Consider the following 57,269-nt stretch of genomic DNA (forward strand, 5'->3'; position numbering starts at 1 on the left):
TTGTTTGGTGCTGTCAGCTTTAAAAAACGTTATTTACCGACAGCCCCGTTTTTTTGCATTCTGTCCTGTGAATGAATCGAACGCACATCCACTGGGACAGGATTTAGAAAAATACATTTCCCCCAACGTTGATCCCGGACATTCCGGTACTTGCGCTTCGGAACTGGTAACATCCGCTTACAGATGCAAGCCGTGCTCCGCCGAGTGCTTCCTGAGCGACCTGATAGCATAAGGATACAGGTCCTCTTTGCAAGACGCGGCTTAAGCTTCCGTCCCAGGTTGGAGCAAACTGACCGCTCTGGTAGACGACACCGCTGATTGTATTCGGATACAGCGGACTCGCTACACGGTTCATGATGACTGTAGCAACGGCAAGAATACCGTCATAATTGTAACCGCCAGCTTCACACTGCAGAATTGCAGCAAAGAGAACCAGATCTGTGGTCTCGGCAGGAGTATCCGGAACTGTAATCGTTGTATTGCCGCCGGAACTACCGGAATCCGTGTTCCCGGAGCTGCTTGAAGTATTATTGGCAGCAGTCTGTGCAGCTTTTGCCTGTCGTTGTTGTTCTGCAGCTTCTTCTTCCTGTTTTTTCTTAAGTGCGGCAGCAGCGGCTGCCTGTGCTTCTTTTGCTTTTGCCAGTGCTTCGGATGAAGCCTGAAGTTCACCGGAAGTAGAGGAAATCTTATCATTCAGTTCCTGTTCCTGTTGGTCGAGATTTGTTTTCATCTCTGCCAGAGAAGCCTGCTCTGCTTTCAGATCAGAGTCCTTTTTAGCGACAAGCTCGTGAACCTTCTGTAATTCATCCAGCATATTTCTGTCGTATTCTGTAATGTTCTTGACAAATTCTGCTTTGTTTAAGAAATCTCCCATGCTTTCAGAAGAAAAGATGATCTGCAAGAGTGACGTATTTCCTGTTTCGTACATATATTTGATTCTTTTCTTCATAGCATCATACTGTAACTGCTCGTCCAGTTTTGCGGCGGCAAGATCCAGTTCTGCTTTCTGTACGGAAGCATCCGTATCCTCAATTTTTGATGCAAGATCTGTGATCTCAGCGCTGAGACTTGTGAGGTCCTGATTCAGAGAGTCGAGCTGGTTCTGAAGACCGTTTGTCTGCTTTTCGAGAGAGTCTACAGTGTCATCGGCGTAAGCTTTTGTAAACGGGGAACAGACCAGGGCAGCGGTAAGGAGTGCGATGGTTGTCCTTGAAAATGCTTTTAACCTTTTCTTCATAATTCTTCCTTTCTTCAAAATTGAGCCTTTATCAGTATACTACAAAATGCCTGAATCCGCAAATTTTGTTATACATACACGGGGAATCGTGTTATACTAAGATTTGAAATGTATTTTTAGCTTTACCATAAATGAGGGAATTATTCATGAAAAAGATAAAAATGATAGGGCTTGATCTGGATGGTACTTTACTGAATGATAAGAAAGAACTGACCAGTCATACAAGAGAAATACTTACACGTGCGATCGACCAGGGGGTAACAGTACTGGTTGCAACAGGGCGTCCGGTGACAGGGATCCCGGAAGTACTCCGGAATTTCCCGGGGATGAGGTACGCACTGACATCGAACGGCGGAAGGATCCTGGATTTACAGGAAGACAAAGTACTTTATGCCAATATGCTCTCTTATGAGATGGGAGCAGCGATCCTTAAGATTTTTGGAGATTATGATACGTTCAAGGAGATCTATTTTGATGGAAGAGGTTTCGTACAGGCAGATGAACTTTTGAAAGTCGGAGAGTATCTGCGGAATCCTGCGATGGCAGATTATATCCGAACCACCCGCAAAGGCATTAAGAGTCTCTGGGAGAAGATGGAAGAGATGAATGGGCATGAGATGGATAAGATCCATGCACTTTTTAAGAGCCAGGACGAACGGCTGGAAGCAAAGCAGCGGATCATGGAGCTTGGGAATTTAAGCATCAGTGATTCGATGAGAACGAATCTGGAGATCAATGCACTGGGAGTTAACAAAGGAATGGGACTGATTCAGCTTGGCAGGCTTCTTGGAATTGAACGAGAAGAGATCATGGCATGCGGGGATGGCAACAACGACCTGATGATGTTAAAAGAAGTCGGATTTGGTGTTGCGATGGCAAACGGAGCAGATGAAGTAAAAGAGGTGGCAGATTATATCACATTGTCCAATGAGGAGGATGGCGTGGCGGCTGCCATTGAAAAATTTGTATTGAATCCCGAGAGGGGATAGAAAGAGGTCAAAATGTTAGATGTTTTAATTGCTGTCATTCTGGGTATCGTGGAAGGTATCACAGAATGGCTTCCAATCAGTAGTACAGGGCATATGATTCTGGTAGAGCAGTTCTTACATATGAGTACAAGTCATGAATTCAACAGTATGTTCCGTGTTGTGATCCAGCTCGGTGCAATTATGGCGGTCGTTGTTCTGTATTTCAATAAGCTGAATCCGTTTTCAAAGAGAAAATCAGCGAAGCAGAAGAGAAATACAATCAACCTGTGGTGCAAAATCGTTGTGGCTTGTCTGCCGGCAGCTGTGATCGGGCTGTTATTTGATGATATCCTTGACAAGTATCTTTACAATTATGTAGTTGTTGCACTGATGCTGATCATTTATGGTATCTTCTTCATTCTGATCGAGAAAAAGAATGAACACACCAGACCGCAGGTTACAAAGCTGACAGAGCTTACCTATCAGATGGCACTGATCATCGGAGGTTTCCAGGTCCTGGCACTGATCCCGGGTACTTCACGTTCAGGAGCAACCATCCTTGGAGCACTGCTCATCGGAACTTCCCGCTATGTGGCAACAGAATTTACCTTCTACCTTGCGATCCCGGTTATGTTCGGAGCAAGTATCTTAAAGGTTATCAAATTCGGATTCCATTATACCGCGATCGAAGTGGTCATTTTGCTTGTGGGATGCCTGGTAGCGTTTTTCGTATCCGTATTTGCGATCAAGTTTTTGATGGGATATATCAAGAAGCATGACTTTAAGGCATTCGGCTATTACCGTATTGTACTTGGAGTTCTGGTACTTCTTTATTTCCTGATTTTCGGCTAAAAGAGAATAATCACGAAAAAAGGTGGGAATTTATGCAGAAAAATGTATAAAAACCCACTTTGTTTTTTCTTTATAACATGATAGAATAGGGGAAATGGATAAAATTTGGAGGTTGGTATTATGAAAATGAAAAAAGTAATCAGTGTTGTACTTGCATGTGCATGTGTGTTCAGTTTTGCAGCATGTGGATCAAAGAGTGATTCATCAAAGAGTGACTCTGCAAAATCAGACAAGAAAGAAAAGCTTGTTATGGCTACAAACGCAGAATTCCCACCATTTGAATACTATGACGGAGATGAAGTTGTCGGAATCGATGCAGAATTCGCAGCAGCAATCGCTGACAAGCTTGGAATGGATCTGAAGATCGAAGATATGGCATTTGACTCTATTATCCCGGCTGTTCAGAGCGGAAAAGCAGATATCGGAGCAGCAGGTATGACTGTAACAGAAGACCGTGCTACACAGGTTGATTTTTCTGACAGCTATTATACAGGAGTTCAGGTTATCATTGTAACAGATGACAGTGATATTACAGAACCGGATGATCTGAAAGGAAAGAAGATTGGTGTTCAGCAGGGAACAACAGGGGATATTTATTCTACAGATGATTTCGGTGATGATAATGTAGAGCGTTTCAACAAAGGTATGGAAGCTGTACAGGCTCTGCAGCAGGGCAAGATCGATGCAGTGATCATTGATAACCAGCCGGCTAAGACATTCGTAGAAGAAAATGAAGGTCTGAAGATCCTGGAGACTTCTTATGTAGAAGAAGACTATGCACTGGCAATCAAAAAAGGTAATGATGATCTGGTTAAGAAAGTCAATGATGCGATCAAAGAGTTAAAAGAAGATGGAACATTTGATAAAATCGTTGCAAAATATATTACAGACTAATCGGGTACAGACTGGTGGTGTCTTATGAGTGATTTTAAAGCAAGATTTATAATGAATTTTATAAAAGATGACAGATGGCACTACATTGCAGACGGACTTAAGGTTACATTAATTGTAACCTTTTGTGCTGTCCTGATCGGTGTAGTTCTCGGATTCCTTCTGGCAATTGTCCGTTCCACATACGATAAGACCGGCAAGCTGAAGCTCCTGAATTTGATCTGCCAGATTTACATCACGGTCATCCGTGGTACACCGGTTGTTGTACAGCTGCTTATCATTTACTTTGTAATTTTTGCAAGTGTGGATGTCAGTAAGACGATCGTAGCGATTCTGGCATTTGGTATGAACTCCAGTGCTTATGTTGCTGAGATTTTCCGTTCCGGTATTATGGCAGTTGATAACGGACAGTTTGAGGCAGGACGAAGCCTTGGATTTAATTATCGTCAGACAATGATCTATATTATCATGCCGCAGGCGTTTAAAAATGTCCTTCCGGCACTTGGAAACGAATTTATCGTTCTCTTAAAAGAGACTTCTGTTGCCGGATATATTGCCCTTCAGGATCTGACAAAGGGCGGAGATATCATCCGAAGCAGAACCTACGATGCGCTTATGCCGCTGATGGCAGTTGCGATCATTTACCTGGTTATGGTTATGATCTTCAGTAAACTGGTAAGTATGCTGGAAAGGAGGTTAAGGAACAGTGACCACTAATGGAGATGTATTGATCCGTGTAGAAAATCTGCAGAAAGCATTTGGCGATTTTCATGCACTGAATGGAATTACAGAAGAGATCCACAAAGGAGAAGTTGTGGTAATCATTGGACCGTCAGGATCCGGAAAATCTACATTCCTCCGTTCCCTGAACCTTCTGGAGGTGCCGACCGGAGGTCATATTTATTTTGAAAGTGTGGACATTACAGATGCAAAGGTAGATATCGACAAACACCGTCAGAAAATGGGAATGGTGTTCCAGCACTTTAATCTTTTCCCACATAAGACGATTCTTGAAAATATCACACTGGCTCCGATCAAGCTCCTGAAAAAGGATAAAGCAGAGGCAGAAAAAGAAGCAAGAGTACTTCTTAAGAGGGTTGGACTGGAAGAGAAGGCAGATTCTTATCCGTCACAGCTTTCCGGTGGACAGAAGCAGCGGATCGCGATCGTGCGTTCCCTTGCCATGAACCCGGATGTAATGCTCTTTGATGAGCCGACATCCGCACTGGACCCGGAGATGGTTGGAGAGGTTCTGGAGCTGATGAAACAGCTTGCCCAGGAAGGCATGACCATGGTTGTTGTTACACATGAAATGGGATTTGCAAGAGAGGTTGCTGACCGTGTCATGTTTGTGGATGAAGGAAGAGTAAAAGAGCAGGGAACTCCGGAAGAGTTCTTTGCAAATCCTAAGGATGAGCGATTAAAGGAATTCCTGTCAAAGGTTCTGTAAAAATAAAGAAATATAAAAGAAAAAAGTTCTGTTTTCTTAAGAGACAGAACTTTTTTCTTTAAGAATTGCGAAAGACTATTGCTATTTTTTTATTTATGTATAGTATAGATTGTATGAAGAAAATAAAAACTATAATTCCACTTATTATTACATTTTGTATGAATGCTGTGGTATATTGGGGAGTGCCGCTATTACGGACGGGAATCAAGACTCATAATCTTTCTGGTCCGGCGGATGAAGTGATTCCTTTTATGCCACAGTTTATTATTATTTATTTTGGGTGTTATCTTTTCTGGGTAGTGAACTATTTCATGGCATCGATGCGGGAGGAGAAGGTGAAATACCAGTTTTTTACTGCGGATTTTTATGCGCGGCTGGTATGTATGCTGTGCTTTATTTTTTATCCGACCACGAATACGAGGCCGGTTCTGACAGGGACGGATATCTGGACGCAGGCAGTACGGTTTCTGTATACAGTTGATAAGCCAATCAACCTGTTTCCGTCCATTCACTGCATGGCAAGCTGGTTCAGCTGTATTGCGGTCAGGAAGAACCGGAAGATTTCCAACTGGTATAAAGCTTTTTCTGTCTTGATGACGGTACTGGTCGTGATATCGACACTGGCGCTTAGGCAGCATGTATGGCAGGATGCAGCAGCAGGAATTCTTCTTGCAGAAGTAACCTGGCAGATCAGCAGACGGACAAATGGATGGCAGATTTATCGGCGTCTGACAGAAAAAATAGCAAATAAACTTGGAAACCGGATAGGAATGAGGAGAGATGGAAAATAAAAAGAAGACGATCTTCAATGTCATATTTTTGCTGGTGGTATTTGCCGGTACAATGTATGGCGTATTTCATGGGGAAGATATTGGTGAGATTGTGAAGATCCTGGGACAGGTCAATGTATTATGGCTGATTCCGGGAGTGATCTGTGTTGTGGCTTTTATCTGGGGAGAATCGATCATTATCTATTATATGATGCGGACACTGAAAATCCGGCTGAAAAAATGGACATGTTTTCTGTTTTCATCGGTTGGATTCTTCTTCAGCTGTATCACACCTTCGGCATCTGGAGGACAGCCGGCACAGATTTATTATATGAAAAAAGAAAAGATACCAATACCGGTTTCGACGCTGGTGCTGATGATCGTTACGATCACTTATAAACTGGTACTGGTGGTTGTCGGATTGTGGCTGGTACTGTTCGGACAGGGATTTATCCATAAATATCTCTGGAGTATCCGGCATATCTTTTATCTGGGGACAGCTCTGAACGTTTTCTGCGTGACAGCGATGCTGGTGCTGGTGTTCCATCCGCGGCTTGCAAGAGAAATTCTGGTAAAAGGAATGGCACTGCTTGAAAAGCTGCACTTTCTACACCATAAGGAGGCGCGTATTGAAAAGCTGAATGCATCCATGGATCAGTACCGGGATACAGCAGTTTTTCTGAAGGAACACAAGCAGGTGATCGTGAATGTATTTGCGATCACCATGTTCCAGCGGTTTGCGCTGTTTACGGCTACATGGTTTGTATATAAGGCATTTGGGCTTGGAGGTGTAAAAGCAGTCGCAGTCATTACACTGCAGGCGGTCATTGCAGTATCGGTAGATATGCTTCCTCTGCCGGGAGGTATGGGAATCAGTGAAAAATTATTTGCCATGATTTTTATTCCGGTATTCGGAAAACGGCTTCTTTTGCCGGGAATGATCCTGAGCCGTGGGATTGGATATTATACAGAGCTGGGGCTGAGCGCCTTGCTTACGATCGTAGCAAATTTTACAATTGGAAGAAAGAGGGAGATAGAATGTTAGGGGTTTATGATTATACGGTAGTACTTACATATGTCAGTTTGATGGTATCAATTGGAGGAATGATGTTTGCAGTAAACGGGCATCTGCATCTGGGCGTGATGTGTCTTGCAATCTCCGGTCTTTGTGATATGTTTGATGGAAAGATTGCAAGAACAAAAAAGAACCGGACAGAAGTGGAAAAGCGTTTCGGAATCCAGATTGATTCGTTAAGCGATATTGTTTGCTTCGGAGTTGCGCCGGCTGTTCTTTGTTACTGTTTCGGAATGCGCGGTGTGATCGGTGTGGCAATCCTGATGTTTTATGTACTTGCAGGTCTGATCCGTCTTGCGTGGTTCAATGTGATGGAAGAACAGCGTCAGGAAGAAACAGCAGAGAAAAGAGAATGTTATCAGGGGCTCCCGATTACATCCATGGCAATCGCACTTCCGCTTGTGGTTGTATTAAAACCATTTTTAGGTTGTGAATTTATGCTTGCGATTCATGTGGTCATGCTGGTGGTCGGCATTTTATTTATTACAAATTTTAAGTTCAGGAAGCCAAAGAATCTAACAATGGGAGCAATTGTAGTAATCGTAGCAATGGCAGTAATTGGCATCCTGGTCAGACATTATATGCGTTATATGAGTATGATTTAGCAGGCAGACGGTCAGCGGCAGAGGAGGAATGAAATGTATTACATGGACAGAGAAGGTCATCGGATAAAAAAGACAACCAGTCAGGATAAGTTTTTAAAATTTGTGTATACCCATACAGCAACCAGAGTACTGATGCGCCCGCTTCTTTTACCGGCAGTATCCAGACTGGGAGGGAAGCTGTTGAATACAAAAGTGTCCGCTGTTTTTGCCGGACTATTTGCCAGAACCCACGGGATCGATCTGAATAAATATGAAAAACAGAAATTTGATTCCTATAATGACTTCTTTACCAGGAAAATAAAAGCTGAGGAACGCCCGGTTAACAGAGAAGATAACGTACTGATCAGTCCATGTGATGGGAAAGTGAGTGTCTATCCAATTCACGAAAACGGACAATTCTTCATTAAACATACTCCATATACAACCCACAGACTCATTCGCGATGCAAAGCTTGCCAGACATTATATGGGAGGCTGGGCGGTAGTAATCCGTCTTACAGTAGATGATTACCATAGATACTGTTATGTGGCAGATGGAGAAAAGACCTATCAGAGAAGGATTCCGGGAATTTTTCACACTGTAAATCCGATTGCAAATGATATCTGCCCGATCTACAAAATGAACAGCAGAGAATACTGTCTTGTAAAAAATGAAAAACTCGGCACCGTCCTGATGATGGAAGTCGGTGCACTGATGGTCGGAAAGATCCAAAATTATAAAAAAGAACGCTGCCAGGTAAAACGCGGCGAAGAAAAAGGAAGATTTGAATTCGGAGGTTCAACGGTTGTGCTGCTCCTGGAGCCAGATAAAGTCTTGCCAGACAGTGATCTGATCCGGAACACGTTGCAGGGAGCAGAAACCATTGTGAAGATGGGAGAACGCATAGGGGGAGTTATATAGGCTTGCTGGTTCAAAAGGGACGCGCAGCTGAATGTTTCCATCTTGCCGGACAGGCTTGAGGCATTAAGGGACTCTAAAATTTTGAAAAGATGCTAAAAACAGGGGAAGAAATCCACAAACTCGCTGTCGCTCAGACAATGTGGATTTCTTCCCCTAACGCATCTTCTCAAAACCTAAGATTCCCTAAAAGTCTCAAATGCCGTCAAGACGGAAACATTCAGCTGCGCTGTTCGTTTCAGAAAATTATTTAGCTGCAGCGTCCCCATTTTCACTCTACAATAACCCCTGCATCACCGGCAAAGGTGATTCCACAACGTAATCTGCCGCCTTTTTGGCGAGAGGGTGGCCGGTTGCCATGACATACGCTGTGCCCGCAGCTTTCAGCATCTCGATATCATTCTGCTGGTCTCCGAAGCAGATGCATTCTTCTTTTTTGATCCCGAATTTTTCCATTAGAACTTTCAGTGCCGTTCCTTTATTTGCATTTGGCGCAATAAAATCAATCCAGTGATCCGCAGAAGTTACAACGCGGATTTCATCCCCGATTCTTTTGTGGAAGAAGGGTTCCAGATTCTTTGTGCCACCAAAATCACAGATGGCTGCTTTGATGATCGGTTCTTTGATCGCATACAGATCCGGCACGTAGGTAACGATGTTATGCATATCATTTTCCATATAATCAATGAAACGTTCATCGGTTGAGTCGCTGTAATAAGTATCTTTTACAGAAAGGATACAGTGTCCGGTGTGATAGATCTTCCGGTATTCCATTAGGGCATCCAGAATATGCCGGATGGTTTTGGATGGAGTCAGACCGGTGGCGAGTACCTCTTCTTTATAGACGCACATGGAACCATTTTCAGCGATATATGGAATGTCGAAGCCGAGAGGAGCGAAAAGCCTGCGGATATTGGCATACTGGCGTCCGCTTGCGGCAGTGAAGATGATTCCTTTTTCATGAAGTGCTTTAATCGTATCATATATTTCTTTCGGCACAGTCTGCTGATAGTTGTGAAGCAGAGTGCCGTCCAGATCACTTGCAACTAATTTGATCATAAATTTCCTCCTGAGTCAAAATAACGATACACCGGAAACTATGGCGTAAAACTACATTGACAGTATAGCAAAAATGAGAAGGGCAGGCAATGCAGAGTTGAAAAGAGAAAAAACAAATGCTAAAATTTGAGAAAGCGGATAAGCAGAAGGTGACGAAATGCAGCAAAGCGGAAAAGGTGTAAAACGGACACTGGGACAGAAGACAGAGGATCGACTGATGAAATATATTCTGGATAAACCGGTAAAAATAGGAGAGAGGATACCTACTGAAGGTGAACTGACAGAATTATTTGAAGTTGGACGAAGTACGGTAAGAGAGGCGGTTAAAGGGCTGGTCACAAGAGGCGTGCTGGAAGTGCGCAGAGGAGACGGAACTTATGTCATCAGTACCATTTATATGGAAAATGATGTTCTCGGGTTTGGAAACGTGGAGGACCGTTATCGGTTGGCACTGGATCTGTTTGATGTACGTCTGATGATCGAACCGGAGATTGTAACCTGGGCGTGCAGAAAAGCAACGGATATGATGAGATGGATAGGATTGATGAATAACATTCGAGCCTGTGCCGATGAGATTGTATTGAATGATATTGTGTATTCCTAACTGATACCAACCGAAGAAGAACTGCTGTCAAACCGATGGCAGTTTTTCTTTTTCGGCAAGTATTCAAGAAGTCATTAAGTCGTGAGTATAATCGAAGTGGTAGAAAAGTTATCTCTTATATCGGTTGTAACTTTTTTATGAACTCTATTGACAAGAAAACTTGGTATGTGTATAATTAAAATACGCAAAGAAAACTTGGCATGGAGGTGTTTTTATGAAAAAGGACGAAATCTTAAATGCAAGCAGAAAAGAACATCGCAATAAGGACTTGGCTGAAATGGAAGTGGTATATCAAGCCGGAAGTCACGCAAGTAGAGTTGGTGCTTTAGTGTGTTGTTTGCTTTCGCTGTTATCTTCTGTGCTTGCTCATACTATGATTTACAGTCCGTGGGTTATATACTTCAGCATTATTGCAACGCAATGGTTAGTTCGTTTTATCAAAATGAAGCGAAAGAGCGATTTAGTCTTGACTGTTCTGTTTTTTGTGCTTTCCATTTTGGCATTTGTTGGATTTGTTAGCCATCTTTTAGAGGTGAGAATATGAAAGAACAATTACAACTGAAAAATCACTTAAAGGAAGTTCGCACAGAAGCAAATCTTTCTCAAGCTCAGCTTGCAGAAATGGTAGGGGTATCAAGAAATACCATTAGTTCTATTGAAACAGGACAGTTTAATCCAACTGCAAAATTGGCTCTGATTCTTTGTATTGCATTGGACAAAAAATTTGAGGAACTATTCTATTTTTAGGAGGTCATTATGGAAAATATTATAATGTTGATTTTGGGAGTGTTCATATCTGTTTTGGGAATTGTAAATATCAAAGGCAATATCAGCACAATTCACTCTTATAACAGGCGAAAAGTAAAGGAAGAAGATATACCAAAGTATGGAAAAACAGTCGGCACAGGAACGCTGATTATAGGAATATCTCTTGTATTAGGTTTTATTGTTTCGTTTTGGAGTGAAATAATTATAGATTATATCATTCTTCCAGCAGTTATTGTCGGATTAGGCTTTATATTGTATGGACAGTTCAAATACAATAAAGGAATTTTTTGAGAATCAGGGAGGTATAAAGATGGAATTGAACACAATATCAGGTCTGGCGATAGCGGGAGTTATCTGCTCCGTTGTCCTCTCGATGGGGGTACCGATTGCTTTGTTCATTGCAGGAAGGGTGAAGCTTAAGGCAAGGATTTCCTCGTTCTTTATCGGAGCAGGAACCTATCTGCTGTTTGCCATGCTGTTGGAGCAGCAGCTGCATGTTCTTGTCATTCAGTTCTGCGGACTGAACGCACAGAGCAGGCCATGGCTTTACTATGTGTACGCGGCTTTGGCTGCAGCGGTTTTTGAAGAGACCGGAAGACTGATTGCCATGAAGTTCTGGATGAAGAAATGGCTGGATTTTCCAAATGCACTGATGTATGGAATCGGGCATGGCGGTGTGGAGGCCATTCTGATCGGAGGACTCTCCGGAATCAGCAATCTTGTGTCCATGCTGATGATCAACAGCGGAGCCATGCAGAATACGCTGGCGGCACTTCCTGCTGAGTCTGCAAACCAGACCGTGTCACAGCTGTCGGCCCTATGGACAACACCGGCACCACTCTTTTTTGTAAGCGGAATCGAAAGAATCAGTGCCATCATTCTGCATATCGGGTTGTCACTGCTGATCTACCGGGCGGTAAAGGCAGGCAAATGCAGGACAGCGGCTTTTACAGCGGTTCTTGCATATGGGATTCATTTTATCGTGGACTTCTTTGCCGTGGCAGGTCCGGCGCTTCTTCCCATCTATGTGATTGAAATTGGTGTCTTTATGATGGCAGCCGGAACTCTTGTTATGGCGCTGAAGATGGGAAGGATGGAAGAACTGTGAATTCCAGTTTTCTGCTATCATAAAACAGAATATATCTGACAGAACGCACCGTAGAAATACGGTGTTTTTTGTTACCCAAAACCCATAATTCAATACATAACCACAGGTTAGTACAAATAACTTATGTGCTTTTTTGAAAGGCTTAGAAAGGGATATTTACCCCTATTTTCGCCCCGAGAAATGACACAAATAAGGATTAATGTATCTTTTCTGTGGCTTTTATATTTTCGGCAGGAAAACCTACTAATAAAAAGTCAAGTACTTTTTGAAGAAATTTAAGAGTTGAAAAATAGGCACAAGAAATAGGCTACCCAAAACGGCTAGCTTAACGGAGGTGATAATCGTTTGATATTTAAGACTCTTCGATTTGAGATTGCTCTAAGTTGTGTAAGCACTCCTTAACCTTGCCATAGTAGATTCGTAAGAATTTATTGGTACCAGCGGTCATGTAAACAAGGTATGGTTTTCTTTCAGCGCGTTTTCTATCAAGGAACTGATAGACAGGTTCGTTTACAGGCTTGGAGAAAACTTAGAGGAACTCAAGGAAAACGGATTCTATGAGAAATGCTGCTGTTAAGGCAGGAGCAAAATTCATCGTAAGTCCTGGATTCGATACTGAAATCGTAAATTACTGTCTGGAAAAAGAAATTCCGATCTTCCCGGGATGTGTGACACCATCCGAAGTGGCACAGGCAGTAAAAAGAGGACTGAAAGTAGTTAAATTCTTCCCGGCAGAACCTGCAGGTGGAGTGGCTATGATCAAAGCAATGGCAGCACCATACAATCAGCTTCGTTTTATGCCGACAGGTGGAATCGGAACACAGAATCTGAAAGATTATCTGGGATTTGACAAGATCATCTGCTGCGGCGGAAGCTGGATGGTAAAAGCAGATCTGATCAAAAACGGCGAATTCGAGAAAATCTGTAATCTGACAAAAGAAGCGAAAGAACTGGCAAAGAGCATTCGCCCTTAATGAACTGAGCCCTTTTATCAAGGGGAACACATGACCTCTGAGGAGGTACTAATCTATCCTTTATAATATACAAAAAAGAACAGAAAAGATTTTGGTATCTGAGAATCTTTTCTGTTCTTTTTACTTGGCTTAAAGTGCATTGATGTGGATCTGATTAAAACCTCTGGGAGATTTATTGTTTGGTTCAAAATAAGTTTCTGTATCTTTTTCATCACGGAAAATATCAGCAACAGAACCGTCACAAGCAACCAAACGATAACGGTTCCTGTATAGAGTAGGTTTAAGCTTCTGGTTAAAAATCTGCAAAAGTTCCCATAATGCACCATCTTTTAATTTTGTACGTTGGTGAAAAAAGCAGCTTTTGATGGTGTTTCATCGGAGCGTCCGAAAAAATGGTAAAGTTCTTCCCTTAAACAGTCATCTTCCATGGTCAGCAAAAGAAGAAGAAAATCATGGAAGCTAATGTATGAATTTTTTGCAGAATCAATCAGGTTTCTTCAGAAAAACTCACGATCACAGTTGGATATCCGCTCTGTTTTAGTCTTCGTTCCATCATGGCAGCATCATTCAATACATCGAACTGACCGACCAGAACCCGGTCATACTGGCTGCTGTCATCAATCCGGGCAGGGAAATCCATTTCGGTCAGTTCGTTAAGAAGCCGTCTGGCATACGCCGGATTTCGGAATGCACCGACCTGCACACTGTAGGTTACAGATGGAGAAGAATTAGGAAATTCGGAGTCTGTATTTTCATCAGACGGATTCATGTGAGCAGAGTCTGACGTACAAGGAGAATCAGGGACTGAGCCTGAATTTGTCAGGGTACCAACATCTGATTTTGCAGAAACGTCAGCAGGAGAAACGGAAGCAGAAGTATCTGCGTCAGAAGAAGTCCTTCCGGATTCCGATGCGGTCGAACTGTTTCTTGCGCCTTCTGGTTTCCAGAGCCCTTTTTCTTCCAGCGTATCCAGGATTCCATCTGCAATTGCCTGCGCAATATCATAGAAGTTCTTATCGAAAAGAGTGTTGTCAGAATCAGAATTGATAAAACCGACTTCGACCAGAATCGCCGGCATTTTTGTACGGCGAAGGACAACCAGATTTGGGCGCGCCTTTACTCCGAGATCCTTGAACCCAACTGTCTCCAACTGTGCATTGATATTTTCCGCCATCTCATATTTGATACCGGAAAGGTTATAGATCAGGCTTTCCACACCCATGTACTGATTGGCAAGAGGACTAGAATTCCGATGGATCGATATGAAGAAATCCACACCGGCTTCGTTTGCCTCTGTTGCTTTCTGGAAAGGTGTCTCATAAATATCTGTTGTCCGTGTGTATTCCACATCAATTCCGCTGTTTTGTAAAATTTCTCCGATCGCAAGCACCAGCTTCAGTACATCATCCTTTTCCTGGCGACCATTATACACAGCTCCCGGATCACGTCCTCCGTGTGCTGATTGTAGTTTACGCAAATTGTGATATGTATTCCCCAATATATATGGGGAGTTAGAAATGTATTGAGATTAGATAGCCTTTTTCTCCAAGTCCTCACAGTAAACGCTTGAAAATAAATGTTCCAGTTCATTTCCGAAGTTGTATGAGATTTTAAGTTTGTGGTTTTCATAAACTGTTATCTGGTCTATCATTTCCACAATAATATCTCTGTCTAATTCTTCAATGTCTTTCAGTTCCAACAACCGCCTTAACCACGGTGTTTCAAAAACATCTTCTGTTACACTTTCCTTTTTCTTTTCTTCCAGCGTTTCAATCTGTTTGGAGTAAAGCGTTTCTTTTTGTTGATAGTCCTCTCGATAAGAAAGAAATTCTTCTTTAGAAATCAGTTCGTCTTTGTAATCTTCATAAATTGACTTTTTCAACTTCTTCACTCTTTCAAGCTCTGCTTTTAACTTTGTCAGTTCTATGTCTGTTGATTTTCTGATTTTTATTGCTGTGAAAGATTGTGATTTTACAAGTTCCTGCAAGTTCTCTACATTGCGGATAATCTGCTTTAAATCTCCCAGCACAATATCATTCAATACTTGAAACGGGAGCGTGTGCGGAGTGCAATAATCTTTTCCACTTCTTTTGTAAGTTCCACAATAAAATGAATAGGACTTACTTCCGTCAGCACGTCGCCAGAAATTTTTCATCATTGCCCGACCACAATCGCCACACTTGATAAAACCTGCAAAGATATTTTTATTTGTTTCTAAATCAATATCCCTATGTTTTTTCGTCAGCAGTTTTTGTACCTTATCCCACAGTTGACGGTCTATAATCGGTTCATGTGTATTTTCAACCCTTATCCAGTTTGCTTTCTCAACTGGACGCTGTTTGCTTCTCATACGTTGATGTTTCTTTCCTTGTACCATATTTCCAATATAAAGCTCATTTTGTAACATCACTTTAATCGTGGAATACGTCCAATAAGAAGTTTTCTCTAAACGATTGCAATTTTTGTAATTTTCGCCGTTGAGCTTTTTATATTCCGACGGACAAAGGATACCCTCTGCATTTAGTATTTTGGCAATGCTTTGTTTTCCTATTCCTTGTGCATACATAGTAAATACTCTTTTTACAACTTCGGACGCATATTCATCAATCACAAGTTTATTTTTATTTGCAGGAGATTTCTTATAACCATAACTTGTAAAAGCTCCGATAAATTCTCCTGCTTTCTGCTTTGATTTTACAGTCGCTTGAATTTTATTAGAAATATCTCTGGCATACTGCTCGTTGAATATATTTTTAATAGGAAGTAACATATCGTATGCCTGCTTCATACTATCAATATTATCTGTTACAGAAATAAAACGAACATTAAGCTCTGGAAATATTCTTTCCAAATATCGCCCCGTATCAATGTAATCTCGTCCGAAACGGGAAAGGTCTTTTACAACAACACAACTTACCTTGTTATCTTCAATGTCAGCAATCATTCTATGAAAGTCTGGTCTATTGAAATTCGTTCCCGTAAAACCGTCATCAATATAAACATCATATAAGATAAAGTCATCATGCTTGTTCACATATTCTGTTAAAAGTTTTCTCTGATTTCCTACACTATCGCTTTCTTCCTTATCTCCGTCCTCTCGTGATAATCTGATATAAATAGCCACGTTAAATAAGTTTGAACCTTTTTGATAAATCATTTTTCCACCTATTCAACTGCCGTACCTATGATAATATTATACCATAAAGTACGGCTTCTTTCCATTGTTTTCAAGGGTTTTACCCTCTTGATAGTCCTTTTTTTACATGAGATTTCACGATACGGACAAGCAATTCCTCTACGGAAAATTTACCTAAAAATTCCCGTTCTACGATATATTGTGCAGGTTCTTTTTTAGCCAAGTTATCAGCCCCCTTAGTCAGCTATCTATTCTCAACATACGCACATAGGCTTATCCAATATGCGTGTTTTTCACAATGTTACAGAAGCAGACAGACGGCTTTGGAAAGCTCCGTTAGTATCTCAACTATTCCCATTCTTGTGGGCAGAACCGCACCATGCGGACGTATCATTATTCTGTGAGGATAGGTCGTGGCAAAACGACTTTTCCAACAGTCGCTCTCGGATCACTGCGTGGGTCGCTCGCTTTCTTTTGAAAAGGTCGTGGCGTACAGTCCCCGTGGCTCGCTATCTCACAAACGTATCTGTCTGCTTTATTCAGTTGTCAAAGAGCTGTGGCGAAAGCGTGTTGCTTTCATGTAAAAGCAGGTGCAGAGCAGGAAAGAGGGGATTGAACAAATCATACTCTGCGGTTACTGCTTGTTATTCTTCTTCGATTTCTAAGGCGATATCAAACCCTAAAATCATTTTGATAAGTGCTTCTCTGATAAGTCCCTTTAATTCCATATCTACAACAATATAAACATTGCCGTATTCATCATAGAGTGGACGCAGACAGCACTTTGATATGTACGGGTCATAAAATGCCAGTATCTTTTCAATCGCTTTTTCGTCTCCGTCCATTGCTTGTGAAAGCAAATAGTAGGACGGCTTCTTAAATGTTTGCTTCATTTTACTGTTTCTCCTTTAGTAATTTTTTCATAAGTACCAATGAGTTATGTCGATTTTGGAATACACCGCTTCTGGAAATATTCTGCTTTTTTGCAATTTCTTCGTTGTTCATTTCCAAGAAGTAATACATCAGCAAAGTTTCACGGTTACGCTCGGATAACTGTTTCAAGGCTTCTGCCAATTCATCATCATAGACACGAATATCATTACCGCATACATTGAAAATCGTATAGTCCGTATCATAGTCGTCCCAGACAGCCAGATTTTCTACAACGATTTCTGGAAGTTCACAAAAGAGTGTTTCTTCCTTTTGTCGTCGTTTTAATTTCTTCTGATAGTCCTTAACAACATGTCGGACAACTTTCTTCAAACAACTTTCAAAACGGCATTGAACTGTTTTCTGGAAGTCAGACGGTTTCATCAATCTCACCCCCTTTCCGTTACGACGTGAAAAGTGGTTATCCCTCTTTCCGCACCATATAGGGAACGGCAGGTGTGATTTGTTAAGTTGAAACCGAAAAAATTAAAAAAATTTTTTTTGGTATGAAAAAAGCCCGCACAAAACATATAGTTTTATACGAGCTATTAAAGCTGTAAGATATTCAGTTTTTAATAAAATGCTATTAGGTAGTGTATGATTGTATAGAATTTCGCTTAAAATGTTCCATAATACAATCCCCCTTACAGCATTTGTTTTGTATTACACTTTTGTCTTTTTGGTAATCTTATAAATATATTCTTCTGGTGTAGGGCGTTTATTCCCAAAATACTTTTTGAAATTTGCCTGCACCTCTGGGTCGGTGCTATTCATAGCTTCATCAATCGTAGCTTCAATATCCGCCCGAACATCAGCCAATGATACACCGCCAGCTTTTGCACCAGCTTTCAATGCCTTTTTTATATCTCTTTTGTTCAGTCCTATCATATTCATACCTCAATTCTACTTTTTAAAGCTAATAAGTTTTCCGTTGTATTTTACAATGATGAATATGATATAAAACACTCCTACAACAATCAAAATAAGACCTATGTAATAGCCTAATTCAGAATGAGAGATTAAATTGATAATCGGCATAACAAGAATACCAATACTAACCAGTAAAGTGCCTATTCCTATTTTTTTTGTAAACACCTTTTTATCTTTAGGGTCAAGTTGTGTATAATGATAACCATGTAATAAAGTAATATTCTCTTTTATTCCTATTTGATAAGATATAAAAAGTAAAAACAATCCTATAACTATTTCAACAATCAATTCCTCTAATTCCATAATCGTTCTCTCCTTTAATCAAAATAAAATAATTCTTCAAATTTTTTATCTAAAGCTATACAAAGCACTAATGCCAATTTTGCTGTTGGATTAAATTGTCCAGTTTCAATAGAACTAATTGTATTCCGAGAAACCCCGACTAGTTCAGCTAATTCTGTTTGTGATAATTTTTTTTCTTTTCGTACAGTTTTTAATCTGTTTCGCAAAATTAAATGTTCGTCCATTCTATAAACCTATCATTAAAAATTTATAAAAGTAATACCCCATAAATAGAAGAAAGAATAAAGCAATAACAAATTTGGATTTATTTTTTGAAATATGTGCTTCATAACCCATAGAGCCAAATGCCACAGACCCAATAATTGTCATTATATCATAGTAAGGTTCTTTACAAACTGCTTTAATGAAAAGAATTAAAATGCAGATAAATAAAACAAACATTAAGCCAAAAGATTTCCCTTGAAGTTTAATATGTTTTTCGTATTCATCAAGATATAGATTCTCTTTTTTGTTTTGTGATAGTATTTTTTCTTTATCCATTATATAACGCTCCTTTCAAATAATACCAAGTACACTTGTCATTTATATTATAGCATTCGGTCATTACAAGTCAATATTTTTGCACAGTTTTCTTGTCGTTTTGTAAAAGCGTGCAAATCTGATAGGAAATGCACGCTATATCATTTATCCTACAATCTTCCAGTTACTATCCTTATGTAGCACAAGCTCATACTGCGATACCTGCGTCGCTTTTGTCTGATTATCAAGGAATTTCACAGCTACCTTGACTTTTACATTGTCCCCGTCCTTTGTAAAGATAGGGTTTACCAATTCAGAATAAAGGTAGTCCCTGCCGATAGGCTCAACCACATTTCCAGATACATAGTAAGCAAGCTCTTTTTCCGTAGCTGTCGGGTACAACTTAAAGAATGTTTCCAGAAATGCGGTAGCGTCGTTTACGGTATCAGCGTCTACGCTTGCGTCTGCTTCTGGTGTCTTTGGCTCATAGTCCGATTTTTCGATTGCTGGTGCAAGGGTAGGGTTCTGAACGATTACCATATCCCCGTCAGCGTCCACATGGACTTTTACTGTATAGGTTGCTTTCACATTGTTTGTCTGTTCTCCCTCTTTTATCTGCTGATCTACTTCGTAGGTAGCAGAAAAAGTGTCCGTTCCCGACTGTTCAATACTCCATACAATCACATTTGTAACCGTGGAGCTGGTCGGTATATCCGTTCTGATTGTATCAACATTCAAGTCCTGCAATTCCTTTGTCAGATAACCGTTGATTGCCTGCGTCCTTGCTTCAATCGCTTCTTTGCTGTTATTCCATGTGTAGTAGGACTTCGCAAAATTCTTCACGAAATTTTCAATCCCGTTGGTGTCCTGCAAGCGAAGCTCAATGATTTCTTTTTCGTGGGTCGTGTGCTGGTCGATAGCAGTAAAATTCTTATACACCCCAAAGCTCACGCTTGCAATAAGTACCACCCACAACGCAATCACGGCTTTCTTATGTGTGCCTACCTTAACAGTACGCACCTTTTTTTCTTTTGATTCTTTGATAGTTTCTGTCTGTTTCTTATTCTTCTTAAACATATTTTCAAGTCCTTTCTATTGTTTTACTCGTCCTGCACCGATTAAGTGCTGTTGCCAGTAACTACTACTTAGGTCTGCATATCCTATCGGGTTGCCTGCATGGTACATCTGTGTCGGCGAAACGAGAATACCAACGTGTGTTACATAACTTCCAGCATTATAGGTAGAATGAAAAAACACCAAGTCCCCAGCCTTTGCCTGCGAAAGTGGAAGATGTTGGGTAGCGTCATACTGTGCTTGTGCCGTTCTCGGCAAGGAGATACCAGCTTTTCCATAGCACCATTGAACAAGTCCGCTACAATCAAAGGAAGTGTTCGGGTTACTGCCACCATACACATATTTCCAGCCTTGATATTTCAACGCTTCATTCATAATCGCTTGTGCCGTTGCATTATCAAAATGTGCCACGGTCAGATATTGATTGACTAATTCGACGTAGAACATATTTCCATAGCCATATCGCCAGCCCCCGTTCTTCGCAACAGCTATCGGGTTGGTATAGGTTACTTTCTTTCCACCCGATTTCTCACGGGCAAAATTTTCCGCAAGATTAAAAGTGTGTTTCTTTCCTTTTCCTGCCACATATCCCACATAACCACCGCCATAGTTATAAGACTGTATCGCTACATTCAAATCGTCGATACCTTGATTTTTGCAAGAAGAAAGCAGGGACGCAAAATATTTACACCCCTGCTTGATTGAACTTTCCGTATCTAAAGAGTTGGGCGGTAAACCAAGACTTTCCGAACTCTGCATAACATCTTCTGCCGTACCGCCACTTTCTACTTGAATGATAGCCAACAGCACATTGACATACTCGGAAATACCGTTTTCTCTGGCGTATTTTTCTACCATAGGCTGATGTTTCAAGACTTCTGCGGATAAGTTCATACCCGTAATGCCAGAAGAAAAATTGCTGTTCTCGTCGTCGCTGTCCGCACTAATCAACACACCAAAGAAAAGCACCAGAGAAAAGAGGATAGGAAACAGACTGCCAATGATAGCGATATGTTTCAGTTTCATTTTTTCTTCTGTCCTTTCTTCATCACAAGGTTAGGAGTTTTCTCTGTTGTCTGCTGGTTCTTTTGGACGGTTTGCGTCTGCTGAACCTTTGTCCTACGGTCTTTTGTGTAATTCTGGCGTGTTTCCTGCGATACCACTTTTTCTACATTCTGCCTATGTACTGGCTGTGCAGGTTGGGTCGTTTTCTTATCAGAAGCACCAGAAGATAACGGACGCTCTTTCACAACATTTGTCTTGACTGGCTCACTTGCTTTCGGAGTTGGAGCTGTGGCAGGGCGTTTGACTTCCTGCATTTTTTCCGCACTCGATTTTGGAATGGTTGAAGCGGTGGCTGGTCGCTCATGGGGACGGGTAGCTCCCGTTGTCGCTGATCCGTCAGCCTTTCGCTGTGCCTGCCTTGCTTCTTGTGCCTTTTGAAGCTCCATACGCTTATCAGCGATATTCTTCTTACGCTGTTCCTGCTTTTCCAAGCGTCCCGACTGTCTGGACTGCTCTTCCTGCACCATGCCACGCTTAAAGTCGGACACGCTGGACTTTGCCTTTTCCTTTGCGGAATATACCGCATAAGCGGTCTGTGTCGGCATATCCTTGATATTCTCTTTGACAGCGTTTGCCTTGTCTTTCACTTTATTTTTCGTATCTAAGACAGCACCTACCTTTGAGCCTGCACGTTGTCCCATGCTGGAAGTGGTATTGCCCCGATTTTCTTTAGAAGCTGTATTTTTTCTTTCCGCTCGTTTGCCAGCAACGGCACTTCCAGCTACTGCACCAGCCACACCGCCCGAAATACCGCCAGCACTTACCGCCCTTGCAATACGGTGTTCCATACGTCTAGCCCTATGTCGCATAAACAGATACGGTCTGCGGAAAATTCTTCGTCCCATGCTTTGACTGTCGTTAGCATTAAGCGAGAACATACTCATTAAGTCGCCCAGCTTCATATAGATACCAGCGAAACATACTATCTGCAAGAACGCCACCATGAAAAACGGATAGTCCGTGGAAATATTGTAAAACATACTGGAAATACTGAACGCTACCGTTACAATGAGCGTTATTCCTGCACGTGTCATTATGGTATTAAATACCCTCACGATTGCCTGCTTTGCCATGCTTTCATAGCTCGGTATCATGGAAAGTAAAAAGCTGATAGGTAAAAACATAGCGAATATAATAAAAAGTATCTGGCTGAACAACATCATGCCTGTAAGCAAGAATACAAATATCGTTATCCCTAAGTTGAAGAACAGTAGGAAAAACACCATACCCAAACGGTTTACCACCTGCGGTATCGTCAGATTGTTGTTGTCGTTATCCTCGATTTCTGTTTTCACGACTTCCTCTCTGGTCTTTCCGTCCTCGTCCTCTGGGCTTGCCGATACCAGAGCTTCAACACGGTCTGTCCCGATTTCCTCTGCGTTGCTGTTACCGAATTGTAGAAGTAGCCACGGCTGTTGTACTTGAATAGAAAATAAGCTGTCCCGTATCAAGTCCACGCTGTCCTTACCCTCACTGTCAGAGTTGGGGAGCATGATTTTGGTTCCCAAGTCCAAAGAAGCGGTACTGATGTCTGATGAAAATTCATTTATCTTCTTGATGTAATCGGGAGCGTAGGCAATAAATGAAGCAGACAACACGAATACCACCACAAAGTTGATAACGGCGTGAAGTGCCTTGCTGGTTTCTCTTTTTATCAGTCCCGTATATGCAACATACATTCCCACTACTAAAATAATGAGAAGCAGGAAACCGACATAAAAGCCAGAACTGGAAAAACCGTTCTGTGTTACGCCTGCAAGGGTCTGTATGCCCTTTCCGATACTGTCTGCCATATCGTTAATAAAATCAAGTTTATAGGCTTCCTGCACCACATAGCCCGTTGCATTGCTTAAATATAAACTGATAGTCCAGACAAAGTTGGTAATACAATAAAGCCCGTACTGCACCGATTTTCCAATCCCGTCCAGCCAGTTCCACGGAAGCCACGACCAGCTATTATCTACATAAAAATCAAGCTGGTAGTTAGAAAGGGGATATTTTGAATAAAGATTTTCTGCGTTTATGGTATCGTCCACAAGCCCCGTCGCATGAGCCACCGTCCCCAGAAGTGAAAGCAGGATAAGGGAGAGTGCCACCACGAACAGAGCCATTTTGAGAAAGTGGAAAATCTTCTTTTTTGTGAACGCACCTTTTATCCTTTCTTTCATCACTCCACCTCATTTCTCTGTACGGGCGGTCTGGTATCAAAAGCGTGTAGCAGTTCTTCAAAGACTGGGTGTATCTGCACCACACCGACACGTCCGTATAAGTCCTGCAATAAGCATTGTCCGTTCTCCAAATCACGCAAGCGTTTCTGGTTGTTTTCGTCGTCCTTGTCGATACCGAAAAATTCTAAGGTCTGTTTTATCTCGTTGATGTCAGTAGAACGGAAAGCGAATTTTAAGCCGATATTGTTTTTCAGACTTTCCTTTGACACGTCCCCAGAAGATTGTGTAACGAAATAAACGCCTGCCTGCATAGCTCGTCCAGCACGAACCAGCTTGTTAGAGAGCGTTTCTCCTTGTGCCACATTTAAGAACGCCCACGCTTCGTCAAGGTCTACAATCTTAAAAATACTTCTGTCCGAATGGATAAAATCAAGGGCAAAGGTACTAATCACAATCAGCATAGACACCGACAACAATTCAATGGTCGTGTATTCCTCAAAGGTTGTGTCCTTATCTGGTAATACTAAGTCCGCTACTTGAATGATATTGAGCTGGTTATCCAGACTGATAGCATTTTCCACCGTACCGTCTGAAAACAGCAGGTGTGCAAAATCGTAGTCTGTGAAGCTGTCAATATGGTCTGCAATATTTCTTGATATGGGTGTATCTTCACGGCGTAGCTCGTCTATCACATGGAGCAAACCCCGACTGTCGCTCTGGGTAACGGAACGCACCGCTTTACGAAGTACGGGGAATTTCTCGCCGTCCCTAGAGGAAATACCCGTAAGGAATGTTAAGATGTCGATTGCCAGACTTTCAGCGTCTTTTACATTCTTTATAATCACAAACGGGTCAAGAAGTCCTGCATTGCCTTTATCGCTTGTTAGGTTTACGATATTGATTTCATGGGCGATTTCTGGAAGTGTTTCTTTCCAGTTGCCACGCTCACTTTTAGGGTCTAACAGAAGTGCTTGACCGCCAAACAGCACCGCGTAATATACCAGAAGATTGTTACAGAACGATTTCCCACCGCCAAGCGAACCGACAAAAGCAGACGCTAAAGCGTTGGTAACTGTACCTTTTACACCTTGACTGGCAAGGGACGGTTGCAGGTACACATTTCTTCCCGTATCAACAGAATAGCCCATATAGATACCCGTAGTTTCTCCTAACTGCTGTGTCGCACCAAAACCAAGCCCTGCTAGAAAATCTGATTTTACATACTGCACATAATCATTGATATATCGCTTGCTGGCTGGTAAAAATTCAGAATGAAGCCCCAGCATATCCCCAGCAGGACGCACCAGCTTTACATTGAGGTCGTCGTAAAAGTCCTTGACTTCATCACAACGGCGTTTCAGCCCGTCAAGATCGGGTGCAGACACCCGTATGACGTAGCTTAACTTATACATACTTTCTTTGCTCTGGTCTAAGTCCGTTTCCAGCTCGTCCACGCTGTCTAAAGCGTCCACCACATTTGAGCTGGTTTCACTTCCTGCTTGATAAGCGTGATTGTCAAGGTCTTTCAATTCCTTTTTCTTATTGCGGACGGTTGTTAATGCTTTTCGATTTTCCACGATTTCTACATTCATAGAAGTATCCACGGGGAATGTGAATTGCTGTTGCTGGAAATAGAAAATTTCAGACGACGGAAAATCAAGCTCGCCGACTATCGCATTGACGGTAAAATAGGACACATAACTTTCCTTGTCCTCATGTTCCAAGCGTAAATATCGCTGGCTTTCTTCAATCACACACCTTGTCGGACGGATAAGGTCGTAGTATTTTATCAGCGTTTCTTTCTGCAATTTCTTCTTTGGTAGCTGGTACTCATAATCTTCATAGGCGATACCGTCCCTGCCGTAAAGATGTTCCATGAGATACCCAAAATCATTGATTTCCAAGCGACGCACCTTAAAGCGACGGGAGATTTTATTTTCCAGTAACTTTTCCATTTTCATGTAACGGTTGATTTCATCATTCGGCATGGAAACAAAATCATTCATCAGCGTGTGGTTCACTTCATGGAGAAACTCTTTGAATGTCAGCCACGCTGATTTTTTGATGTTCTTCAGATTGAGCTGTTCTTCTGTAACCATGAGCTTAAAGCCAAGAAAAAAGCGGTAGTCCACTTGATTATCCCCAATCATTGATACTAACGCTTCGGTCTGTTCGTCTATTTTCTGATAAGCAACTTCCTTTAACTTCCCCGTAACTAACTTCTTTGACTGCTCCTGCATACTTCTAATAGAGCTTTCCGTCGCTATCTGCAACGCATGAATTTTACCCTCACGGGACTGTGCAATGAGCTGTCGGAAACTGTCATGCACGATAAATTTCTGCTCTGCGGATAGGAAAGAATAATTGTATGGTATCAGCTCATAGTAAGCGAACACCTCATTGTCCTTGTTCCAGACAAGGTTATTGTCAATATATTTTATCGGGAACATAGTTCACACTCCTTACTGCCGTGATTGTTTCATTCAATATCTGCTTATGCAGTTTTACGGCTTTTCCTGCATAAGTGATTTTGGGTCTTAACGCATAGGTTATCTGTGATTTCAAAAAGCTGTACGGCTTCTTTCCGTCAAAGGTTTTCTGCGACATAAACCAAGTGAGAGCAACGGGAATACCGAAGTATTTGAGATATGTTCCCTCAATCATGGAAAGTGGGGGAATATCCCCAAACAGAATGATGATAAATTCCGTAATCACAAACCATGTAATCTGTGTAAAGGTAACGGGAAAGGGCAGGTTAAAGTCATTGATTGCATACAAGACTTTTTCCACGTTCCAGATACCCGTATAAGATTTAATCTTTTTCAAGTTCTTTCAGCTCCTTTCAAAATAGAAAAGGACAGCCATTTTCAGACTGCCCCTTAAAAGAGAAATACGCTGTCAGTAGCAACAATGCTTGTCGCTGATCTTCCAGCGTTAATATGGTATCTCGCACATACCTCGGCTTGTTTCAATAAAGCAACCGCCCATATCCAAATCTCGCCCGTAGGCTTCATAGTCAATGTAGTTCTGTAAGCTGGGTGGAATATCGCCAAGTGCCTGCAATTCGTCTATGTAGTAGTAGGCAACGTCTGTCATGGTTTCACAGTCGGGATAATAATAAATGTCGTCCTTGTGTTCCACGACTTCTTCCAGCGTCCCGTAGTGGCTGATAAATTCGTCCAGACATTCTACGATATAGTCGGGAAGTTCCTCTATCATTTCATACATCTCATTGAGTTCTTCAATGGAAACATACTCGCCAATCGCAATAGGGAAGTTATCGGTATCATGGATTGCGTATTCCTCGTACTGTTCATTCAAGCCGATTTTTTCTTTTACATCTTCCTCGTCAATGGGAAACGTGAACCAAGCACCGACTAAATAGCCCTCATTGTATTTGCCAAGATTAGCAATGTAAACCGCCATATCATCAATCATAAGCACCACCTCATTTCCTACTCTGGCAGTTCAAAGATACCGTGTTCCGTTACTAAAAATTTCCCGTGTTCCTGCAAGTGAGAAGCGTAGGCTTCAAAGTCAAAATAGTATTCTTGACAGTCCTCGGATAAATGCTTGAACGTCGGGTCATTCATCAGCTTTTGCCTTGCAACATCTATCATGCTTTTGCAGTCAGGATAAACCGTAATCACGTTCCTGCAAATATAAAGAGCTTCTAAATTCTCAAACACCGTAAGTAGTGATACATATTCTTCCTGCATATCACTTGAAAGCTGGCGGTACATAAAATCTAATTCGTTGAGCTGATACACGCTTGTATGTTCGTGGACTTCATCAGCAAAAGGCAACACCTTTTCGATAATGCGGTAATCCCCACTTTCTGCACCGATACCTAACTTTTCTTCAAACTCTGCAACATCTATCGGCAGGTCGAACCAGTATGATATTGTTTCTTCGCCAGTTGTTCCTTTCGTTTCCACCAGCACCCTTGTTTCCTGCATTGTTCCTCACGTCCTTTCTGTTGTTTCATCACATCTTTTATGGTCTGGTACGACATACCAAACACATATTTAGAAAAATCGTCTAACTGTCTTTCTTCATAATCGGCATGGTTCAGTCGTTTCATTTCATGCCACACCTTACGCTTGTAAGAGGGCAGGTCAGAAATGTATTCACAGCCGATTTTTTCCTGCATATCCTTAAAAATATCGTTCATTTCATCACTCCAATCCGAAATTTTAGGTAAGGAAAAAGCAGTCAATCCTAAGACTAACTGCTTTGTGTGTATGGATATGAAATTATGATTTTGCTATTTAGATTTATCCTTGAAAAAGCCAATTAAAATTAACGCAATACCAAGAATTGCTACTGGAATATAAATAACATTAGGTATATGATAAACAAATCTATCAATTCCAGACATAACAATATAAATAATAATTCCCATACTGATTAAAATGCTTTTATCTTTCATAATGGTCTCCTTTACAACTTCTAATTCTTTATTCCAATGCTTTCTTTAAGTCCAGAACAAATTGCTTTTGTTGTTTTTTCAAATAGGTTTTTACAAAAGGTTTCATAAACCACTTTTTAGGTATTACATTTTCTGTAAAGTCTATTTTTGTTTCATTCCCTTTGTCCGTAAAAATACCAATCCAGTGACCTTTCATGTTGCTATTCTCCATATCAAATTCCCAGCGTTTATATGGTTCTACAACGGTAACGGTAAATGTAGTAGCATATCCATTTTTTGCGTATTCAATAAATTGTTTGTCATTTATTATTTCTGTTTTGCTCAAATCACTTCGCCATAAGTTATATTTATCAACAGCTAAAACAATGTTCCAAACTTTTTGAATATCATTATTGATAATTGTATTTATATTTGAAACTGCCACTTTTTCATTCCCCCTTTTTAAATTACCGTTTATTGTTTTTTCATATCCACATTATAACATTCTCATATCAGCACTACAATAAAATTTTATGCACCGATAATCTTATTGAACAGCTCTAACAGACACCATTTCATCACTCCAATCTGAAATTTTGATAAGAAAAAAGCAGTCAATCCTAAAACTAACTGCTGTGTGTGGATATAAAATCTAAATTCTATTGTATAACTTTTCTTAGCCAATTATCTCTAAAGAAAATCTGTTCGTCAGTATGAAACCAATGTTCTCCGTCATTCATAACGGTAAGATTTGCACAATGTCTATCAATAAATTTATCTACCGTTTGACGTGATGTAAGATTATCATGTTCAGCATACAAAATTTCAGTAGGCGTTTTCCAATTTATCGGGTTTGCCCGAACAAAACATAGATATTCCCACGATAATGTTTCTCCAAAATCAGTTGGTATTTCTTTTCTTTCAGAAAGTTCCTTTTCAGACACATTCGCCCAGCTCATCATATCTACTATAAGTTGTTCCATATCAAGTATAGGCGATATGAATAATGCTTTTTCAATCTTGAAATTCTGTAATGTGTGCATTGTAAAATAAGCTCCGATACTATTAGCAAGTACATATATGTAGTCATATTTTTCAGATATTTTATCGTAGACTTCCATAATTTTATTTTTTACAATCCACGGGAAATAGTCATTATAATCTACTCCAAAAACATCAAAATCTAAACAAATATTTTTGAACTGTTCAGCTTCAAGATAACTTCCACCTTTACCATGAACATATATCATTGCTTTCTTCAAAATAACGCCCCCATAAATCAGAATTTTATATATCCACATTATACCATTCTCATATCAGCATCACAATAAAATTCTATGCACCGATAATCTTATTGAACAGCTCTAACAGTACATCTTTCACACCGCCAGCATTGAATACCAAGCCGACAGCAATCAAGGCAACTACTAAGAAGCCAATGAGCTTTGAAAACTCACGCTTGAACCCTAAGTAGATACCGATAACCACAATCGCCATAAGCACCAAGCTCTGTGCGTTTGATAAAAACCATTGATACAAATTTTGTCCGAAATTCATTTAATTGTCCTCGCTTTCTTCTAATTGTTTCATTTTATAGTCAGCTTCTTTGCCGACATTCAAAATACATATCAAGACTACGCCGATACCCATTCCCATAGATACCAGCAGGAAGTCTTTTAATAATATCCACATTTTTTATCACTCCTAACTTTCCACCAAATCTTTTGCAGGGGTCGTCTGCTGTTTGATTATCATTTCATGTTTTTCACTCAAGGTTGCCTGCTTTTCGATAGTTTCCATGTAGTCTGTACCGTTTCCCTTATCAATCTTTTTCAGCATTTTCAAGGTCGGTGCTACCTGCCGTTGTACCCAACGCAATGTGCGGTCTAAGGTATAAGGCTCTGGCTTTGTTGTCAGTTTCAGACTTTGCCGATTATCGCCGATAAACCACGCCCAGCGGTCATTGAGTTTCCAGTCATTTTTTCGCTTGTCGGGTTCTTCATCAACAAACCGCACATACTGGTTGATGATAGAAAAGGCGGTCTGTTCTGCGTCATAATAAGTCAGCAAATCTCGTACTGCATAATAGGCACGTTCATTGCGAAGCCGTATTTCAAAACGGTTGATAATGTCGGCTTCTTCCAGCGGTGTCCCTAACTTGACGTACTGCTCATAGTCCTTTTCATAGATACAAAAATACACATCAGATTTCAGTGAACCAAGATAAAGGGTACGCCCCATATATTCTCTGTCGTCCTCTCTGTGCTTGATAAGCTCACCTGACTGGTAATATTTGTAACTTCTGGACTTCCCGATATATTCCCGTTTCCTGCATTTTTCCGCAAGCTCTGGAATATCCAAAATGCCCGTATGGTCGTTGATAGCAAGGTCGATACGCTTCATCACGCCACCGTCTACGAGTGCGTCCATGAGAAAGTCATACCAGCTTCTTTGCTGTGCCAGCAGGTAACTTTCAAACTGCCTGCAACCACGCCCCTTTAATTCTAAAAGGACACCTTTTTCTTCGTCAGCCGACGTATAGATAAAGATGTCCCCTAAAGAATAATGCTCCGTATAACTGTAATGTCCGTAATCTTCATGGAGCATATAATTGATATTCAATTTTAATATATCTTTGATGATGTGCTGTATATCCAGCGTGGGAAAACGAATTTTCACATAATCAAACAGCATGGTAAGCGGTGCTTCTGGATTGAACCTTGCCAGTTCCTTATGCAAAGTTTCCAGAAGTTCTTTTGACGGCTTCATTTTTCCGCTTTCTATCTTGTTGAGATATTCTCTTGTGATACCAGAAGCCACCGCCAGCCTGCCTTGTGAGATGCCGTAAACAATTCGTTTCTCCCGTAATTCTTTTATCCATGGTTCTTCATTCAGAACCATACCCCCAATCTGTCAAGTGTGAAGTTTTTTAAGGCGACTTCACAACTGAATTTTGCTAGGAAATCATGCCAGAAGCCTTATGTTTCCTATGTTTTTCGTCTATTGTCTATTTGCAAACGTACCCCTCTGTTAGATACCGAGGGGTTTTACCTGCTGGCGTGGCTTACGCCACACCAGCAACGGCTAGTCCGTGCCGTCGCCTTTCGCTTCGCACGTCGCCGTCCCGTCCTGCCTTGCTTGTGCAAGAGAGCCGATAGTCTGCAAAAAATCATGTCCTTTCGGGACTAAAGGCGTGTAAAACTCACTGATAACACTTGTTCCCACATCACAATAGCCACGCCCCTTGATACGCTTCTGAAAAAACTGCTTTTTCACATCTGAACCAAACAGCATACCGTAACCTAATTCGCTGATACGCCCAAGTCCCACACGGAAATTGAAGTTATCTCTGATACCGTCCGAGAAATACTTTGCGTCTGGACGCTGGCAGGCAACGATAAGGAAATAACCTGCTTGTCGCCCTAACATAACGATTTTCTTTAGCTGGCTAAGTAAGCTCACGCTTTCTTTCGTCCCCAGCATTTCAAAAAACGCCACATATTCATCAAAGATAAGAAAGCAGGGTGGCAGTCCCAGATAGGCGTAGTTTTCGCCTGTCTTATAGTTCGGGTGTCGCTTCATTTCCTCGCTTCGCTGTACCATGCCCTCATAAAAGGCATTGACGCAGTCTATCATTTCTTCTTTGGTATGGTAGACGTTTGGCATGACCGTTCCTAAGTCCGCAAGGTCGCTATTCTTCGGGTCTAATATGTAAAGGACAGCGTTGGTATGCAGTAAGGCTTCAATGAGCGTCAGCAGAAAATAAGTTTTACCGCCACCAGTTCCACCAGCAATCAGAGCGTGGGGGAGTGCGTCATATTCCCAGACAAGATTTTTCATCAATCTAAGACAGCCTTTTTCTGCACGTACTTCATCAATGGTAATGCGATTTGCTATCATATCATAAAGCAGGGTATATTCGATATAGCCGTCATGCAGGGTCTTGTCGGTCAGCTCACAATACAAGCCACTTTCCAATTTATCCTCTAACCGTAAAAGCTGGTCTTGATATTTCCCCAGCGTGATTTCACAGCGGATATGAAGCAGTCCCTTTTCCATTTGATAGTAAATCTTTGGAAACCAGACGATTTTTTCTCTTGATCTGCTTTGCAGGTCAGTAAAAAAACCGCTGTCTTGTACGGTATCGGCTTCATACCACTTATTTTCCAGTATCATTCTTGCCAGCTTTTGACGGTGCAGGAGCTTCTTGAAACTATCGTAACAGAAGCGGTAATACAGAAAAGCGACCAATGCACAAACACCAGTCGCTATCAGTATGGTTATGAAGTTGTAAGGGGAGAGCGTCAAGCCGTTCTCTAACAAGCTGAAATGCTCCCAATCGGTACGCATGAGCTGTTTCGTATTCAGTAGCAAAAGAACCGCTACGAATACAAACAGAAGCGTCCCTATGGAAAAGTGATAGACAAGTTGCTTGTCGCTGGCTCTGATACGGTGTCCTTTGTTACAAATCTTACGCATAAATCAATCACTCCTTTCTGGATATGAAAAAAGCAGTCAATCCTAAGACTAACTGCTTTAAACTGTCTTTATTCAAAAATAAATATATCTTCTATCGGAGCTTTTACAGCTCTTGAAATATCTATTGTCAATTTAAGTGACGGATTATATTGTGCTTTTTCTAATCTCATAATAGTTTCACGACGAACACCTACAATGTCAGCGAGTTGTTCTTGTGTTAATTCTTGTGCTACACGATATTTTTTTAAATTACATACAAACTTTGCTTCCATAATTTATTCCCTTTTTTCATAACGATATAATAAATAGTTGCTAAGAAAAAGAACAAGAGCATAGATAAGTGAAACAGAAATCAGCATAAATATTGCACACCACTCAACATTACGGGAAAACATACCTATTGCCATAAGCCAGATAACTACAAATAATAGTTTAAAACCTATCTTGTAGGCTTCTAATTGTGCCTTACGTTTATTTTCTTGAAAAAGCTCATCTTCTAAGATATGAGAAAGTTTACCTTCAAAGAAAAAACTGAAAAAACCAAAAAATATGAAAAAAGCAAAAGGAAATATTTCTCCAAATTTATAGTATGTCCAAAATCCGCCAAACCCCAGAAAACCAAACATTCCACAAAATCCCCAGTAAGGAGAAATTGTTCTTGAATATCGTTTTTCCCTGCTGTTTTTTGAAAAGACATTTTTAAAGCAGATAATTACTATATAGATAGCATATAGTGCTATTAAAGCTCCAATTACTAACATAGGAATATCCTTGTAAGAAAATACATATTCCGACATATCCATATTTTTGACCCAGCGTCCATCATTGTATAATAGGGAGTAGATTGTACCAACAATAAGCAATAAAGCACACCCTACCCCCATAAAAATAATTTTTTTAATTTGTTTCTTTGACATATTTATCTCTCCTTTCAAATGAGATGTTTTTGTATCTTTATGAGATAAATATATCACTCCGCATTGTTCGTGTCAATCAAAATTAAGACAAATACATCACTTTTATTTCTTCGGCTGTCCCTGCGGTGTAGGGTTCTGTGGGCTACCTGCGTTCTGGTTGCCTTTATTCTTCAACACAATATCCTCTGCCTTTACATACCAGTCCACATCTGCACCCGTATAGGTTTTTCTTGATACCGTATCGGCTACTGGATTGACAAGCTCCACAACTGCATTGTAAGGAAATTCCCTTAACGGTACTTCTGGCGGTACAGACACGGGGATAATTCCACCGTGCAGACTGCACTTCAAATCATAGATACGCTTTTTAAGCTGGGTACTCGGTGTCCCGTCCTCATTCTGCAAGAACACATCACGTACCGCTGTAAACTTTAATTCTCCAAATGTTTTCTCTTTGTCAATAACAAACCCGTTTGATAATCTCATAAATTCTTCACTCCTTTACTTTTCTTCAACTGCTACAATATCATCAGCAACTAATACATAATCGGTATGTCCCATATCCCCGATTGCGTAACCTCTGCCGTATAACTTCGGATTGACAAGTTTTACTTTCTGTTCATACTTGAAATGCTTTTCGCCAGCCTGCACAGGAATTTCCACCACAACATTTTCGCCTTTCTGTATGTCAGAATAAAGGTTATAGCTTCGTCTGGCTAAGACCCTGCGGTTATTTTTATCTCTTTCAAAGACTGGCTCGCTTTCGCCTGCAAATTCAAGAGTTCCAAAAGACTGTGTCATATCTGGCACGACATATTTCATTTCCATATTGTTTTACCTCGTTTCTTTCTATATTTGATAAGTTTTTTAATTGTGATTTCTTATTCTGGCGGTTTGGGAAGTACCAGCAATCCCCCAGATAGTAAAGGGTAAAATCAATGCTTACGCACCCTTGACTATCCGTGTTCTTGCAGGTTGTAGGCAGACAAGCCAGAATAAGCAAAAATCTGCCGTTTGACAGCTTCGGCGGAGAGCGTGATTTTTCTTTCCTCATACCGTTACCGCCTTATGATTTCTTCATTTTACGGCGTTTGTAAAGATATGTTCCAGCCAGTCCACCAGCAGACGCAAGCAACATCACGATAAATGCCATTACATTTGTACTGTCGCCCGTTTTGGGACTGTCGCTAGGTCTGCTAGGCTTTTCTGGTGTCGGTGGTGTTTCGGGTTTCTCTGGTTCTTCTGGCTTTTCCTTAAAGGTAATCGTCTGTCCCTTATCCTCAATATTCTTATGTTCGGTAACTTTCTTCGGTTCGTCTGGATTGCTTAAATCGTACAATTCCTCAAAAGTTACAAGCTGTTTGCTGTCAAGAGAAGTAGCGTCAAAGGTAAAGGCAACTTCCACTTTCATAGCTTCGCTGTCAGCGGTAAAGGTATAATCACTTTCCACACGCTTTCCATTGATAAGAAGTTCTGCATTTTCTTCTTTCAACATCTGCCAGCCCACAAGTTTGTACTGTGTACCGATTTCTAAGCCCTCTAAGGTTACGGTATCAATGATTGTTACCTCTTTTTCAGCTTCAAGCTCTTTGTTGCCGTCTTTATCGGTAGCGGTTGTATGTATCTTGATGATACGCTCTGTGATAAGTACGGTCTGCCCGTCGTCCTTAATGTCTTTATGCTCCGCAACTTTTACGGGTTCGTCTGAATTGCTCAAATCGTATAATTCCTCGAATGTTACCAGATTTTTACCGCCAAGCTCGGACGCATTGAATGTATATGTAATTTCTATTTTCATTTCCTCATCATCAGCGACAAAGGTATAGTCATTTTCTACACGCTTTCCGTCAATGACAAGCTCGGCGTTTTCTTCCTTTAACATCTGCCAACCTTTGAGCTGATATTTTGAGCCTTTTGTAAGTCCGTCTAATTTGACCGTATCAACGATTGTTACCTCTTTTCCTGCAAGGATAGTCTTTTCGCCGTCCTTGCTGGTCGCTGTGGTATGGATAGAGATTTCTTTTTCGTATTCATCAGTCAGCGTCCCTAAATCAATCACAAGGTTATTTCTTGATACCACGATTTCAAAAGGTGGGATAAGTTCAAAGCCTTTGTTACTATCACAACGCATTTCTTCAATGATGTAGGTATCATAAGGTAATGCACCCTTGCTGTCGTCTGGTTCAGAAGTTCCAAACCACACACCGTCCTCGCTGGTCTTTCCTGCGTTGGTATTGTGCTTATGAGAAGCCCATTCAGCAGAAGTGGAGAATTGCCCGTTATCATCAGTTACCACGACGTGATTTTCGCCCGTTGTCTTGCTTGTGATCCTAAAAGGAACATCAGCAAGACGCTTGTGTGTGCCTGCACCGATTTTTACACCCTCAATATCTCCACGCTTAATCTGATTATAGATAGAATGGGCTTTTTCGGTTAAGTCCACGATTTTTCCATTTTCTGTGATTGTAAAATCAATCGGCTTTGCACCGTCAGTTAAGTAACCGTTGGGAGCTTCACTCTCAACGATACGGAATTTTCCATAAGGTAAGAGGTCAGAAGAAGTAGAAGCGACACCCTCAATATCTGTACGAATTGTCTTTACCACTTCATTTTTCTTGTATAACTTGCCCTCAACCAATACTGCATTATCATTTAAGGAAATGATGTCAAAGGCAGTATCTTTCAAAGTGGCACTTCCTTGTGGCTTTGTATCGCCCGTTTCTAAATCTCGTTTCTGAATTTTGACACCGCCACGGATAACCTTGTCTGATACGGAAAACTGGTTACTTCCAGATAATACGGCAAGGTCGCCGTCCTCGGTAATCTGTGTTACATATAAGCCTTTTATCTGTTCGGACTTATCGCCAGCCTGCATATATGCACCCTCTAACAAGTAGCCGTTTGGAGCTTTTGTTTCTTCTACGGTTAGTGTTCCAAGTGGAAGAACCGCCTTGCCGTCCTGCATATAGAAGCTGTCGCCAGATACTTTGTATGTGTCCGCTAATTTTGTGATGTAATGAGTTGTCCCGTCGCTGTCTGTTTCAGCGATTGTCTTTGTAACCCATGTACGAGTAGCTTCGGCAGGGAGATTGTCTTTATTGTAGAAGCCAGCATAATACTTCCATGTAAATTCCGCACCTGCTAAAGAAGCGTTCCCTTGCGGATTGTCTTTCTGTGTTTCCATATCAATCTTGAAAAGCTCAATCAAAGTGTCCGTTACTTTTGGCGTATCTGATACTTTCAAAATTGCTGTCTTTCCAACTTCAACCTTTAAGGAATATACAGTTTTATCCACTTTATATCCTGCTGGTGCGTATAATTCCTTGATATAGACTGTGCCTGCTTTTACCTCTGCAATATCTGTGTTTCCGTTTTCATCAGTCGTAAGGGTGGCAAGCTGTTTTGTGCAGTCTTTATCAGAAAAGACACCGTATGTTGCACCAGCGATTGAGTAATTCCCGTTACCGTCTGTGATGCTGGCATTACTGGAAACCTTTTGCAGTTTCGTATTTCCGACATTCAGTTTCGCCCAGAATTGTCCCAATTCCTGCCCCTCGCCAGAGTAGATATAACCGCCACATTCATAGCGTCCTTTATTTTCTTTGACAAAGGCTTTCGCACCAGAGAAAACTTCGTCCTGCGTAGCCTTTGGAATTTCATCATAAGAAGCTCGCACGTTATCACATTGCCAGCCAAGATGTACGCTCAATTTCTGCCAGACAACACATTGTTCCAACAGATAGACTTGTTTATAGTTCAATTCCTTGTGAGCTTCGCCATACTGTTTGACATACTCTAAGGATAACGCCACATCTGAAATCTGGTCGGCACTCATGCGTGAGCTTGCGTCAGCTCTGGTCTTATAGCCGTTCTTAAAATCTGTATTGATGTCAATACAATAGGCAGTTTCGCCCTCGACTTTCATATAGCCCTCATTGAATGTCGAACCAATAGAACCGTCATTCATTACTTTTTCAATGATACCGACACGTTCTGCACTTTCCGTCCAGTATTGCTTGCTTTCTGCATGAACGGGTGTAGTCGGTAAAGCAGTAACGACAGTTGCAAGAGCTAAGAAGCCCGTACACAATCGTTTCCATGTCTTTTTCATAAATCTAATGCTCCTTTCATTTTGGGTATAAAAATAGACGCTCATTTCTGAACGTCTACATTATTGAAAGGCTTGTCCTCTCACACATATTTTATTTTAATAGGTACAACAGTTGCCTTTCTCCTTGTATTTTCGTTGTTTTCATTACTTGCGTTATCTACAACCCCCATGACCGGCATCGAGCATGATAGATACAGGCATAGATATACCTCAAAAAATGAACTTTATATAATATATGTCGGATATCCTGAAAAGTGAAAATGAGAAATCGATTAAGAAAAATATGCTGCGTGCTGATTTAACAAACATTTAAATCAACCATGATAGTTCTGCACCCGTAGATTTAATACAATAAAACTGTCAAAAGAAACCTACATAAACAGAAACGGAAGGAATGACAGTTATGGCACCATTTATCATCGGAATCATCGGAGGCACCACAATCATAGTAGGCGGCACATATCTCTTAGAAAAAATAGCTGAATATATCGAACAAAACAATCAGACAAAAAGCATTTAGTTGCTCTTGATACCAGATTGCAGAAAAATAAATTGTCAGGTAGGAAATATAATGTTATGATAAATCTGTAGCGATATGCTACAGGAAAGCAATCATTAGTTTGTTGATTACGTTTCTTGTCTTTCTTGACCGGAAGAACAAGAAAAATATATTCATACATTATAGAATCGGGAGAATCAAAATATGGCAGAAAGATTAGAATTTCGTGAAAAACTTGCAGGGATCCTTACCCTGTGTGAAAGCCAAAATAACATCACAGACAAAGCCACAGTCGAAGCTTACTTCGCAGAAGACAATTTATCAGCAGAACAGATGGAGCTTGTATTTGATTATCTTCTTTCCAAGAAAGTAATCGTAAAAGGCTACGTCAAAGCCGGTGGTTCGATCAAAAATGCAGAAAACACCGAAGAACCGATCCGATATACCCAGGAAGAACAGAATTATTTAAACCTTTACGAGCAGGATCTGAAAGGATTAAGAGATGGGGATCCATTAAAAGAACTCCTACCGGCAATCCTCACCATGGCAAAAGAGATGCACAGGGCAGATATCTACATCGGAGATCTCGTCCAGGAAGGCAACATGGGACTCATGCTCGCCATGGAAGACCATGCAGATGATACCGAAGCCCTTTTAAGCATGGCAAAAGAAAGCATGCAGGCACTTCTTGAATCTCAGGAAGAGACTAAAAAACAAGATAACCGCATGGTAGAAAAAGTCAACGACCTTGATGAACAGATCAAAAAACTTTCCGATGAACTCGGCCGAAAAGTCAGCGTAGACGAGCTGGAAGAATTCGCCGGCATCACCGAAGATGAGATCAGCAACATCTTAAAACTAGCCGGTGAAGAACTTCCCCCAGAAGAGAAGTAGAAATATACTGCAGAAAAAAATTATTTTACGTAAATACATGTAGTTGATATTACACTATCGTCATACTTTAAAAGTACGAAAGGAATATCTGCAACCAACAAACTTCAACAGTCAACAGAACCCACAGCCCGAAGATGGCTGTGGGTTCTGTTTCTTATAAATCATTCCATTCTGTTTTGTCTTGAAAAACCAGAGGGAGAGGTTATTGCAGCCTCTCCATCGTCCCTTCGCACAATCGAGTAAGCTGACGCCTACTCGATTGGTATACTTTGTACACCATCTCGCTTGACAGCTCGATGATGTACATTCGCCAAATGCAGATCCTTGTGCAAGCACAAATCTGCACTTGGCTCATCGTATACACAAAAAAATGGATGCAGGAGAAACTCTCCCACATCCATCTTCTAATTTCGCATTTAAGCCTGCGGTCCAGCAGATACAAGTGCTTTACCAGCAGCATTTCCTTCATATTTAGCGAAGTTCTTAACGAATCTTGCAGCAAGATCCTTAGCTTTTTCTTCCCATTCAGAAGCATCAGCATATGTGTCACGAGGATCAAGGATTCCTGAATCAACTCCCGGAAGTTCTGTAGGTACTTCAAAGTTGAAGTAAGGAATCTTCTTGGTCGGTGCATTTAAGATGTCTCCGTTCAGGATTGCATCGATGATACCACGAGTATCCTTGATAGAGATACGTTTTCCTGTTCCGTTCCATCCTGTGTTAACGAGGTAAGCTTTTGCTCCGCTCTTTTCCATCTTCTTAACAAGTTCTTCTGCATATTTTGTCGGATGCAGTTCAAGGAATGCCTGTCCGAAGCAAGCAGAGAATGTTGGTGTAGGTTCTGTGATTCCACGTTCTGTACCGGCAAGTTTAGCTGTGAATCCAGACAGGAAGTAGTACTGTGTCTGTTCCGGAGTCAGTACAGATACCGGCGGAAGTACTCCGAAAGCATCTGCAGACAGGAAGATTACATTCTTAGCTGCCGGTGCAGAAGAAACCGGACGTACAATATTTTCAATGTGGTTAATCGGATAAGATACACGTGTATTTTCTGTTACACTCTTATCAGCGAAATCAATTTTTCCTTCTGCATCAAGAGTTACGTTCTCAAGAAGAGCGTCACGTCTGATTGCATTGTAGATATCTGGTTCAGATTCTTTGTCAAGGTTGATAACCTTAGCGTAGCATCCACCTTCAAAGTTGAATACTCCGTTGTCATCCCAGCCGTGTTCGTCATCACCGATCAGGAGACGCTTAGGATCTGTAGAAAGTGTTGTCTTACCTGTTCCTGAAAGTCCGAAGAAGATAGCTGTGTTTTCGCCGTTCAGATCAGTGTTTGCTGAGCAGTGCATAGCAGCGATTCCCTTGAGTGGGAGGTAGTAGTTCATCATAGAGAACATACCTTTCTTCATCTCTCCGCCGTACCATGTATTAACGATAACCTGTTCTTTGCTTGTGATATTGAATAAAACAGCTGTTTCAGAGTTAAGTCCAAGTTCTTTGTAGTTTTCAACTTTTGCTTTAGAAGCGTTGTATACTACAAAGTCTGGTTCGAAGTTCTCAAGTTCTTCAGCTGTTGGTTTGATGAACATGTTTGTTACAAAATGAGCCTGCCAGGCAACTTCGACGATGAAACGGATTGCCATACGTGTATCTTTGTTAGCGCCGCAGAATGCATCTACAACATAAAGTTTCTTGTTAGAAAGTTCTTTCTTGGCGATCTCCTTTACAGCTTCCCATGCTTCCTGTGAAGCCGGATGGTTGTCATTCTTATATTCGTCTGAAGTCCACCATACAGTGTCTTTAGAGTTTTCATCAACTACGATGAATTTGTCTTTAGGGGAACGTCCGGTGTATACACCTGTCATTACGTTCACAGCACCGAGTTCGCTGACCTGACCTTTTTCAAATCCCTCAAGACCTGCTTTTGTTTCTTCTTCAAACAGTAATTCGTAAGAAGGGTTGTGCACGATTTCTGTTGTTCCAGTAATACCATACTTGCTTAAATTGATTTCTGCCATTGCAATTAACCTCTTTCTCCTAATTCTAGTTAAATGGTTAAATGATAAAAGCTGTGAGCGCAGATTTTATCATCTGATGAAGTAAAATTCTTCACCCATTTACCATAATTATACATAATTACGCAATAAAATCAATAAAAAACCAATATTTCTTAAAAAAATTGTTTAAAAAATAACGAAATCCGAAAAAGAAAAAGGCAGTCCACTTTGGGCTGCCCTGAAATTATTGTATATCCTGCAAAATATAAAGAAAAAATCTGTCAGGATTTCTTCCCGGGAGGTCTGCTTAGTCGTCAGTTTCCAACGAGTCAGACGTATGTTCGCGGTAATTCTCCGGAAGATACAGATGAACTGTCTCAATCCGGTTTTTATCGAGCTTTTCTACGACCATACGGATTCCGTCTTCGGTGGAAACAGAGTCACCGGCTTTTGGAAGACGATCCAGCTTTTCGATGATAAAGCCTCCGAGAGAATCATAATCTTCCGATTCCAGATTCAGATCCAGGGAATCATTGAGATCGTCAAGATTGGTAGAACCTTCAATAATATATTCGTGTTTGCCTACCGCTTTGATATTTTCTTCTTCATTCTCATCATATTCATCGTGGATTTCGCCAACAATCTCTTCAAGGATATCTTCCAGGGTGATCAGACCGGATGTTTCACCGTATTCATCCAGGACAATTGCGATATTGAAAGAGGCCTGGCGCATTTCAACAAGAAGCTCGGAAATGCTCTTGTATTCATAAGTGAAGTAGGCTTCACGGAGAATGTCTTTAATCTGGAACTCACTTTTCTTGCTGTCGTAAAGAAGAAGATCTTTCATATTGATCGTTCCGACAACATTATCTTTTGTCTCCTGGTAAACCGGAAGACGGGTGAATTTGTCTTCCCGGAACAGGTCGATCAGTTCGTCGTAACTGCTGTCAATATCAGCAAAAGTTACGTTGACACGGGGAACCATGACGTCTTTGGCAATGGCATCACCGAGATCAAACACATTGTAGATCATCTCTTTTTCATCTGATTCGATCACGCCGTCCTGATGGCTGACATTTACCACACTTCGGAGTTCAGCTTCGGTCATGGTATTGTCTTTGGCATTCGGATCGATGCGAAGAAGCATCAGAAGACCGGTGGAGAGACCGTTTACAATGAAGATAAACGGAGTCATGATCTTCATGAAAATATTGATAACCGGTGCGTAGAAAAGAGACATCTTCTCAGCATGAATGGTTGCCATCGTCTTCGGAGTAATCTCTCCGAAAAGGATGATGAGAAGCGTCATAAGCCCACTTGCGATCGCGACGGCGGTTCCACCAAGGCGGTATGCGATTGTGGTGGCAAGGGAAGCTACCGCAGTATTAACAATGTTGTTGCCGATGAGGATCGCGCTAAGCATTTTACCTGAATTCTCAGTTACGGCAAGTACGGTGCTGGCACGCTTGTTACCCTCGTCTGCAAGGGCACGCATCCGGATTTTGTTGTAGGTTGTAAGTGCTGTCTCGGCTGACGAAAATATGCCGGATAAGAGCAGCAGGACTAGCAAAATAAGTATTTGCGAGACACTCGAGTCCACAGTTAAAAATCACTCCTTTTTGAAAATATTGATAAAATTTCTATGTTATGCCTTACTATATCGCATTTCACTTAATTTTGCAAGAGCGCGTTGAACTTGCATATTTTTTGGTGTATCATATGATGTAAGTGTCAAAATTTATTTTTGCACTTACGTCATATGAGGATGATATTAAAACGTGCTTTGGTACGTAGTAACTTCTATTTGGCGGGAGGTCCAATGGCAATTTCCTGTTAAATAAAAAAAGAAGAATGGCATAGAATATTTATAGATACTAGGAGAAGAGAATGGAACAGAATTTTGAGACATGTTTGTATAATGTGGTCGATGCAGCCAAAATACAGAAGGATGAACCGATGAAGAAGCATACAACCTTCCGGATCGGTGGCCCGGCAGATTATTTTATCATGCCATCGAATGAAAAGGAACTGGCAGAGACAATTCGGGTGTGCCGGGAATTTTCGATACCTATATATATAGTAGGAAATGGAAGCAACCTTCTGGTTGGAGACAAAGGCTTCAGAGGAGCGATCATCCAGCTTTATAAGAGTATGGGAACATTTCAGGTAGAAGGAAATCAGATCACGGCGCAGGCAGGATGTTCGCTTGCGCAGATTGCAAATGCAGCACTTGATGCAGCACTGACCGGATTTGAGTTCGCAGCAGGTATTCCGGGAACGCTTGGCGGAGCGGTTGTGATGAACGCCGGTGCGTATGGTGGAGAGATGAAGGATGTACTGACGAGTGTCAGGGTTATGACAGAAGAGGGCGAGATCATGGAGCTTCCGGCAGAAAAACTGGGACTCGGATACCGTACAAGCATTATCCCGGAGAAAAGATATATCGTTTTGGGTGCCGTGATTTCGCTTACAGAAGGCAAAAAAGAAGAAATAAAAGCGCAGATGGATGACCTCCGTCAGAAGCGGGTATCGAAGCAGCCGCTGGAGTATCCGAGTGCAGGCAGCACCTTTAAGCGTCCGGAAGGATATTTTGCAGGAAAACTGATCCAGGACAGTGGTCTGAAAGGATTTACAGTAGGTGGAGCACAGGTTTCTGAAAAACACAGTGGATTTGTGATCAATAAAGGAAATGCGACGGCGGCTGATGTGATGGAGCTGATCCGGCAGGTAACAGCGAAAGTGAAAGAAGATACCGGTGTTACGATGGAACCGGAAGTGAAACAAATAGGAGAATTTTAGGGATGAGATTCGTAATTGTAACGGGAATGTCCGGAGCAGGGAAAAGTACAACTTTGAAAATGATGGAAGACATGGGATATTTCTGTGTGGATAATATGCCAATTCCTTTAATGACAAAACTGACAGAACTTTTGATCGTTCCAAATGGTGAGATCACGAAAATCGCTTTGGGACTTGATATTCGCAGTGGACAGAATCTGCGTGCACTGGACCAGGTTCTGGACGAACTTGAAAAAGCCAAGATACCACTGGAGATTCTTTTCCTTGAATCGAATGATGATACACTGGTGAAAAGATATAAAGAGACAAGAAGGAACCACCCACTCTCAAAGGGCGGCAGAATTGAGAACGGGATTGCCAAAGAACGTAAGAAAATTGCCTTTTTAAAAGAAAGGGCAGATTATATCCTGGATACAAGCCGGATGCTGACCAGGGAGCTGCGCAGTGAACTGAACCGTATTTTTGCCGAGAATAAAGAATACAAGAATCTGTACATTACTGTGTTATCTTTCGGATTTAAATATGGAATTCCGAGTGATGCAGACCTGGTATTTGATGTCAGATTCCTTCCGAATCCGTATTATATTGATGAACTTCGCCCGCAGAGTGGCAATGACAAGCCGGTCAGGGATTACGTGATGAATAACGATATTTCAAAAGAATTCCTGAAGAAGCTGGTCGACATGGTTGAGTTCCTGATTCCGAACTATGTTGCAGAAGGAAAGAACCAGCTTGTGATCGCAATCGGATGTACCGGCGGAAAACACCGCTCCGTGACACTTGCCAATGAGTTGTATGAACGGCTGTCTGTGGCAGAGAAAGAGTATGGTGTAAGAAAAGAGCATCGTGATATCGAGAAAGATGCAATTACGAAAGCAAAATAGGTGATAGTATGTCTTTTTCTGGAAATATTAAAGAAGAAATATCGCGTCAGCTAAGTCCTGCAAGACATTGCCAGATTGCAGAACTTGCAGCGATCATCAGCATGTGCGGGGCTGTCATGATCGACAGCAGAGGTCATGCAGCACTTAAGATTCATACGGAAAATCTGGCAGTTGCAAGAAAAAGCTTTACTTTATTGAGAAGAACGTTTAATATAGTGGTTGATATCGCTATTCGGGTGAACCGGGAAAAAGGCAGCAGCTACTATTATATAGTTGTAAAAAAACACGAAGATGCTATCAGGGTGCTTCAGGCGGCAAAACTGCTCAATCCTTATGGAGACGTGGAAGAAGAGCTTTCTGTAGTAAAGAATGTCGTGATTCAGGAGACTTGCTGTAAGCGGTCTTTCCTGCGTGGCGTTTTTCTTGCATCGGGATCCATGAGCGACCCGGAGAAGTCCTATCATTTTGAAATTGTCTGTGCGTCGATGGGAAAAGCGCAGCAGATTCAGAAGATAATGAGATGTTTTGCTCTGGACGCAAAGATTGTATCAAGGAAGAAATCATTTGTGGTTTATCTGAAAGAAGGAGCTCAGATCGTGGATGTGCTGAATGTGATGGAGGCACATCAGTCACTGATGGAGTTGGAGAATATCCGTATATTGAAAGATATGAGGAATACGGTGAATCGAAAAGTGAACTGCGAGACTGCGAATATCAATAAAACGGTTTCCGCTGCTGTAAAGCAGATTGACGATATAAGGTATATTGAGGAAACAAAAGGACTCGATAAGCTGCCGGAAGGATTGAAGGACATGGCCCTTACAAGACTTACATATCCGGAGGCATCTTTAAAAGAGTTAGGCGCACTTCTGCAAAATCCGGTAGGCAAGTCCGGAGTGAACCACAGATTGCGCAAGTTAAGTGAAATGGCGGAAGAGATAAGGGCTAAGCAAGGAGGAACATTATGATCAAAAAACCTGTTAAGATTCAATTGTCCGAGGGATTAGACGCCAGACCGATTGCACTTCTTGTTCAGGAAGCTAGTCAGTATTCAAGTTCGGTATATATCGAAGTTGACCAGAAGCAAGTCAATGCAAAGAGCATTATGGGGATGATGAGTCTGACACTGATGCCGGGAGAGGAAATCACCGTTGTTGCGAACGGAACAGATGAAAAGGAAGCAGCAGCTGGTATCGAAAGGTTTCTTGTGAACGTTAAGAACAGATAATTGCATAAAACTTTGAAGAGTCTGCCGAAAGCAGGCTCTTTATGCTATAATGCATGTATCCGTAAGGAGCTGTGGGGACAGCCCTTATAGAGAAAAGAATAGATAACAGGAGGACGGACGTATGAAAAAAGCATTGTTTATTTATAATCCGAATGCAGGAAAGGGACTTTTAAAACCGAAGCTTTCTGATATTATTGACATTATTGTAAAAGCAGGATATGAAGTGGTTGTATATCCGACGCAGAAATATAAAGACGCTTATTATAAAGTAAAGACATTTACAGAGGAGTATGACCGTGTGATCTGCAGTGGTGGTGACGGAACACTTGATGAGGTCGTAACCGGAATGATGAAGAGAGAAAAAAAGATTCCGGTCGGTTACATCCCGACAGGAACGACCAACGACTTTGCGAGCAGTCTCCATATCCCGAAGAATCTTCTCCAGGCGGCAAGTACAGCTGCAGGGGGAAAAGAATTTCCCTGTGATATCGGACGGTTTAACGGAGATGTGTTCGTGTACATTGCAGCATTCGGACTCTTCACGGATGTATCTTATGAGACAAAGCAGGAAATGAAGAATGTTCTGGGACATCTGGCATATGTGCTGGAAGGAGCAACCAGAATTTTTGATATCCCGTCATATAAATTAAAAGTGACACATGACGGAGAAACGATTGAGGACGAATTTATTTATGGTATGGTGACGAATTCCAGATCTGTTGGCGGTTTCCGTAATATGATCGGGAAGAATGTGGTTTTTGATGACGGAGAATTTGAGGTTACCCTGATCCGGACACCGAAGAACCCGCTCGCGCTTCAGGAGATCATTGGGGCGCTTCTGAGCAGCCAGATCAATACGAAGCACATTTATTCATTTAAGACAGGTGAGATCCATTTTGAATCAGTGGAAGAGATCCCATGGACGCTGGATGGAGAGTTCGGTGGGGAACACGATAGTGTCTGCATCAAGAACGCGAAACAGGCGCTTAAAATCGTAGTTCCGGAAGAGGAACAGTAAAAAAATAAAAAAAGGTCTTGTCAAATGAAAAGAAGTACGTTATACTAAGCAAGTGAGTTAGCCAGACAGCTAATGAACATACATCTGGCCCCCTGGTCAAGCGGTCAAGACGCGACCCTCTCACGGTCGAATCAGGGGTTCGATTCCCCTGGGGGTCAGCCTATAAAAGCCTTTAACAGAGAAGTGGAGGAATACAAAATGTTAGTTTCAGCAACAGAGATGTTAAAAAAAGCAAAAGCAGGTCATTATGCAGTAGGACAGTTTAATATCAACGATCTTGAATGGACCAAAGCAGTTCTGACTGCAGCTGAGGAATTAAGATCACCGGTTATTCTTGGTGTGTCTGAAGGCGCAGGAAAGTACATGGCTGGATACAGAACAGTTGTAGGAATGGTAAATGGAATGATCAAAGAAATGGACATTTCGGTTCCGGTTGCACTTCATCTTGATCATGGTAGCTATGAAGGCTGCCTGAAATGTATAGATGCAGGATTCTCATCAGTTATGTTTGACGGATCGCATTATCCGATCGAAGAAAACATTGAGAAGACTACAGAACTTGTTAAACTTTGCCATGGAAAAGGACTTTCTATCGAAGCAGAAGTTGGTTCTATCGGTGGAGAAGAAGACGGTGTTGTAGGAATGGGCGAATGCGCAGATCCTAAGGAATGTAAGATGATTGCAGACCTTGGCGTTGATTTCCTTGCAGCAGGTATCGGTAACATTCATGGAAAATATCCGGCAAACTGGAAAGGACTCAGCTTTGAGACTCTTGCAGCAGTTCAGGAGCTCACAGGAGAACTTCCGCTCGTACTTCATGGAGGTACAGGAATTCCGGATGATATGATTAAGAAAGCAATTGACCTTGGAGTTTCTAAGATCAATGTTAATACAGAATGTCAGCTGGTATTCGCAGAAGCTACCCGCAAATACATTGAAGCAGGAAAGGATCTTGAAGGAAAAGGATACGATCCACGTAAACTTCTGAAACCGGGTGCAGATGCAATCGTTGAAAAAGTAAAAGAGAAAATGATTCTGTTCGGTTCTGACGGAAAAGCTGAATAGTCTGATTTTTGATAATATCATGGACAAGGCGTCCGAAGAAAACGGTATAAAAGGAGTTTTGCGTAAGTGCAAGACTCCTTTATTTGAATCAAAAAACGACCGTTTTGTATAAGTAGTAGAAAATGAGTAGTAGAAAAGAGAGGTACATGGGATGAGCGAATGGATTAGTGTAGCAGAAATATTTGGAGAAAACGTCTTCAATGATGCTGTTATGCAGGAAAGACTTCCGAAGAAGACTTACAAAGAGCTGAAAAAGACGATCGAAGAAGGTAAAGAGCTTCAGGCTGCAACAGCAGACGTTATTGCACATGAGATGAAAGAGTGGGCGATTGAAAAGGGTGCCACTCACTATTCGCACTGGTTCCAGCCTCTTACAGGAGCAACAGCTGAAAAGCATGATTCGTTTATTTCAGCACCGAAGTCAGATGGAAAGATCCTGATGGAGTTTTCGGGAAAAGAGCTGATCAAAGGAGAACCGGATGCATCTTCCTTCCCGTCAGGAGGACTGCGTTCTACATTTGAAGCAAGAGGTTATACAGCGTGGGATTGTACATCGCCTGCATTTGTTAAAAAGAGTCCGGATGGGAAAAGATCGATTTTATATATACCGACGGCATTTTGTTCCTATACCGGAGAAGCACTGGATCAGAAGACACCTCTTCTTCGCTCTATGGAAGCAATCAACAAACAATCCATCCGTCTTCTGCGTCTTTTTGGAAACACAACGTCCCAAAAGGTTACACCATCTGTTGGAGTTGAGCAGGAATATTTCCTGGTAGACAGAGAAAAATATCTTAAGAGAAAGGATCTTGTATTTACAGGACGTACATTATTCGGAGCAAATCCTCCGAAGGGACAGGAACTGGATGACCATTATTTTGGTGCGATCCGTGAGAGAATTGCAGCATTTATGACTGATGTCAATGAAGAACTCTGGAAGATGGGTGTAGCTGCAAAGACACAGCACAACGAAGTGGCACCTGGACAGCATGAGCTTGCGCCGATCTATGCACAGTGCAACGTAGCAGTTGACCATAATCAGCTGATCATGGAGACGCTGAAGAAAGTGGCATATCGCCATAATCTTCAATGCCTGTTACACGAAAAGCCGTTTGAAGGTGTAAATGGTTCCGGAAAGCATAATAACTGGTCACTGGTTACAGATGATGGGATCAACATTCTGGATCCGGGAAAGACACCTCATGATAATATTCAGTTCCTTCTGGTTCTGACCTGTATTCTCCGTGCAGTAGACCTGCATGCAGACCTGCTCCGTGAATCTGCTTCTGACGTAGGAAACGATCACAGACTTGGAGCAAATGAAGCACCGCCGGCAATTATTTCCGCATACCTCGGAGAACAGCTTGAAGACGTGCTTGCACAGCTTATTGATACCGGAGAAGCTGCACACAGCTTAAAAGGCGGCAAATTACATACCGGTGTAAGTACGCTCCCGGATTTTGCAAAGGATGCAACTGACAGAAACCGTACTTCACCATTCGCATTTACAGGAAATAAATTTGAGTTCCGTATGGTAGGATCCAGAGACTCGGTGGCAGCACCGAACGTAGTATTAAATACAATCGTGGCTGAGTCCTTCTCTGATGCCTGCGATGTACTCGAAAAAGCAGAAGATTTTGATCTTGCAGTCCATGATCTGATCAAGGAATATGCATCCAAACATCAGAGAATCGTATTCAATGGCAACGGATATTCTGATGAGTGGGTGAAGGAAGCCGAAAGAAGAGGACTTCCGAATATTAAGACCATGGTAGAGTCTATTGAATGTCTGACATATGACAATGCGGTTGAAATGTTTGAAAAATTCGATGTATTCAGCCGTGCAGAACTGGAATCCCGTGCAGAGATCAAATATGAGGCATACTCAAAGGCAATCAACATTGAAGCACGTTCCATGATCGATATCGCAAGCAAGCATATTATCCCGGCTGTGATCCAATATGTAACTTCGCTGGCTAATTCGATCAACCAGGTAAAACAGGCAAGCGCTGCAGCATATACAGGTGTACAGGAAGAGCTTCTTGTACAGTCGGCTGATCTTTTGAAAGACACAAAAGAAGCACTCAGAGCACTGGAAACTGTTGTGGCAGAAGTACCGGAGACAGAAGGAAAAGAACAGGCATTCTTCTTCATGCAGAAAGTTGTACCGGCAATGGAAGCTTTAAGAAAACCAGTGGATGAACTGGAAATGATCGTCAACAAGAATATGTGGCCGATGCCTTCTTACGGAGATCTGCTGTTCGAGGTCTAAGAAGTGACTGGTATAAGTGTTGAAAAAGAAGTTGAAAACTTATGAAGTTTTGTGAAAATATACACAAATTAAAAAATTGGTCTTGAAATTTGAAAGAAAAAAGAGTATCATAAATATATCTTAAATAACAGAGATCACAATGAACGAGGAAGTTCCACAAAGTGGAACTTCCTCGTTTTTTTGCGTTAGAGAAAGGAAGGTAATTATGAGTAGTGGATGGTTAAGCGTGGCAGAAATTTTTGGCGAAGATGTTTTTAACGATGCAGTAATGCAGGAGAGACTTCCGAAAAAAGTATACAAAAAATTAAAACAGACAATTGAAGAAGGAAAAGAGCTGGATCTTGAGACAGCAGATGTAATTGCACATGAGATGAAAGAATGGGCAATCGAAAAAGGTGCAACCCATTATACACACTGGTTCCAGCCACTGACAGGAGTTACTGCTGAAAAGCATGATTCCTTCATTTCAGCTCCGCTTCCAAGCGGAAAGGTTCTGATGAGCTTTTCCGGAAAAGAACTGATCAAAGGGGAGCCGGATGCTTCTTCTTTCCCGTCAGGCGGACTTCGTGCTACATTTGAAGCAAGAGGATATACAGCATGGGATTGTACATCACCGGCATTTGTAAGAAAAGATGCAGCCGGAGCGATCCTTTGCATCCCGACAGCATTCTGCTCTTACACAGGTGAGGCACTGGATGAAAAAACACCGCTTCTCAGATCTATGGAAGCAATCAACAAAGAATCCATCAGACTGCTTCGTCTGTTCGGAAATACAACATCAAAGAAAGTAACACCTTCTGTAGGACCGGAGCAGGAATACTTCCTTGTTGATGCAAAGAAATTCTTACAGAGAAAAGACCTTATTTACACAGGACGTACACTTTTCGGAGCAATGCCGCCGAAAGGACAGGAGCTTGACGACCATTACTTTGGAACGATCCGTCAGAGGGTTGCTTCCTATATGAAAGATGTCAACGAAGAATTATGGAAACTCGGCGTTGCAGCGAAGACACAGCACAACGAAGTGGCACCTGCACAGCACGAACTTGCACCGATCTATGCAGAGGCCAATATTGCAGTGGATCACAACCAGATCATCATGAAGACACTGAAAAAGGTAGCATGCGAGCATGGACTGAAATGTCTGCTTCACGAGAAACCGTTTGCAGGAGTCAACGGATCTGGTAAGCATAACAACTGGTCTATCACAACAGATGACGGAATCAATATGCTGGATCCGGGAAAGACACCTCATGAAAATGTACAGTTCCTTCTGGTACTGGCATGTATCCTGAAAGCAGTTGATGTACACGCAGATCTGCTTCGTGAATCGGCTGCCGATCCGGGAAATGACCACAGACTTGGAGCAAACGAAGCACCGCCGGCAATCATCTCTATCTTCCTTGGAGAACAGCTTCAGGACGTTGTAGAACAGCTTCTCAGTACAGGTGAGGCAACACACAGCCTGAATGGTGGAAAGCTGCAAACAGGTGTAACAACCCTTCCGGATCTTACAAAGGATGCAACCGACAGAAACCGAACTTCACCATTTGCATTTACCGGAAATAAATTTGAATTCCGTATGGTAGGTTCCCGCGATTCTATTGCAGGACCAAACGTAGTACTGAATACAATCGTAGCAGAGGCATTTGCAGAGGCATGCGATGTCCTGGAAAAAGCAGATGATTTTGATACAGCTGTACACAGCCTGATCAAAGAATATCTGACAGATCATCAGAGAATTATCTTCAACGGCAACGGATATTCTGACGAATGGGTAGCTGAAGCAGAAAAGAGAGGACTTCCGAATATCAAGTCCATGGTAGAAGCAATCCCGGCACTGACAACTGACAAAGCGGTAGAACTGTTCGGAAAATTTAGTGTATTTACCAAGGCAGAACTGGAATCCCGTGCAGAGATCAAATACGAGAACTATGCAAAGGCAATCAATATCGAAGCAAAGGCCATGATCGATATTGCTGCAAAACAGATCATTCCTGCAGTTGTAAAATATACAAAAGAGCTTGCAGATACGGTTCTTGCAGTAAAAGAAGCCGGAGCAGATGCATCTGTACAGGCTGAAATGCTTGCTGACATCTCAGGACTTCTGACAGAAACAAAGGTTGCCCTTAAGAAACTGGAAGCAGTCACAGAAGAAGCAGCAGGAAAAGAAGAAGGAAAAGTACAGTCTGAATTCTATCACTTCAGCGTAGTTCCGGCTATGGAAGGACTCCGTACACCGGTAGATGAACTGGAAATGATCGTGGATAAAGAAGTATGGCCAATGCCTTCTTACGGAGATCTTTTATTTGAAGTTTAGAAAATACATATAAAATTCTTATAGAAATTTAAGGACCTTAGACTTGGAAAGAAGCAGAAATTATGCTACTCTAAGTCTGAGGTTCTTTTCTATATCCGGAAATTTATTTCCGGATATAGAAAGCCTCCGGCGGGATGTGCACTGTGATACAGGGAAGATGTTGCGGGTAATGATCACAGGCGCATTTTTGTATCAGAATGATGTTGGGGTCAAAAGGTATTTTGACCCCTTTGATACCAGATTGCTACGTGCTTTGCACTCTCGCAATCCTCAAAAACATTCGTAATCCGCTCATTTTTCTTTGAAAAATGGCTACTTACTCATGTTTTTGGCGGGTCAAGAGGTCAAAAATCCTCTTGCAAGCAAGTTTGCATTGGATTTCTGACCTTTTGACCCTGGTATCATCAGAATATAATTATAAACAATGAAATAATGAGAATAGAGGAGAAAGAAAGATGACGAAAGCAGAGTTCCTTGAAAAACTGAGAATTGAACTTTCTTCCGGTGTGACACCACAGGTGCTGCAGGAGAATTTGAACTACTACGGCCAGTATATTGATGATGAGATCCGAAAAGGAAGAACGGAGAGTGAGGTACTGGCGGAACTTGGAGATCCGTGGATTCTTGCAAAGACGATCGTGGATGCGCAGAGAGAAGAAAGTGTAGAAGATGTGATCTATGATTCGGATGGAAGGACCTACAGAGGCAACAGCAGCACAGAAGAAAGCAGCAATATCCATGTGTGGAGCCTGGACAGCTGGTGGAAGAAACTTCTGCTGATTCTTGTGGCTGTGGCTGTGATCGTTGTGATCTTTGCGGTGATAAGTGGGATTGTAAGCCTGATCGCACCGGTACTGATTCCTCTTCTGGTGATCATACTGCTGTTCAGAATGCTGAGAAGGCGATGGTAATTAAAAAAGCCGGATGTATAAGATTCTTCTGCAATGAAAAGAAGCTTATGTCTCCGGCTTTTTGATTATATGTTCTATATGGCAGGTTCAAGTACTTAAAAAGGATCTGCCTGTTATATAACGTTAAACGCTCGATAGGGGAGCTATCGAGCGTTTGAGGGGAGTATAAATAATTAATAAGGGGTTGTAGAAAATAAATCTCTACACGACAAAGTATAATATAAACCGATTTAAAAATCAAGATAAAAATAAAAATGTATAAAAATACGAAAAGGATAGATACTATGTTTGTACAAAAAAATGTCAGGAGGAATTATCAATGGCAAAAAATTATAATGCTTCAGAAAACAGTACAAACAAAAATTCATATGGATCCAATAAGAATGCGTATGCTGAAAATGCTTCCGGCAAGAATCAGTCAAATAAAAATTCAGGCAATAAAAATGCATCCGGTAAAAATACGACTAACCGGAATGCAAAGAATGCATATGAATCAGACCGTAATGCATATGACAGCTCAAAGTCCTGCCATAACGAAAGTGATAAGTATTAAAAAGTGCAAAGCAGTTAAGAATGGAAAAGCAGCGGTTTGGATTCCGCTGCTTTTCTGTTTTTGGTGTAGCAATCTGGTTCCTTAAAAAATTTGTGGTACAAGCGCACTACTTGACAAAAGGCAACCGAAAAACGTAATATAGTTTATAACAGATTGCAGAGTAGAGAAAGGAAAAAGAATGGAAAAAATGGAGCTGATAGCACCCTGCCATTTCGGAATGGAAGCTGTTCTGAAGCGGGAAGTGCTGGATTTAGGATATGAGATATCAACAGTAGAAGACGGAAGAGTATGCTTCTGGGGAGATGCACAGGCGATTTGCGATGCGAACGTGTTCCTTCGGACAGCAGAAAGAATCCTTCTTAAGGTTGGTTCGTTTAAAGCAGAGACATTTGATGAATTATTTGAGAAAACAAGAGTACTTCCGTGGGAGAATTATATTCCGAAGAACGGAAAATTCTGGGTGACGAAGGCTGCATCTGTAAAGAGTAAGCTGTTCAGTCCGTCAGATATTCAGTCGATCATGAAAAAAGCCATGGTAGAAAGGCTGAGACGGATCTACGGGATAGAATGGTTCCAGGAGGATGGACCAGCTTACCCGATCCGTGTATTTCTGATGAAAGATATCGTGACGATCGGGATAGATACCTCCGGCGTATCTTTACATAAGAGAGGTTATCGTCAGATGACCGTAAAGGCACCGATCACAGAGACACTGGCATCCGCACTGATCATGCTGACACCGTGGCACAAGGACCGGATCCTGGTAGACCCTTTCTGCGGAAGTGGAACATTTCCAATCGAAGCGGCTTTGATGGCAGCTAATATTGCACCGGGGATGAACCGTTCCTTTACAGCAGAAGAATGGGTGAACCTGATTCCGAAAAAGGCATGGTATGATGCAATGGATGAGGCAAATGATGTGATCGACCGGAAGGTACAGGTTGATATTCAGGGATATGACCTGAATCCGGAGGCAGTAAAAGCAGCAAGACAGAATGCCAAAGATGCAGGCGTTGACCATCTGATCCATTTTCAGGAAAGAGCGGTAAAGGATTTAAGCCACCCGAAGAAGTATGGCTTTATCATTACAAATCCGCCGTATGGCGAGCGACTGGAGGATAAAAAGGATCTGCCGCAGTTATACAGAGAATTTGGTGAGAGTTTTAAAAAGCTGGATAGCTGGTCTGCATATATGATCACCAGTTACGAGGATGCAGAACGTTATTTCGGAAGAAAAGCAGATAAGAACCGGAAGATATATAATGGTATGCTGAAGACCTATTTTTATCAGTTCTTAGGTCCGAAGCCACCGAAACGCCCAAAAGAACCAAAACAGTAAGAGAAAGAAGAATTTACAGATGAAAATTATTTTTGCAACGGGTAATAAGAATAAAATGACAGAGATCCGCCAGATCTTGCGGGATCTGGGGATGGAGATCCTTTCTATGAAGGAAGCCGGGGTTGACATTGATATCGTAGAGGATGGAAAGTCCTTTGAGGAAAATGCGATGATCAAAGCCTCAGCGATCGCAGAGCTGCCGGAAGTGAGGGCGATGGATGCGATTGTGCTGGCAGATGATTCCGGACTGGAAATCGATTATCTGAATAAAGAACCGGGAATCTATTCTGCGCGCTATGCAGGAACCAATACTTCGTATGATATCAAGAACAGCCTCCTGCTTTCAAGAATGAAGGGCGTACCGGACAAGCAGCGTACAGCAAGGTTTGTCTGTGCGGTGGCGGCAGTATTCCCGAACGGGGACAAAGAGGTTGTCCGTGGAACGATGGAAGGATGTATTGGTTACGAAATCGCCGGAGCAAATGGATTTGGCTACGATCCGATCTTTTTCCTGCCGGAATACGGTTGTACCTCGGCAGAGCTTGCACCGGAAAAGAAGAATGAACTCAGCCACAGAGGAGAAGCGCTTCGGATGATGAGACAGATCATGGAGAAAAAGTTATGAGAGTATTGATTATTAGTGATACACATGGAAGACATACTGCATTTGACCGGGCAATCATGGAAGCTGGAAAGATTGATTATCTGGTGCATCTCGGGGATACAGAGGGCGGAGAAGACTATATTGAGGCATTCTGCGGATGTCCGGCGTATATACTGGCTGGGAATAATGATTTCTTCTCACGCAATCTCCGGGAGATGGAGATTTATTTTGGCAAGAAAAAAGCATTTATGGCACATGGACACCAGTATTCGGTGTCTCTTGGTGTAGAGCGGATCCTGGATGAGGGAAGATCGAGAAATGCAGATATCGTGATGTTTGGTCATACACACAGACCGTATCTGAAAAAGTTTGGTGATATTACAGTGCTGAATCCGGGCAGTCTGGCATTTCCACGGCAGGAAGGCAGAAAAGGCAGTTATATTATTATGGAGATGGATCGGGACGGGAATGCGGAGTTTACGATTCATTATCTGGATTAGAGTAGGTGGCACGTATTTTTGCTGAAAAAAGGGCAAAAATGCGTGTCTTTTACAAGAAAAAGAAAAATAAAAATTTCTTTAAAAAAATTCAAAAAACATGTTGACTTTTTGAAAACCTTGTAATATAATAACTTTTGTCGTCACGGAGATGACAAACAGATAAACAACGGGGTGTGGCTCAGCTTGGCTAGAGCGCCTGGTTTGGGACCAGGAGGTCGCAGGTTCGAATCCTGTCACCCCGATGTGATCTGCGGGTGTAGTTCAATGGTAGAACACCAGCCTTCCAAGCTGGATACGTGGGTTCGATTCCCATCACCCGCTTACACTGAGAATCCAGTGTTGTGTGTTTGTAGCTCAGTTGGATAGAGCAACGGCCTTCTAAGCCGTGGGTCGGGGGTTCGAATCCCTCCAAGCACGTTTATATGGTGGGTATAGCGCAGTTGGTTAGCGCGCCAGATTGTGGCTCTGGAGGCCCAGGGTTCGAATCCCTGTATCCACCCTTTAATTTATAATATTTGAAAGAAATGGCAAGCAGAAATGCTCGCATTTTTTTTATGATAGACATTGTAAGAGTGGATATCATAAAAGTCTCCGGCAGGATATGAGAGCTTTGGCAGATTACGGGATGCCATAAGTTAAGCGATTGTCGCAGGCGCGGGAATGTGCCATGGCGCATTCTATGTTAAGACATAAAGATAATGGGTCATCGCCAAGCGGTAAGGCACAGGACTTTGACTCCTGCACTCGCTGGTTCGAATCCAGCTGGCCCAGTTACGGGCGTGTAGCTCAGGTGGTAGAGCACTTGACTTTTAATCAAGTTGTCCGGGGTTCGAATCCCCGCACGCTCACTTATTTAGTCCCATGGTTTTCTGTGGGACTAAAAAAATGCGGATGTGGCGGAACTGGCAGACGCGCTAGACTTAGGATCTAGTCTCTACGAGGTGCAGGTTCAAGTCCTGTCATCCGCATTTAGTTAAACATAACAAAACCAGTTATATATAGAAGTAATAGAGGAACCTTTACCAAAAAGGTTTCTTTTTTTGCTTTTTTTATGGATTTTAAGGAAAAAGCGGAAAAAGAAG

61 protein-coding genes, 8 tRNA genes and 2 pseudogenes are annotated in these 57,269 nt (G+C 41.7%); 37 read left to right on the forward strand and 34 right to left on the reverse strand.

Translation table 11 applies throughout. The features are described 5' to 3' along the window. Window positions 1-103: 103 nt before the first annotated feature. Window positions 104-1,237, reverse strand: a complete 1,134-nt coding sequence (locus tag PG418_RS07455; protein WP_195367885.1) for a cell wall hydrolase — start codon at window positions 1,235-1,237, stop codon at window positions 104-106. Between the two features lie 146 nt (window positions 1,238-1,383). Here PG418_RS07455 and PG418_RS07460 point away from each other — a divergent pair, with 146 nt between their 5' ends. The 9 genes from PG418_RS07460 (at window position 1,384) to PG418_RS07500 (ending at window position 8,748) form a co-directional block, all read left to right on the forward strand. After that, window positions 1,384-2,226 (forward strand): Cof-type HAD-IIB family hydrolase, encoded by an 843-nt coding sequence (locus PG418_RS07460; RefSeq protein ID WP_498837260.1) that lies wholly within the window; start codon window positions 1,384-1,386, stop codon window positions 2,224-2,226. 12 nt (window positions 2,227-2,238) lie between these two features. Beyond that, complete coding sequence (locus tag PG418_RS07465) at window positions 2,239-3,057, forward strand: undecaprenyl-diphosphate phosphatase (protein WP_022220164.1); 819 nt, start codon at window positions 2,239-2,241, stop codon at window positions 3,055-3,057. A 120-nt stretch (window positions 3,058-3,177) separates the two neighbouring features. After that, a complete protein-coding gene (locus PG418_RS07470; protein ID WP_008372628.1) occupies window positions 3,178-3,951 on the forward strand; it encodes a basic amino acid ABC transporter substrate-binding protein in 774 nt (257 codons plus the stop codon). Between the two features lie 24 nt (window positions 3,952-3,975). Next, complete coding sequence (locus PG418_RS07475; RefSeq protein ID WP_008372629.1) at window positions 3,976-4,665, forward strand: amino acid ABC transporter permease; 690 nt, start codon at window positions 3,976-3,978, stop codon at window positions 4,663-4,665. Next, window positions 4,655-5,398, forward strand: coding sequence for an amino acid ABC transporter ATP-binding protein (locus PG418_RS07480; RefSeq protein WP_498837261.1), 744 nt, complete (start codon window positions 4,655-4,657; stop codon window positions 5,396-5,398). The genes PG418_RS07475 and PG418_RS07480 overlap by 11 nt, the downstream gene beginning before the upstream one ends. 251 nt (window positions 5,399-5,649) lie before the next feature. Continuing rightward, window positions 5,650-6,189 carry a phosphatase PAP2 family protein gene (locus PG418_RS07485; RefSeq protein WP_227120131.1) on the forward strand — a complete coding sequence of 180 codons (540 nt, stop codon included), beginning with the start codon at window positions 5,650-5,652 and terminating at the stop codon, window positions 6,187-6,189. Then, window positions 6,179-7,213, forward strand: a complete 1,035-nt coding sequence (locus PG418_RS07490) for a lysylphosphatidylglycerol synthase transmembrane domain-containing protein (protein ID WP_022220679.1) — start codon at window positions 6,179-6,181, stop codon at window positions 7,211-7,213. Before PG418_RS07485 ends, PG418_RS07490 begins: the two co-directional genes overlap by 11 nt. Continuing rightward, window positions 7,207-7,848 (forward strand): CDP-alcohol phosphatidyltransferase family protein, encoded by a 642-nt coding sequence (locus tag PG418_RS07495; RefSeq protein WP_022220680.1) that lies wholly within the window; start codon window positions 7,207-7,209, stop codon window positions 7,846-7,848. Before PG418_RS07490 ends, PG418_RS07495 begins: the two co-directional genes overlap by 7 nt. Window positions 7,849-7,881: 33 nt before the next feature. Further along, window positions 7,882-8,748 (forward strand): phosphatidylserine decarboxylase, encoded by an 867-nt coding sequence (locus tag PG418_RS07500; protein ID WP_349096377.1) that lies wholly within the window; start codon window positions 7,882-7,884, stop codon window positions 8,746-8,748. Between the two features lie 273 nt (window positions 8,749-9,021). Here the strand turns inward: PG418_RS07500 and PG418_RS07505 are convergent, their stop codons facing one another. Further along, window positions 9,022-9,804: an HAD family hydrolase gene (locus tag PG418_RS07505; protein ID WP_055261699.1), complete on the reverse strand. Its 783-nt coding sequence runs from the start codon at window positions 9,802-9,804 to the stop codon at window positions 9,022-9,024. Between the two features lie 157 nt (window positions 9,805-9,961). On the opposite strand from PG418_RS07505, the gene PG418_RS07510 reads away from it, so the two are divergent. The 5 genes from PG418_RS07510 (at window position 9,962) to PG418_RS07530 (ending at window position 12,284) form a co-directional block, all read left to right on the forward strand. Further along, on the forward strand, window positions 9,962-10,408 hold the full coding sequence (locus PG418_RS07510; protein WP_173686530.1) for a GntR family transcriptional regulator: 447 nt from the start codon (window positions 9,962-9,964) through the stop codon (window positions 10,406-10,408). Between the two features lie 214 nt (window positions 10,409-10,622). Further along, a complete protein-coding gene (locus tag PG418_RS07515; RefSeq protein WP_005608366.1) occupies window positions 10,623-10,952 on the forward strand; it encodes a DUF6442 family protein in 330 nt (109 codons plus the stop codon). Next, window positions 10,949-11,155 carry a helix-turn-helix transcriptional regulator gene (locus PG418_RS07520; RefSeq protein ID WP_003865061.1) on the forward strand — a complete coding sequence of 69 codons (207 nt, stop codon included), beginning with the start codon at window positions 10,949-10,951 and terminating at the stop codon, window positions 11,153-11,155. The genes PG418_RS07515 and PG418_RS07520 overlap by 4 nt, the downstream gene beginning before the upstream one ends. A 9-nt stretch (window positions 11,156-11,164) precedes the next feature. Then, window positions 11,165-11,467 (forward strand): hypothetical protein, encoded by a 303-nt coding sequence (locus PG418_RS07525; RefSeq protein WP_008372645.1) that lies wholly within the window; start codon window positions 11,165-11,167, stop codon window positions 11,465-11,467. Window positions 11,468-11,486: 19 nt separating this feature from the next. Further along, a complete protein-coding gene (locus tag PG418_RS07530) occupies window positions 11,487-12,284 on the forward strand; it encodes a YhfC family intramembrane metalloprotease (protein ID WP_243268490.1) in 798 nt (265 codons plus the stop codon). 352 nt (window positions 12,285-12,636) lie between these two features. Here the strand turns inward: PG418_RS07530 and PG418_RS07535 are convergent. Beyond that, window positions 12,637-12,801 (reverse strand): annotated as a pseudogene (locus tag PG418_RS07535) (IS110 family transposase); the annotation flags it as partial. Window positions 12,802-12,847: 46 nt separating this feature from the next. On the opposite strand from PG418_RS07535, the pseudogene eda reads away from it, so the two are divergent. Continuing rightward, window positions 12,848-13,258, forward strand: a pseudogene (gene eda, locus PG418_RS07540) (bifunctional 4-hydroxy-2-oxoglutarate aldolase/2-dehydro-3-deoxy-phosphogluconate aldolase); the annotation flags it as partial. A 487-nt stretch (window positions 13,259-13,745) separates the two neighbouring features. Here eda and PG418_RS07545 read toward each other — a convergent pair. The 29 genes from PG418_RS07545 to PG418_RS07685 all read right to left on the reverse strand — a co-directional run bounded on the left by PG418_RS07545 (window position 13,746) and on the right by PG418_RS07685 (window position 37,301). Further along, window positions 13,746-14,735 (reverse strand): N-acetylmuramoyl-L-alanine amidase, encoded by a 990-nt coding sequence (locus PG418_RS07545; protein WP_498837262.1) that lies wholly within the window; start codon window positions 14,733-14,735, stop codon window positions 13,746-13,748. 51 nt (window positions 14,736-14,786) lie between these two features. Next, window positions 14,787-16,415, reverse strand: a complete 1,629-nt coding sequence (locus PG418_RS07550; protein WP_117762186.1) for a recombinase family protein — start codon at window positions 16,413-16,415, stop codon at window positions 14,787-14,789. 79 nt (window positions 16,416-16,494) lie between these two features. Further along, window positions 16,495-16,617 (reverse strand): hypothetical protein, encoded by a 123-nt coding sequence (locus PG418_RS07555; protein WP_002323371.1) that lies wholly within the window; start codon window positions 16,615-16,617, stop codon window positions 16,495-16,497. Window positions 16,618-17,038: 421 nt separating this feature from the next. Beyond that, window positions 17,039-17,287 carry a helix-turn-helix domain-containing protein gene (locus PG418_RS07560; RefSeq protein WP_004613734.1) on the reverse strand — a complete coding sequence of 83 codons (249 nt, stop codon included), beginning with the start codon at window positions 17,285-17,287 and terminating at the stop codon, window positions 17,039-17,041. 1 nt (window position 17,288) lies between these two features. Next, window positions 17,289-17,708 carry an RNA polymerase sigma factor gene (locus PG418_RS07565; RefSeq protein ID WP_117762184.1) on the reverse strand — a complete coding sequence of 140 codons (420 nt, stop codon included), beginning with the start codon at window positions 17,706-17,708 and terminating at the stop codon, window positions 17,289-17,291. 279 nt (window positions 17,709-17,987) lie between these two features. Then, the gene (locus PG418_RS07570; protein ID WP_055171218.1) at window positions 17,988-18,212 is read right to left on the reverse strand and encodes a hypothetical protein; all 225 of its coding nucleotides are present in this window, start codon (window positions 18,210-18,212) and stop codon (window positions 17,988-17,990) included. Window positions 18,213-18,227: 15 nt separating this feature from the next. Continuing rightward, window positions 18,228-18,557, reverse strand: coding sequence for a DUF3784 domain-containing protein (locus tag PG418_RS07575; protein WP_009243023.1), 330 nt, complete (start codon window positions 18,555-18,557; stop codon window positions 18,228-18,230). 14 nt (window positions 18,558-18,571) lie between these two features. Next, window positions 18,572-18,781 (reverse strand): helix-turn-helix transcriptional regulator, encoded by a 210-nt coding sequence (locus tag PG418_RS07580; RefSeq protein ID WP_005342572.1) that lies wholly within the window; start codon window positions 18,779-18,781, stop codon window positions 18,572-18,574. Between the two features lies 1 nt (window position 18,782). Next, a complete protein-coding gene (locus tag PG418_RS07585) occupies window positions 18,783-19,097 on the reverse strand; it encodes a DUF6442 family protein (protein WP_055267761.1) in 315 nt (104 codons plus the stop codon). A gap of 144 nt (window positions 19,098-19,241) precedes the next feature. Continuing rightward, window positions 19,242-20,153 (reverse strand): conjugal transfer protein, encoded by a 912-nt coding sequence (locus PG418_RS07590; protein WP_195678573.1) that lies wholly within the window; start codon window positions 20,151-20,153, stop codon window positions 19,242-19,244. Between the two features lie 15 nt (window positions 20,154-20,168). After that, window positions 20,169-21,176, reverse strand: coding sequence for a bifunctional lytic transglycosylase/C40 family peptidase (locus tag PG418_RS07595; RefSeq protein WP_118753772.1), 1,008 nt, complete (start codon window positions 21,174-21,176; stop codon window positions 20,169-20,171). Continuing rightward, window positions 21,173-23,383, reverse strand: coding sequence for a CD3337/EF1877 family mobilome membrane protein (locus PG418_RS07600; RefSeq protein WP_217799303.1), 2,211 nt, complete (start codon window positions 23,381-23,383; stop codon window positions 21,173-21,175). Before PG418_RS07600 ends, PG418_RS07595 begins: the two co-directional genes overlap by 4 nt. After that, on the reverse strand, window positions 23,383-25,833 hold the full coding sequence (gene tcpF / locus PG418_RS07605) for a conjugal transfer ATPase TcpF (RefSeq protein WP_195678575.1): 2,451 nt from the start codon (window positions 25,831-25,833) through the stop codon (window positions 23,383-23,385). The genes PG418_RS07600 and tcpF overlap by 1 nt, the downstream gene beginning before the upstream one ends. Next, window positions 25,811-26,209, reverse strand: a complete 399-nt coding sequence (locus PG418_RS07610; protein WP_498837263.1) for a conjugal transfer protein — start codon at window positions 26,207-26,209, stop codon at window positions 25,811-25,813. The genes tcpF and PG418_RS07610 overlap by 23 nt, the downstream gene beginning before the upstream one ends. Window positions 26,210-26,317: 108 nt before the next feature. Then, the gene (locus PG418_RS07615; RefSeq protein WP_002323345.1) at window positions 26,318-26,821 is read right to left on the reverse strand and encodes an antirestriction protein ArdA; all 504 of its coding nucleotides are present in this window, start codon (window positions 26,819-26,821) and stop codon (window positions 26,318-26,320) included. Window positions 26,822-26,838: 17 nt separating this feature from the next. Then, window positions 26,839-27,342 carry an antirestriction protein ArdA gene (locus PG418_RS07620; protein WP_117824599.1) on the reverse strand — a complete coding sequence of 168 codons (504 nt, stop codon included), beginning with the start codon at window positions 27,340-27,342 and terminating at the stop codon, window positions 26,839-26,841. Continuing rightward, a complete protein-coding gene (locus PG418_RS07625) occupies window positions 27,261-27,557 on the reverse strand; it encodes a conjugal transfer protein (protein WP_117824598.1) in 297 nt (98 codons plus the stop codon). Before PG418_RS07625 ends, PG418_RS07620 begins: the two co-directional genes overlap by 82 nt. A gap of 93 nt (window positions 27,558-27,650) precedes the next feature. Further along, complete coding sequence (locus PG418_RS07630; protein WP_173736688.1) at window positions 27,651-27,815, reverse strand: hypothetical protein; 165 nt, start codon at window positions 27,813-27,815, stop codon at window positions 27,651-27,653. Window positions 27,816-27,843: 28 nt separating this feature from the next. Further along, window positions 27,844-28,239, reverse strand: coding sequence for an SRPBCC family protein (locus PG418_RS07635; protein ID WP_117824597.1), 396 nt, complete (start codon window positions 28,237-28,239; stop codon window positions 27,844-27,846). 214 nt (window positions 28,240-28,453) lie between these two features. Then, the gene (locus tag PG418_RS07640; RefSeq protein ID WP_008393975.1) at window positions 28,454-29,095 is read right to left on the reverse strand and encodes an alpha/beta hydrolase; all 642 of its coding nucleotides are present in this window, start codon (window positions 29,093-29,095) and stop codon (window positions 28,454-28,456) included. A 34-nt stretch (window positions 29,096-29,129) separates the two neighbouring features. After that, window positions 29,130-29,351, reverse strand: a complete 222-nt coding sequence (locus tag PG418_RS07645) for a hypothetical protein (RefSeq protein ID WP_002323342.1) — start codon at window positions 29,349-29,351, stop codon at window positions 29,130-29,132. Then, entirely contained in the window at window positions 29,352-29,486 is a 135-nt protein-coding gene (locus PG418_RS07650) for a DUF3789 domain-containing protein (RefSeq protein WP_117824596.1), read from the reverse strand. It abuts the gene before it with no gap. Between the two features lie 12 nt (window positions 29,487-29,498). Then, the gene (mobT, locus tag PG418_RS07655) at window positions 29,499-30,695 is read right to left on the reverse strand and encodes a MobT family relaxase (RefSeq protein ID WP_217799510.1); all 1,197 of its coding nucleotides are present in this window, start codon (window positions 30,693-30,695) and stop codon (window positions 29,499-29,501) included. 183 nt (window positions 30,696-30,878) lie between these two features. After that, window positions 30,879-32,273: an FtsK/SpoIIIE domain-containing protein gene (locus PG418_RS07660; RefSeq protein ID WP_118368055.1), complete on the reverse strand. Its 1,395-nt coding sequence runs from the start codon at window positions 32,271-32,273 to the stop codon at window positions 30,879-30,881. A 68-nt stretch (window positions 32,274-32,341) separates the two neighbouring features. Further along, the gene (locus PG418_RS07665) at window positions 32,342-32,545 is read right to left on the reverse strand and encodes a helix-turn-helix transcriptional regulator (RefSeq protein WP_498837264.1); all 204 of its coding nucleotides are present in this window, start codon (window positions 32,543-32,545) and stop codon (window positions 32,342-32,344) included. Between the two features lie 3 nt (window positions 32,546-32,548). After that, entirely contained in the window at window positions 32,549-33,190 is a 642-nt protein-coding gene (locus PG418_RS07670) for a DUF2178 domain-containing protein (RefSeq protein WP_025579173.1), read from the reverse strand. Window positions 33,191-33,292: 102 nt separating this feature from the next. Further along, window positions 33,293-33,676 (reverse strand): YdcP family protein, encoded by a 384-nt coding sequence (locus PG418_RS07675; RefSeq protein WP_027089108.1) that lies wholly within the window; start codon window positions 33,674-33,676, stop codon window positions 33,293-33,295. Between the two features lie 15 nt (window positions 33,677-33,691). Next, complete coding sequence (locus PG418_RS07680) at window positions 33,692-34,018, reverse strand: YdcP family protein (protein WP_027089109.1); 327 nt, start codon at window positions 34,016-34,018, stop codon at window positions 33,692-33,694. Window positions 34,019-34,256: 238 nt separating this feature from the next. Beyond that, complete coding sequence (locus PG418_RS07685; RefSeq protein ID WP_027089110.1) at window positions 34,257-37,301, reverse strand: SrtB-anchored collagen-binding adhesin; 3,045 nt, start codon at window positions 37,299-37,301, stop codon at window positions 34,257-34,259. A gap of 703 nt (window positions 37,302-38,004) precedes the next feature. On the opposite strand from PG418_RS07685, the gene PG418_RS07690 reads away from it, so the two are divergent. After that, on the forward strand, window positions 38,005-38,694 hold the full coding sequence (locus PG418_RS07690) for a hypothetical protein (RefSeq protein ID WP_022220390.1): 690 nt from the start codon (window positions 38,005-38,007) through the stop codon (window positions 38,692-38,694). A gap of 416 nt (window positions 38,695-39,110) precedes the next feature. Here the strand turns inward: PG418_RS07690 and pckA are convergent, their stop codons facing one another. Then, the gene (pckA, locus tag PG418_RS07695; protein ID WP_008372665.1) at window positions 39,111-40,715 is read right to left on the reverse strand and encodes a phosphoenolpyruvate carboxykinase (ATP); all 1,605 of its coding nucleotides are present in this window, start codon (window positions 40,713-40,715) and stop codon (window positions 39,111-39,113) included. 286 nt (window positions 40,716-41,001) lie between these two features. After that, on the reverse strand, window positions 41,002-42,294 hold the full coding sequence (locus tag PG418_RS07700; RefSeq protein ID WP_022219978.1) for an HlyC/CorC family transporter: 1,293 nt from the start codon (window positions 42,292-42,294) through the stop codon (window positions 41,002-41,004). A gap of 287 nt (window positions 42,295-42,581) precedes the next feature. Here PG418_RS07700 and murB point away from each other — a divergent pair, with 287 nt between their 5' ends. The 21 genes from murB to PG418_RS07805 all read left to right on the forward strand — a co-directional run bounded on the left by murB (window position 42,582) and on the right by PG418_RS07805 (window position 57,155). Continuing rightward, a complete protein-coding gene (gene murB / locus PG418_RS07705) occupies window positions 42,582-43,493 on the forward strand; it encodes a UDP-N-acetylmuramate dehydrogenase (protein ID WP_008372669.1) in 912 nt (303 codons plus the stop codon). A 2-nt stretch (window positions 43,494-43,495) separates the two neighbouring features. Next, window positions 43,496-44,377 carry an RNase adapter RapZ gene (gene rapZ, locus PG418_RS07710; RefSeq protein ID WP_022219977.1) on the forward strand — a complete coding sequence of 294 codons (882 nt, stop codon included), beginning with the start codon at window positions 43,496-43,498 and terminating at the stop codon, window positions 44,375-44,377. An 8-nt stretch (window positions 44,378-44,385) separates the two neighbouring features. Next, window positions 44,386-45,345: a DNA-binding protein WhiA gene (gene whiA / locus PG418_RS07715; protein WP_022219976.1), complete on the forward strand. Its 960-nt coding sequence runs from the start codon at window positions 44,386-44,388 to the stop codon at window positions 45,343-45,345. Next, complete coding sequence (locus PG418_RS07720; protein ID WP_008372676.1) at window positions 45,342-45,605, forward strand: HPr family phosphocarrier protein; 264 nt, start codon at window positions 45,342-45,344, stop codon at window positions 45,603-45,605. The genes whiA and PG418_RS07720 overlap by 4 nt, the downstream gene beginning before the upstream one ends. Window positions 45,606-45,726: 121 nt before the next feature. Further along, complete coding sequence (locus tag PG418_RS07725) at window positions 45,727-46,623, forward strand: diacylglycerol/lipid kinase family protein (RefSeq protein ID WP_022219975.1); 897 nt, start codon at window positions 45,727-45,729, stop codon at window positions 46,621-46,623. A gap of 86 nt (window positions 46,624-46,709) precedes the next feature. After that, window positions 46,710-46,781: transfer RNA gene (locus PG418_RS07730), tRNA-Glu, on the forward strand. A gap of 40 nt (window positions 46,782-46,821) precedes the next feature. Continuing rightward, window positions 46,822-47,688, forward strand: coding sequence for a class II fructose-1,6-bisphosphate aldolase (gene fba, locus PG418_RS07735; RefSeq protein WP_022219974.1), 867 nt, complete (start codon window positions 46,822-46,824; stop codon window positions 47,686-47,688). A gap of 151 nt (window positions 47,689-47,839) precedes the next feature. After that, a complete protein-coding gene (locus PG418_RS07740; protein WP_022219973.1) occupies window positions 47,840-49,960 on the forward strand; it encodes a glutamine synthetase III family protein in 2,121 nt (706 codons plus the stop codon). A 205-nt stretch (window positions 49,961-50,165) separates the two neighbouring features. After that, window positions 50,166-52,280, forward strand: a complete 2,115-nt coding sequence (locus PG418_RS07745) for a glutamine synthetase III family protein (RefSeq protein ID WP_498837265.1) — start codon at window positions 50,166-50,168, stop codon at window positions 52,278-52,280. Window positions 52,281-52,735: 455 nt separating this feature from the next. Beyond that, window positions 52,736-53,191 carry a DUF1700 domain-containing protein gene (locus PG418_RS07750; RefSeq protein ID WP_498837266.1) on the forward strand — a complete coding sequence of 152 codons (456 nt, stop codon included), beginning with the start codon at window positions 52,736-52,738 and terminating at the stop codon, window positions 53,189-53,191. Window positions 53,192-53,510: 319 nt separating this feature from the next. Next, window positions 53,511-53,744, forward strand: coding sequence for a hypothetical protein (locus PG418_RS07755; RefSeq protein ID WP_022219969.1), 234 nt, complete (start codon window positions 53,511-53,513; stop codon window positions 53,742-53,744). Window positions 53,745-53,922: 178 nt separating this feature from the next. Continuing rightward, complete coding sequence (locus PG418_RS07760) at window positions 53,923-55,083, forward strand: THUMP domain-containing class I SAM-dependent RNA methyltransferase (RefSeq protein WP_022219968.1); 1,161 nt, start codon at window positions 53,923-53,925, stop codon at window positions 55,081-55,083. Window positions 55,084-55,102: 19 nt separating this feature from the next. Next, complete coding sequence (gene rdgB / locus PG418_RS07765; RefSeq protein WP_055156289.1) at window positions 55,103-55,708, forward strand: RdgB/HAM1 family non-canonical purine NTP pyrophosphatase; 606 nt, start codon at window positions 55,103-55,105, stop codon at window positions 55,706-55,708. Further along, window positions 55,705-56,187, forward strand: coding sequence for a metallophosphoesterase family protein (locus PG418_RS07770; RefSeq protein WP_055156291.1), 483 nt, complete (start codon window positions 55,705-55,707; stop codon window positions 56,185-56,187). The genes rdgB and PG418_RS07770 overlap by 4 nt, the downstream gene beginning before the upstream one ends. 167 nt (window positions 56,188-56,354) lie before the next feature. Then, window positions 56,355-56,429 (forward strand) — tRNA-Pro (locus PG418_RS07775). Between the two features lie 8 nt (window positions 56,430-56,437). Next, window positions 56,438-56,508 (forward strand) — tRNA-Gly (locus tag PG418_RS07780). A gap of 22 nt (window positions 56,509-56,530) precedes the next feature. Then, window positions 56,531-56,604 (forward strand) — tRNA-Arg (locus PG418_RS07785). 8 nt (window positions 56,605-56,612) lie between these two features. Then, window positions 56,613-56,686, forward strand: a tRNA-His gene (locus PG418_RS07790). Between the two features lie 200 nt (window positions 56,687-56,886). Next, window positions 56,887-56,958: transfer RNA gene (locus PG418_RS07795), tRNA-Gln, on the forward strand. Window positions 56,959-56,962: 4 nt separating this feature from the next. Next, window positions 56,963-57,035 (forward strand) — tRNA-Lys (locus PG418_RS07800). A 39-nt stretch (window positions 57,036-57,074) separates the two neighbouring features. After that, window positions 57,075-57,155: transfer RNA gene (locus tag PG418_RS07805), tRNA-Leu, on the forward strand. Window positions 57,156-57,269 lie beyond the last annotated feature (114 nt).

Source organism: Bariatricus sp. TF06-38A (assembly GCF_027690675.1).
Lineage (GTDB): Bacteria > Bacillota > Clostridia > Lachnospirales > Lachnospiraceae > Allocoprococcus > Allocoprococcus comes.

Coding starts and splice junctions, on each gene's coding strand:
- PG418_RS07455 (WP_195367885.1), bottom strand. CDS start 1,237: ATGAAGAAAAGGTTAAAAGCATTTTCAAGGACAACCATCGCACTCCTT.
- PG418_RS07460 (WP_498837260.1), top strand. CDS start 1,384: ATGAAAAAGATAAAAATGATAGGGCTTGATCTGGATGGTACTTTACTG.
- PG418_RS07465 (WP_022220164.1), top strand. CDS start 2,239: ATGTTAGATGTTTTAATTGCTGTCATTCTGGGTATCGTGGAAGGTATC.
- PG418_RS07470 (WP_008372628.1), top strand. CDS start 3,178: ATGAAAATGAAAAAAGTAATCAGTGTTGTACTTGCATGTGCATGTGTG.
- PG418_RS07475 (WP_008372629.1), top strand. CDS start 3,976: ATGAGTGATTTTAAAGCAAGATTTATAATGAATTTTATAAAAGATGAC.
- PG418_RS07485 (WP_227120131.1), top strand. CDS start 5,650: ATGCCACAGTTTATTATTATTTATTTTGGGTGTTATCTTTTCTGGGTA.
- PG418_RS07490 (WP_022220679.1), top strand. CDS start 6,179: ATGGAAAATAAAAAGAAGACGATCTTCAATGTCATATTTTTGCTGGTG.
- PG418_RS07495 (WP_022220680.1), top strand. CDS start 7,207: ATGTTAGGGGTTTATGATTATACGGTAGTACTTACATATGTCAGTTTG.
- PG418_RS07500 (WP_349096377.1), top strand. CDS start 7,882: ATGTATTACATGGACAGAGAAGGTCATCGGATAAAAAAGACAACCAGT.
- PG418_RS07505 (WP_055261699.1), bottom strand. CDS start 9,804: ATGATCAAATTAGTTGCAAGTGATCTGGACGGCACTCTGCTTCACAAC.
- PG418_RS07510 (WP_173686530.1), top strand. CDS start 9,962: ATGCAGCAAAGCGGAAAAGGTGTAAAACGGACACTGGGACAGAAGACA.
- PG418_RS07515 (WP_005608366.1), top strand. CDS start 10,623: ATGAAAAAGGACGAAATCTTAAATGCAAGCAGAAAAGAACATCGCAAT.
- PG418_RS07520 (WP_003865061.1), top strand. CDS start 10,949: ATGAAAGAACAATTACAACTGAAAAATCACTTAAAGGAAGTTCGCACA.
- PG418_RS07525 (WP_008372645.1), top strand. CDS start 11,165: ATGGAAAATATTATAATGTTGATTTTGGGAGTGTTCATATCTGTTTTG.
- PG418_RS07530 (WP_243268490.1), top strand. CDS start 11,487: ATGGAATTGAACACAATATCAGGTCTGGCGATAGCGGGAGTTATCTGC.
- PG418_RS07550 (WP_117762186.1), bottom strand. CDS start 16,415: ATGATTTATCAAAAAGGTTCAAACTTATTTAACGTGGCTATTTATATC.
- PG418_RS07560 (WP_004613734.1), bottom strand. CDS start 17,287: ATGAAGCAAACATTTAAGAAGCCGTCCTACTATTTGCTTTCACAAGCA.
- PG418_RS07565 (WP_117762184.1), bottom strand. CDS start 17,708: ATGAAACCGTCTGACTTCCAGAAAACAGTTCAATGCCGTTTTGAAAGT.
- PG418_RS07570 (WP_055171218.1), bottom strand. CDS start 18,212: ATGATAGGACTGAACAAAAGAGATATAAAAAAGGCATTGAAAGCTGGT.
- PG418_RS07575 (WP_009243023.1), bottom strand. CDS start 18,557: ATGGAATTAGAGGAATTGATTGTTGAAATAGTTATAGGATTGTTTTTA.
- PG418_RS07580 (WP_005342572.1), bottom strand. CDS start 18,781: ATGGACGAACATTTAATTTTGCGAAACAGATTAAAAACTGTACGAAAA.
- PG418_RS07585 (WP_055267761.1), bottom strand. CDS start 19,097: ATGGATAAAGAAAAAATACTATCACAAAACAAAAAAGAGAATCTATAT.
- PG418_RS07590 (WP_195678573.1), bottom strand. CDS start 20,153: ATGTTTAAGAAGAATAAGAAACAGACAGAAACTATCAAAGAATCAAAA.
- PG418_RS07595 (WP_118753772.1), bottom strand. CDS start 21,176: ATGAAACTGAAACATATCGCTATCATTGGCAGTCTGTTTCCTATCCTC.
- PG418_RS07600 (WP_217799303.1), bottom strand. CDS start 23,383: ATGAAAGAAAGGATAAAAGGTGCGTTCACAAAAAAGAAGATTTTCCAC.
- tcpF (WP_195678575.1), bottom strand. CDS start 25,833: ATGTTCCCGATAAAATATATTGACAATAACCTTGTCTGGAACAAGGAC.
- PG418_RS07615 (WP_002323345.1), bottom strand. CDS start 26,821: ATGATTGATGATATGGCGGTTTACATTGCTAATCTTGGCAAATACAAT.
- PG418_RS07620 (WP_117824599.1), bottom strand. CDS start 27,342: ATGCAGGAAACAAGGGTGCTGGTGGAAACGAAAGGAACAACTGGCGAA.
- PG418_RS07625 (WP_117824598.1), bottom strand. CDS start 27,557: ATGAACGATATTTTTAAGGATATGCAGGAAAAAATCGGCTGTGAATAC.
- PG418_RS07630 (WP_173736688.1), bottom strand. CDS start 27,815: ATGAAAGATAAAAGCATTTTAATCAGTATGGGAATTATTATTTATATT.
- PG418_RS07640 (WP_008393975.1), bottom strand. CDS start 29,095: ATGTGGATATATAAAATTCTGATTTATGGGGGCGTTATTTTGAAGAAA.
- PG418_RS07645 (WP_002323342.1), bottom strand. CDS start 29,351: ATGAATTTCGGACAAAATTTGTATCAATGGTTTTTATCAAACGCACAG.
- PG418_RS07650 (WP_117824596.1), bottom strand. CDS start 29,486: ATGTGGATATTATTAAAAGACTTCCTGCTGGTATCTATGGGAATGGGT.
- mobT (WP_217799510.1), bottom strand. CDS start 30,695: ATGGTTCTGAATGAAGAACCATGGATAAAAGAATTACGGGAGAAACGA.
- PG418_RS07660 (WP_118368055.1), bottom strand. CDS start 32,273: ATGCGTAAGATTTGTAACAAAGGACACCGTATCAGAGCCAGCGACAAG.
- PG418_RS07665 (WP_498837264.1), bottom strand. CDS start 32,545: ATGGAAGCAAAGTTTGTATGTAATTTAAAAAAATATCGTGTAGCACAA.
- PG418_RS07670 (WP_025579173.1), bottom strand. CDS start 33,190: ATGTCAAAGAAACAAATTAAAAAAATTATTTTTATGGGGGTAGGGTGT.
- PG418_RS07675 (WP_027089108.1), bottom strand. CDS start 33,676: ATGAGATTATCAAACGGGTTTGTTATTGACAAAGAGAAAACATTTGGA.
- PG418_RS07680 (WP_027089109.1), bottom strand. CDS start 34,018: ATGGAAATGAAATATGTCGTGCCAGATATGACACAGTCTTTTGGAACT.
- PG418_RS07685 (WP_027089110.1), bottom strand. CDS start 37,301: ATGAAAAAGACATGGAAACGATTGTGTACGGGCTTCTTAGCTCTTGCA.
- PG418_RS07690 (WP_022220390.1), top strand. CDS start 38,005: ATGGCAGAAAGATTAGAATTTCGTGAAAAACTTGCAGGGATCCTTACC.
- pckA (WP_008372665.1), bottom strand. CDS start 40,715: ATGGCAGAAATCAATTTAAGCAAGTATGGTATTACTGGAACAACAGAA.
- murB (WP_008372669.1), top strand. CDS start 42,582: ATGGAACAGAATTTTGAGACATGTTTGTATAATGTGGTCGATGCAGCC.
- rapZ (WP_022219977.1), top strand. CDS start 43,496: ATGAGATTCGTAATTGTAACGGGAATGTCCGGAGCAGGGAAAAGTACA.
- whiA (WP_022219976.1), top strand. CDS start 44,386: ATGTCTTTTTCTGGAAATATTAAAGAAGAAATATCGCGTCAGCTAAGT.
- PG418_RS07720 (WP_008372676.1), top strand. CDS start 45,342: ATGATCAAAAAACCTGTTAAGATTCAATTGTCCGAGGGATTAGACGCC.
- PG418_RS07725 (WP_022219975.1), top strand. CDS start 45,727: ATGAAAAAAGCATTGTTTATTTATAATCCGAATGCAGGAAAGGGACTT.
- fba (WP_022219974.1), top strand. CDS start 46,822: ATGTTAGTTTCAGCAACAGAGATGTTAAAAAAAGCAAAAGCAGGTCAT.
- PG418_RS07740 (WP_022219973.1), top strand. CDS start 47,840: ATGAGCGAATGGATTAGTGTAGCAGAAATATTTGGAGAAAACGTCTTC.
- PG418_RS07745 (WP_498837265.1), top strand. CDS start 50,166: ATGAGTAGTGGATGGTTAAGCGTGGCAGAAATTTTTGGCGAAGATGTT.
- PG418_RS07750 (WP_498837266.1), top strand. CDS start 52,736: ATGACGAAAGCAGAGTTCCTTGAAAAACTGAGAATTGAACTTTCTTCC.
- PG418_RS07755 (WP_022219969.1), top strand. CDS start 53,511: ATGGCAAAAAATTATAATGCTTCAGAAAACAGTACAAACAAAAATTCA.
- PG418_RS07760 (WP_022219968.1), top strand. CDS start 53,923: ATGGAAAAAATGGAGCTGATAGCACCCTGCCATTTCGGAATGGAAGCT.
- rdgB (WP_055156289.1), top strand. CDS start 55,103: ATGAAAATTATTTTTGCAACGGGTAATAAGAATAAAATGACAGAGATC.
- PG418_RS07770 (WP_055156291.1), top strand. CDS start 55,705: ATGAGAGTATTGATTATTAGTGATACACATGGAAGACATACTGCATTT.